Origin of the sequence: Rhodovibrio salinarum DSM 9154 (assembly GCF_000515255.1) — a bacterium.
Taxonomy (GTDB): domain Bacteria; phylum Pseudomonadota; class Alphaproteobacteria; order Kiloniellales; family Rhodovibrionaceae; genus Rhodovibrio; species Rhodovibrio salinarum.
In genome coordinates, this window is sequence record NZ_KI911559.1 from 3,456,693 (window position 1) to 3,514,363 (window position 57,671).

General features: G+C 66.5%; 49 protein-coding genes (1 of these 49 only partly in view). 20 read left to right on the top strand and 29 right to left on the bottom strand.

Going from position 1 to position 57,671, the window contains the following annotated elements; genetic code table 11:
- Positions 1-321 precede the first annotated feature (321 nt).
- From RHOSA_RS0116040 to RHOSA_RS0116090, 11 genes are all read right to left on the bottom strand, one after another.
- The gene (locus tag RHOSA_RS0116040; protein WP_027289478.1) at positions 322-762 is read right to left on the bottom strand and encodes a DUF1489 family protein; all 441 of its coding nucleotides are present in this window, start codon (positions 760-762) and stop codon (positions 322-324) included.
- Positions 759-1,682 carry a hydroxymethylglutaryl-CoA lyase gene (locus RHOSA_RS0116045; RefSeq protein WP_027289479.1) on the bottom strand — a complete coding sequence of 308 codons (924 nt, stop codon included), beginning with the start codon at positions 1,680-1,682 and terminating at the stop codon, positions 759-761. Before RHOSA_RS0116045 ends, RHOSA_RS0116040 begins: the two co-directional genes overlap by 4 nt.
- Positions 1,679-3,721: an acetyl/propionyl/methylcrotonyl-CoA carboxylase subunit alpha gene (locus RHOSA_RS0116050; RefSeq protein ID WP_027289480.1), complete on the bottom strand. Its 2,043-nt coding sequence runs from the start codon at positions 3,719-3,721 to the stop codon at positions 1,679-1,681. The genes RHOSA_RS0116045 and RHOSA_RS0116050 overlap by 4 nt, the downstream gene beginning before the upstream one ends.
- 5 nt (positions 3,722-3,726) lie before the next feature.
- Positions 3,727-4,521, bottom strand: a complete 795-nt coding sequence (locus RHOSA_RS0116055; RefSeq protein ID WP_027289481.1) for an enoyl-CoA hydratase-related protein — start codon at positions 4,519-4,521, stop codon at positions 3,727-3,729.
- A 186-nt stretch (positions 4,522-4,707) separates the two neighbouring features.
- Entirely contained in the window at positions 4,708-6,315 is a 1,608-nt protein-coding gene (locus RHOSA_RS0116060; RefSeq protein WP_027289482.1) for a carboxyl transferase domain-containing protein, read from the bottom strand.
- Positions 6,316-6,422: 107 nt separating this feature from the next.
- The gene (locus tag RHOSA_RS0116065) at positions 6,423-7,025 is read right to left on the bottom strand and encodes a 2-hydroxychromene-2-carboxylate isomerase (RefSeq protein ID WP_027289483.1); all 603 of its coding nucleotides are present in this window, start codon (positions 7,023-7,025) and stop codon (positions 6,423-6,425) included.
- A gap of 116 nt (positions 7,026-7,141) precedes the next feature.
- The gene (locus RHOSA_RS0116070) at positions 7,142-7,831 is read right to left on the bottom strand and encodes an SDR family oxidoreductase (RefSeq protein WP_027289484.1); all 690 of its coding nucleotides are present in this window, start codon (positions 7,829-7,831) and stop codon (positions 7,142-7,144) included.
- A gap of 99 nt (positions 7,832-7,930) precedes the next feature.
- The gene (locus RHOSA_RS0116075) at positions 7,931-9,103 is read right to left on the bottom strand and encodes an isovaleryl-CoA dehydrogenase (RefSeq protein WP_027289485.1); all 1,173 of its coding nucleotides are present in this window, start codon (positions 9,101-9,103) and stop codon (positions 7,931-7,933) included.
- 321 nt (positions 9,104-9,424) lie between these two features.
- On the bottom strand, positions 9,425-11,413 hold the full coding sequence (accC, locus tag RHOSA_RS0116080; protein WP_027289486.1) for an acetyl-CoA carboxylase biotin carboxylase subunit: 1,989 nt from the start codon (positions 11,411-11,413) through the stop codon (positions 9,425-9,427).
- 51 nt (positions 11,414-11,464) lie between these two features.
- Positions 11,465-12,997: an acyl-CoA carboxylase subunit beta gene (locus tag RHOSA_RS0116085; RefSeq protein ID WP_027289487.1), complete on the bottom strand. Its 1,533-nt coding sequence runs from the start codon at positions 12,995-12,997 to the stop codon at positions 11,465-11,467.
- Positions 12,998-13,234: 237 nt separating this feature from the next.
- A complete protein-coding gene (locus RHOSA_RS0116090; protein ID WP_051432219.1) occupies positions 13,235-15,340 on the bottom strand; it encodes a methyl-accepting chemotaxis protein in 2,106 nt (701 codons plus the stop codon).
- A 632-nt stretch (positions 15,341-15,972) separates the two neighbouring features.
- Between RHOSA_RS0116090 and RHOSA_RS0116095 the strand changes: the two genes are divergently transcribed.
- Positions 15,973-16,206, top strand: a complete 234-nt coding sequence (locus RHOSA_RS0116095; RefSeq protein WP_027289489.1) for a hypothetical protein — start codon at positions 15,973-15,975, stop codon at positions 16,204-16,206.
- Positions 16,207-16,359: 153 nt separating this feature from the next.
- Here RHOSA_RS0116095 and RHOSA_RS23000 read toward each other — a convergent pair whose 3' ends face one another.
- The 13 genes from RHOSA_RS23000 to RHOSA_RS23020 all read right to left on the bottom strand — a co-directional run bounded on the left by RHOSA_RS23000 (position 16,360) and on the right by RHOSA_RS23020 (position 32,664).
- Complete coding sequence (locus RHOSA_RS23000; protein WP_051432220.1) at positions 16,360-18,060, bottom strand: methyl-accepting chemotaxis protein; 1,701 nt, start codon at positions 18,058-18,060, stop codon at positions 16,360-16,362.
- Between the two features lie 515 nt (positions 18,061-18,575).
- Positions 18,576-19,337 (bottom strand): substrate-binding periplasmic protein, encoded by a 762-nt coding sequence (locus tag RHOSA_RS0116105; protein WP_081728774.1) that lies wholly within the window; start codon positions 19,335-19,337, stop codon positions 18,576-18,578.
- A 49-nt stretch (positions 19,338-19,386) separates the two neighbouring features.
- Positions 19,387-20,922 (bottom strand): methyl-accepting chemotaxis protein, encoded by a 1,536-nt coding sequence (locus RHOSA_RS23005; RefSeq protein WP_051432221.1) that lies wholly within the window; start codon positions 20,920-20,922, stop codon positions 19,387-19,389.
- 434 nt (positions 20,923-21,356) lie between these two features.
- The gene (locus tag RHOSA_RS0116115; protein ID WP_037256498.1) at positions 21,357-22,070 is read right to left on the bottom strand and encodes an ATP12 family chaperone protein; all 714 of its coding nucleotides are present in this window, start codon (positions 22,068-22,070) and stop codon (positions 21,357-21,359) included.
- 17 nt (positions 22,071-22,087) lie between these two features.
- Positions 22,088-24,157, bottom strand: a complete 2,070-nt coding sequence (locus tag RHOSA_RS0116120) for an AsmA family protein (protein WP_027289492.1) — start codon at positions 24,155-24,157, stop codon at positions 22,088-22,090.
- Positions 24,154-24,837 (bottom strand): HAD-IA family hydrolase, encoded by a 684-nt coding sequence (locus RHOSA_RS0116125; protein WP_027289493.1) that lies wholly within the window; start codon positions 24,835-24,837, stop codon positions 24,154-24,156. Before RHOSA_RS0116125 ends, RHOSA_RS0116120 begins: the two co-directional genes overlap by 4 nt.
- A gap of 11 nt (positions 24,838-24,848) precedes the next feature.
- A complete protein-coding gene (locus tag RHOSA_RS23010) occupies positions 24,849-25,832 on the bottom strand; it encodes an RluA family pseudouridine synthase (protein ID WP_037256500.1) in 984 nt (327 codons plus the stop codon).
- A gap of 115 nt (positions 25,833-25,947) precedes the next feature.
- Positions 25,948-27,156 carry a chromate efflux transporter gene (chrA, locus tag RHOSA_RS0116135; protein WP_200372065.1) on the bottom strand — a complete coding sequence of 403 codons (1,209 nt, stop codon included), beginning with the start codon at positions 27,154-27,156 and terminating at the stop codon, positions 25,948-25,950.
- Positions 27,157-27,269: 113 nt separating this feature from the next.
- Positions 27,270-27,935 (bottom strand): cysteine hydrolase family protein, encoded by a 666-nt coding sequence (locus tag RHOSA_RS23015; RefSeq protein WP_051432222.1) that lies wholly within the window; start codon positions 27,933-27,935, stop codon positions 27,270-27,272.
- 148 nt (positions 27,936-28,083) lie between these two features.
- Complete coding sequence (locus RHOSA_RS0116145; protein ID WP_027289495.1) at positions 28,084-29,382, bottom strand: replication-associated recombination protein A; 1,299 nt, start codon at positions 29,380-29,382, stop codon at positions 28,084-28,086.
- Positions 29,383-29,445: 63 nt separating this feature from the next.
- A complete protein-coding gene (locus RHOSA_RS0116150) occupies positions 29,446-30,753 on the bottom strand; it encodes an HlyC/CorC family transporter (protein WP_027289496.1) in 1,308 nt (435 codons plus the stop codon).
- A gap of 73 nt (positions 30,754-30,826) precedes the next feature.
- Positions 30,827-32,008 carry a 3-dehydroquinate synthase gene (gene aroB, locus RHOSA_RS0116155; protein ID WP_051432223.1) on the bottom strand — a complete coding sequence of 394 codons (1,182 nt, stop codon included), beginning with the start codon at positions 32,006-32,008 and terminating at the stop codon, positions 30,827-30,829.
- Positions 32,005-32,664: a shikimate kinase gene (locus RHOSA_RS23020; protein ID WP_081728775.1), complete on the bottom strand. Its 660-nt coding sequence runs from the start codon at positions 32,662-32,664 to the stop codon at positions 32,005-32,007. Before RHOSA_RS23020 ends, aroB begins: the two co-directional genes overlap by 4 nt.
- A 228-nt stretch (positions 32,665-32,892) precedes the next feature.
- Between RHOSA_RS23020 and RHOSA_RS25910 the strand changes: the two genes are divergently transcribed.
- The 6 genes from RHOSA_RS25910 (at position 32,893) to RHOSA_RS0116195 (ending at position 38,620) form a co-directional block, all read left to right on the top strand.
- Positions 32,893-33,024, top strand: coding sequence for a hypothetical protein (locus RHOSA_RS25910; RefSeq protein WP_276570078.1), 132 nt, complete (start codon positions 32,893-32,895; stop codon positions 33,022-33,024).
- Positions 33,005-34,891 carry a hypothetical protein gene (locus RHOSA_RS0116175; protein ID WP_156092776.1) on the top strand — a complete coding sequence of 629 codons (1,887 nt, stop codon included), beginning with the start codon at positions 33,005-33,007 and terminating at the stop codon, positions 34,889-34,891. The genes RHOSA_RS25910 and RHOSA_RS0116175 overlap by 20 nt, the downstream gene beginning before the upstream one ends.
- Before the next feature lie 210 nt (positions 34,892-35,101).
- Positions 35,102-35,344 carry a hypothetical protein gene (locus tag RHOSA_RS0116180; protein WP_027289499.1) on the top strand — a complete coding sequence of 81 codons (243 nt, stop codon included), beginning with the start codon at positions 35,102-35,104 and terminating at the stop codon, positions 35,342-35,344.
- 117 nt (positions 35,345-35,461) lie between these two features.
- On the top strand, positions 35,462-36,409 hold the full coding sequence (locus RHOSA_RS0116185; protein WP_027289500.1) for a site-specific tyrosine recombinase XerD: 948 nt from the start codon (positions 35,462-35,464) through the stop codon (positions 36,407-36,409).
- A 118-nt stretch (positions 36,410-36,527) separates the two neighbouring features.
- Positions 36,528-37,511, top strand: coding sequence for an HpcH/HpaI aldolase/citrate lyase family protein (locus RHOSA_RS0116190; protein ID WP_027289501.1), 984 nt, complete (start codon positions 36,528-36,530; stop codon positions 37,509-37,511).
- Between the two features lie 155 nt (positions 37,512-37,666).
- The gene (locus RHOSA_RS0116195) at positions 37,667-38,620 is read left to right on the top strand and encodes an esterase-like activity of phytase family protein (RefSeq protein WP_027289502.1); all 954 of its coding nucleotides are present in this window, start codon (positions 37,667-37,669) and stop codon (positions 38,618-38,620) included.
- An 87-nt stretch (positions 38,621-38,707) separates the two neighbouring features.
- On the opposite strand, the gene rpmB is transcribed toward RHOSA_RS0116195, so the two are convergent.
- From rpmB to RHOSA_RS0116215, 4 genes are all read right to left on the bottom strand, one after another.
- On the bottom strand, positions 38,708-39,010 hold the full coding sequence (gene rpmB / locus RHOSA_RS0116200) for a 50S ribosomal protein L28 (RefSeq protein WP_027289503.1): 303 nt from the start codon (positions 39,008-39,010) through the stop codon (positions 38,708-38,710).
- A 198-nt stretch (positions 39,011-39,208) separates the two neighbouring features.
- The gene (meaB, locus tag RHOSA_RS23025) at positions 39,209-40,234 is read right to left on the bottom strand and encodes a methylmalonyl Co-A mutase-associated GTPase MeaB (protein WP_051432224.1); all 1,026 of its coding nucleotides are present in this window, start codon (positions 40,232-40,234) and stop codon (positions 39,209-39,211) included.
- Positions 40,231-40,659, bottom strand: coding sequence for a VOC family protein (locus tag RHOSA_RS0116210; RefSeq protein WP_027289504.1), 429 nt, complete (start codon positions 40,657-40,659; stop codon positions 40,231-40,233). Before RHOSA_RS0116210 ends, meaB begins: the two co-directional genes overlap by 4 nt.
- Positions 40,660-40,752: 93 nt before the next feature.
- On the bottom strand, positions 40,753-41,103 hold the full coding sequence (locus RHOSA_RS0116215) for a MarR family transcriptional regulator (protein ID WP_027289505.1): 351 nt from the start codon (positions 41,101-41,103) through the stop codon (positions 40,753-40,755).
- Between the two features lie 681 nt (positions 41,104-41,784).
- On the opposite strand from RHOSA_RS0116215, the gene RHOSA_RS0116225 reads away from it, so the two are divergent.
- The 8 genes from RHOSA_RS0116225 (at position 41,785) to bcsN (ending at position 51,997) form a co-directional block, all read left to right on the top strand.
- Positions 41,785-42,135, top strand: coding sequence for a hypothetical protein (locus RHOSA_RS0116225; RefSeq protein ID WP_027289507.1), 351 nt, complete (start codon positions 41,785-41,787; stop codon positions 42,133-42,135).
- Between the two features lie 43 nt (positions 42,136-42,178).
- The gene (locus tag RHOSA_RS0116230) at positions 42,179-42,937 is read left to right on the top strand and encodes a P-loop NTPase family protein (protein ID WP_027289508.1); all 759 of its coding nucleotides are present in this window, start codon (positions 42,179-42,181) and stop codon (positions 42,935-42,937) included.
- On the top strand, positions 42,937-43,461 hold the full coding sequence (locus RHOSA_RS0116235; protein ID WP_027289509.1) for a hypothetical protein: 525 nt from the start codon (positions 42,937-42,939) through the stop codon (positions 43,459-43,461). The genes RHOSA_RS0116230 and RHOSA_RS0116235 overlap by 1 nt, the downstream gene beginning before the upstream one ends.
- Positions 43,462-43,529: 68 nt before the next feature.
- Positions 43,530-45,749 carry a UDP-forming cellulose synthase catalytic subunit gene (gene bcsA, locus RHOSA_RS23030; RefSeq protein WP_051432225.1) on the top strand — a complete coding sequence of 740 codons (2,220 nt, stop codon included), beginning with the start codon at positions 43,530-43,532 and terminating at the stop codon, positions 45,747-45,749.
- Entirely contained in the window at positions 45,739-48,162 is a 2,424-nt protein-coding gene (locus RHOSA_RS0116245; protein ID WP_027289510.1) for a cellulose biosynthesis cyclic di-GMP-binding regulatory protein BcsB, read from the top strand. The genes bcsA and RHOSA_RS0116245 overlap by 11 nt, the downstream gene beginning before the upstream one ends.
- A complete protein-coding gene (locus RHOSA_RS23035; RefSeq protein ID WP_051432226.1) occupies positions 48,149-49,219 on the top strand; it encodes a family 8 glycosyl hydrolase in 1,071 nt (356 codons plus the stop codon). The genes RHOSA_RS0116245 and RHOSA_RS23035 overlap by 14 nt, the downstream gene beginning before the upstream one ends.
- Entirely contained in the window at positions 49,207-51,192 is a 1,986-nt protein-coding gene (locus RHOSA_RS0116255; protein ID WP_027289511.1) for a hypothetical protein, read from the top strand. The genes RHOSA_RS23035 and RHOSA_RS0116255 overlap by 13 nt, the downstream gene beginning before the upstream one ends.
- A complete protein-coding gene (gene bcsN, locus RHOSA_RS0116260) occupies positions 51,158-51,997 on the top strand; it encodes a cellulose biosynthesis protein BcsN (protein WP_027289512.1) in 840 nt (279 codons plus the stop codon). Before RHOSA_RS0116255 ends, bcsN begins: the two co-directional genes overlap by 35 nt.
- A gap of 60 nt (positions 51,998-52,057) precedes the next feature.
- On the opposite strand, the gene RHOSA_RS0116265 is transcribed toward bcsN, so the two are convergent.
- Positions 52,058-53,395, bottom strand: coding sequence for an esterase-like activity of phytase family protein (locus RHOSA_RS0116265; RefSeq protein WP_242468854.1), 1,338 nt, complete (start codon positions 53,393-53,395; stop codon positions 52,058-52,060).
- A 454-nt stretch (positions 53,396-53,849) separates the two neighbouring features.
- Between RHOSA_RS0116265 and phnD the strand changes: the two genes are divergently transcribed.
- From phnD to RHOSA_RS0116290, 5 genes are all read left to right on the top strand, one after another.
- Positions 53,850-54,857 (top strand): phosphate/phosphite/phosphonate ABC transporter substrate-binding protein, encoded by a 1,008-nt coding sequence (phnD, locus tag RHOSA_RS0116270; protein WP_027289514.1) that lies wholly within the window; start codon positions 53,850-53,852, stop codon positions 54,855-54,857.
- A 117-nt stretch (positions 54,858-54,974) separates the two neighbouring features.
- Positions 54,975-55,847, top strand: a complete 873-nt coding sequence (phnC, locus tag RHOSA_RS23040; protein ID WP_051432227.1) for a phosphonate ABC transporter ATP-binding protein — start codon at positions 54,975-54,977, stop codon at positions 55,845-55,847.
- Complete coding sequence (gene phnE, locus RHOSA_RS0116280) at positions 55,844-56,671, top strand: phosphonate ABC transporter, permease protein PhnE (RefSeq protein WP_027289515.1); 828 nt, start codon at positions 55,844-55,846, stop codon at positions 56,669-56,671. Before phnC ends, phnE (RHOSA_RS0116280) begins: the two co-directional genes overlap by 4 nt.
- A complete protein-coding gene (gene phnE / locus RHOSA_RS0116285) occupies positions 56,668-57,498 on the top strand; it encodes a phosphonate ABC transporter, permease protein PhnE (RefSeq protein WP_242468855.1) in 831 nt (276 codons plus the stop codon). The genes phnE (RHOSA_RS0116280) and phnE (RHOSA_RS0116285) overlap by 4 nt, the downstream gene beginning before the upstream one ends.
- Positions 57,499-57,591: 93 nt before the next feature.
- Positions 57,592-57,671, top strand: the start of a protein-coding gene (locus tag RHOSA_RS0116290; RefSeq protein ID WP_027289517.1) for an ArsR/SmtB family transcription factor. The gene runs 265 nt beyond the window's last position; 80 of the gene's 345 nt are visible here — the first part of the coding sequence; it begins with the start codon at positions 57,592-57,594; its stop codon lies beyond the right edge, outside the window.

Genomic DNA, 57,671 nt, shown 5'->3' on the forward strand with positions numbered 1-57,671 from the left:
CGGGACAAGCAATCTAACGACGCCGATCCGCCCTGACAACCCCCGATCTCGCTCGATCGATCGCTTGTCGTCAGCGCGGCCCATGTCGCCGCCGTCACCCCCGAACGCCGCCGTGACCCCCTCGGGAGCACCGCGTCGCCGGTGAGCGCGGTGTATAGACCTCCCCATACCCTCATGACAAGACCCGATTTTGAAAGCTCCTTTACCGCCCCCTTACACCCCCATGACAAAACACCAAAAATCCCAGTCTCCCGCACCGCTCAGGCCCATCGGCCAGCCTAAAACCACACCTCGAATCGATAACGAATCCGGGGGGGGGGCCTACAGCACCCCCAGATCCTGCAGTTCGCGGACCATCCAATCGGGCATCTCGGCGGCCGGATCCGAGTCGGCGCGGCCGACATCTGCGGGCGCCTCCTCCGGCTGTAGGTAGCGCCAGCCCTGAAACGGGCGGTGCGGCGTCGCGCTGACGCGGATCAGTTCCGGGGCGAGTTCGATCACACAGGCCCGGCGCCCCTCCGAGTCGCGGATTTCGCGCAGATCGTGAATCGGCTGCCGGGCGCGCATGCGCCCATTCATGACCCAGTAGAGCGAGCCACCTTCCAGAATTTCCGGGGCGCGCTTGGGCACCTGGCGGGTGACGTGCCAGAGCACGCGACGCCCCAACTCCCGCTCCGCCCGGTCGAGTCGCTGCGGCATCCAGGCTTCCAGCTGCTCGGGCGTTTCCACACCGACGCAGAGCTTCTTCAGGTGCAACGTCACGACTCGCCCCCTGCCCGGCTGCCAGCGGCCAACGCGCGGGCGACCTTGGAGGCCGGCGGTCGCCCCAGTTCATCCGAGATGACGCGCCCGGCGGCGGCCACAGCCGCCAGGTCCACACCGGTTTCGATGCCCAGGCCGTGCAGCAGGTACAGCAGATCCTCGGTCGCCAGGTTGCCGCTTGCCCCCTGCGCGTAGGGGCAGCCGCCCAGGCCGGCAACGGCCGAATCGACGATGCCGACCCCGCGCTCCAGACAGGCAAGGACGTTGGCGAGCGCCTGACCATAGGTGTCGTGGAAATGCACCGCCAACCGCTCCAGCGGCACGCGGGCGGCGACCGTGTCCAGCATCCGCACCGCCGCATCCGGCGTGCCGACACCGATGGTATCGCCCAGCGAGATTTCGTCGCAGCCGAGCGCGACCAGATCCTTGGCGATCTCGGCGACTCGATGCGGCGACACCGCCCCCTCGTACGGACAGCCGAGCACGCAGGAGACGTAACCGCGCACCCGCAGGCCGTCGCGCTTCGCCTGCGCGATCACCGGCGCGAACCGTCCCAGGCTCTCCTGAATCGAGCAGTTGATGTTGCGCTGGCTGAAGGTCTCCGAGGCCGCGCCGAACACCGCGATCTCGCGCGCGCCCGCCGCCTTGGCCCGGTCGTAGCCTTTGTCGTTCGGCACCAACACGGGGAAGCGCGTCGGACCATCCAGGGGCAATTGCGCCAGCACATCCGCGCTGCCCGCCATCTGCGGCACCCATTTGGGCGAGACGAACGCGCCGGCCTCGACCACCGGCAGGCCGGCGTCGGCGAGCGCGGTAATCAGCCGCACCTTGGAGGCGACCGGGATCTCATCCGATTCGTTCTGCAGACCGTCGCGCGGGCCGACCTCGACGACCGTGACCCTGGACGGGCGGCGGCTCATGCTTCCTCCTTCTCCGTCTCGGCGGCCGGCTCGAACAGCAGCAGCTCGACCCCTTCGGACACCTGGTCGCCGGCGGCGAAATGCACCTGCGTGACCTGACCCGCCGCCGGCGCGCGAATCGCGTGCTCCATCTTCATCGCCTCCAGCACCATCAGGGTCTGGCCGCGCGCCACCGCCTGCCCCGCCTCGACCGCGACCTGGCTGATCTTGCCCGGCATCGGCGCGGTCAGGCTGCCGGTCGGGGCCTCGGCCTCGGCCGCCCCGGCGAGCCGGCCCCGGCGGGTCAGTTTCCAGGCCTGCGGGCCGAGCAACACGGTGCGCGACTCGCCCTCGCGTAGAACGCAGCCCGCGACCTTGCGGCCCCCGATCTCCGCCGTCAGATCAAGCGCCGACTCGCCGCATGCCTGCGACGACAGCACGCGCGCCTCGACCGTGCCCGACGGCAGGGCCAGGCGGCATGCCTCGCGCGCGAAGGTCAGGCGTACGGCCTGCTCCGCCTCCCCATCCAGGAAGCTCAGGTCGAGATGGCGGTCATCGTTCAGGCGCCAGCCGTCGGCGGCGTGCCAGGGGGAATGCGGGTCGGGCGAAGCCGCGGCCTCGTGCCGAACCGCCCGGGCACGGGTTTCGGATTCGGCCAGTGCCGCCAGGGCCAGCGCGTCGTCGGGCAACGGCGGGCGGGTCTGCAGCTTCCCCGATTCGCGCGCGATGAAGCCGGTGTCGACCGGGCCCGCGCGCATCTCCGGATGGTCGACCAGCCGGCACAGAAAGCCGAGGTTGGATACGCAGCCGCCGACCTGGGTCGCCTCCAGCCCGCGCCCCAGTCGGCGCAGCGCGGTGGCCCGGTCCGGGCCATGGGCGATCAGCTTGGCCAGCATCGGGTCGTAGTGGGGGGTGACCGTATCGCCCTCGCGCACCCCGGTGTCGACGCGCACGCCGGGCAGCCCGTCCGGCAGCTGCAGGCGGGTGAGCGGCCCGGTTGCCGGCAGGAAGTCGCGCGCCGGGTCCTCGGCGTAGAGGCGGACCTCGACCGCGTGGCCGTTGAGCGGGATCTCGCCCTGGGCTAGCGGCAGCGGTTCGCCCGAGGCCACGCGTAGTTGCCAGGCGACCAGATCCTGCCCCGTGATCGCCTCGGTCACCGGGTGCTCGACCTGCAGACGGGTGTTCATCTCCATGAAGTAGAAGGACTCGGCGCCGGGCGCGCCTTCGGCGATGAACTCCACCGTACCGGCGCCGACGTAACCAATCGCCTGCGCGGCGGCGACGGCGGCCGCGCCCATTTCGGCGCGCTTTTCCGCCGTCATGCCCGGAGCCGGCGCCTCTTCCAGAACCTTCTGGTGGCGGCGCTGCGGCGAGCAGTCGCGCTCGAACAGATGCACGGCGTTCCCATGGCTGTCGGCGAACACCTGCACCTCGATGTGCCGGGGCTTCTGCAGGTAGCGCTCCAGCAGCACGCGGTCGTCGCCGAAACTGGCCTTGGACTCGCGCTTGGCCGCGTCGAGCTGGTCGGCGAACTGCTCGGCCCGCTCGACCACGCGCATGCCCTTGCCGCCGCCCCCGGCCGAGGCCTTGATCAGCAGCGGATAGCCAACCTGCTCCGCCTCGCGCGCCAGGGTCTCCGGGTCCTGGTCGTCGCCGTGGTAGCCCGGCACCAGCGGCACGCCGGCCTCGGCCATGCGCGCCTTGGCCGCGGCCTTGGAGCCCATCGCCCGGATCGCGGCCGGCGGCGGGCCAATCCAGGTCGCCCCGGCGGATTGAACCGCTTCGGCAAAGTCCGCGTTTTCCGCCAGGAAGCCGTAGCCCGGATGCACGCTCTCGGCCCCGGAAACGCGGATCGCGTGGGTGAGTGCATCGACGTTCAGGTAGCTCTCCGCCGCCGAAGCGGGTCCCAAGCGCACCGCGTCATCGGCCAGCGCGACGTGCAGCGCGTGGCGGTCGGCGTCGGAATAGACCGCGACCGTGCGCAGCCCCATCGTCCGCGCGGTGCGGATGATCCGGCAGGCGATCTCGCCGCGGTTGGCGATCAGGACGGAAGCGAGCATGGCCGCTAATCGTCCTGCCGCCAGCCGGCCTTGCGCTTGTCCAGGAAGGCGGCGATGCCCTCCTGCCCTTCCGGGCTGGCGCGCAGGCGGGCGATGCGCTGGGCAGCGTCCTCGTTCACGGCCCCGCCGGGGGCGGTCGCACGCAGGGCGCGCAGGTGCGCCTTCGCCTCAACCTGCGCCGTGGGGCCGCCCTTCAGCACTTCCTCGATCAGTTCCTCGCCGCGGGTGCGCAGGTCGTGCCAGGCGGTCAGCTCGTGCACCAGGCCCAGGCGATGCGCCTCCTGCGCCGAAAACCGCTCAGCGGTGAAGGTGTAGCGGCGCACCGCCCGCTCGCCGAGCGCCTGCAGGACGTAGGGCTGGATCACCGCCGGGATCAGGCCGAGGCGTACCTCCGACAGCGCGAACACGGCTGACTCACTCGCCACCACGATGTCGCAGCAGGCGACCAGGCCGAGCCCGCCGCCGATCGCCGGCCCCTGCACCAGCGCCATGGTCGGCTTGGAGAAGCTGTCCAACGCCTCCATCAGGCCGGCGAGCGCGCGGGCATCCTCCAGATTCTCGTCCTCGCTCTTGGCCGCCATCGCCTGCATCCAATTGAGGTCGCCGCCGGCGGAGAAGGACTTGCCCTGAGCGGTCAGCAGCAGCAGGCGCACCCGATCGTCGTCGTCGTAGCCCCGCAGGCTGCTGGTCAGCTCACTGATCAGTTCGGCGTTGAAGGCGTTGTGCTTGTCCGGGCGCGTGAGGGCGATGTGGACGACGCCACGCTGGTCGATCTCCTCGAGGAAGAAGGGGCGTTCCATGCGGCGGTCCTTTCGTCGTTCTGTCTTTTGATCGGGCGGCAAACGTAGACGCGGGGCCCAGAGTCGGAACATGCCGGGCGCTTCCTCTGCACCCTAACGTTCTCCGCTAACCTGGAGGAGAGGCAAGCCACCGCTGCGGCCGTGACGACGGCGCGCCGGAGCAGCCCCAGCCCCAGATCCGGCGCCTCACATCCGGAAGGTCGGCGTCGCGGGCGGGTCCTCCGGCGCGTTGAGCGCGGCCGAGAGGCCGAGCGCGAGCGCGCGGCGGGTGTCAGCGGGGTCGATCACGCCGTCGTCCCACAGCCGGGCGGTCGCGTAGGTCGGGTGGCCCTGCTGCTCGTACTGCGCGCGGATCGGATCCTTGAACGCCGCTTCCTCGTCCGCCGGCCAATCCTCGCCGCGGGCTTCCTTGGCGTCGCGCCGCAGGGTCGCGAGCACGGTCGCGGCCTGCTCCCCGCCCATCACGGAGATCCGCGCGTTCGGCCACATCCACAGGAAGCGCGGCGCGTAGGCCCGCCCGCACATGGCGTAGTTGCCAGCCCCGAACGAGCCGCCGATCACGACCGTGAACTTGGGCACCCGGGCGGTCGCCACGGCGGTCACCAGCTTGGCGCCGTCGCGGGCGATGCCGCCGGTCTCGTACTTCTTGCCGACCATGAAGCCGGAGATGTTCTGCAGGAACACGAGCGGGATGCCGCGCTGGTTGGCGAGCTCGATGAAATGGGCGCCCTTGAGCGCCGATTCGGAGAACAGGATGCCGTTGTTGGCCAGGATGGCGACCGGATAGCCGTGCAGGTGGGCGAAGCCGCAGACCAGCGTGGTGCCGTAGTTCGCCTTGAACTCGTCGAACTCGCTGGCGTCGACCAGCCGGGCGATCACTTCCTTGACGTCGAACGGCGTCTTCAGGTCCGGCGGCACGATGCCGTAGAGCTCTTCCGGGTCGTAGGCCGGCGCGCGCGGTTCCCTGACCTCCAGGCCGTGGTGCTTGGGCCGGTTCAGGTTGCCGACCAACCGGCGCAGGATCGCGAGCGCGTGGGCATCGCTCTGGGCCAGGTGGTCGGCAACGCCGGACGTACGGGTGTGCACCTCCGCGCCGCCGAGCTCCTCGGCGCTCACCTCCTCGCCAGTCGCCGCCTTCACCAGCGGCGGCCCCCCCAAGAAAATCGTGCCCTGGTTCTTCACGATCACGGCTTCGTCGGACATCGCGGGGACGTAGGCACCGCCGGCGGTGCAGCTGCCCATCACCGCGGCCAGCTGCGGGATGCCCTTCGCCGACATGTTGGCCTGATTGTAGAAGATCCGGCCGAAGTGGTCGCGGTCGGGAAACACCTCGTCCTGGTTGGGCAGGTTCGCCCCGCCGGAATCCACCAGGTAGATGCACGGCAGGTGGTTCGCCTCGGCGATCTCCTGGGCGCGCAGGTGCTTCTTCACCGTTACGGGATAATAGGTGCCGCCCTTCACCGTCGCGTCGTTGGCGACGATCATCACCTCGCGGCCCATCACCCGGCCGATCCCGGCGATCACGCCGGCCGAGGGCACCGCATCGTCGTACAAGCCGTAGGCCGCGAGTTGGGAGACCTCCAGGAACGGCGCGCCCTCGTCGAGCAGACCGCGCACCCGCTCACGCGGCAGCATCTTGCCCCGGTCCAGGTGGCGCTGCCGGGCGCGCTCACCGCCGCCCGCCTTCACCGTCGCGACCTTGTCGTTCAGGTCGCGTACCAGGGCACGCATCGCCTCGGCGTTGTCCTTGAACGCCTGCGCGCGCGGATCGACCGCGCTCTTCAGCACGCTCATCGCCTCCCCTTCATGCTTTTGCCGGCCGGACCCAAGCGCCGGTTTCGTCATTGCCTGCGAGGATGCGCGGGCGATCCCAGGATGGGCAAGGCGAAAAGCCCCTGCGGCTACCAGCCGCCGGTCTTCGCCCAGGCCTCCGCGTCGCCCAGGCGGTCGTGGCCCCAGAAGGGCTCGCCATCGACGAGCAGGAAGGGAGAGCCGAACACGCCCTTGTCCTGCGCCGCCTGCACCTCGTCCTTCAGGCGTTGCTTCACCGCCGGATCGTCGTGCGCCGCGCGCACCGCAGCGGGATCGTGGCCGTGCATCGCGGCCGTCTTGGCGACCGCGTCAGGAGCGGAGATATCGTGGCCCTGGCCGAAGGCGGCGTGGAACAGCGCCATCGCCAGATCCTTGGCCGCCATCGTGTTCTGATCCGCCAGCCAATAGAAAGCGCGCGCCGGAGCGACGGCGGAAAAAGGAAACGGCGTGGGCAACTGGAAGGGAACGCCGATCCGCCGGGCCGAACGGTCCATGTCGCGCTTGGCGTAGTCGCCCTTCATCGGGATGTCGAGCAGCGGCGCCGAGCCGGTGGTCTTGAACACCGCCCCCAACAGGAACGGCTTCCAGACGACCTCCCGCCCCTGCCGCCGGCCAACGCCCTCGACCTCCTGCGCGGCGAGGTAGCCGTAGGGGCTGGAGAAGTCGAAATAGAACTCGATCGGCGCCGGCATGCACGTTCTCCCCATCTTGTAGCTGACGGAATGCTGGCACGCGGGCGGAGATGGGGGAAGAGGCGGCACGTCAGGCCCGAAGCGGGCTCCAGAGTCTCATCAGAGGCGCACGCCTCTCACCAGGGCAGCGGCGTCCCGTCGTGAGCGAAGAAGCCGCCGTTGTCGTCCGGGCCCAGCCGGCCGGCCAAAGCGAGCAGACCGGCCACGCTGTCTTCCGGCGCGATCACGGCATCGCGCCCGCCCATGTCGGTCGCGACGTGGCCCGGATGGACGGCGGCGACGATCACACCGCGTTCCTGCAGGTCGATCGAGAGGCACTTGGTCACCATGTTGAGCGCCGCCTTGGACGAGCGGTAGAGGTGCGCGCCCGAGGTCTCGTTCGCCGCGATCGAGCCAAGCTTGGAGGAGACGTTGAGCAGGCGCGCCCGTTCCGCGCGCTCCAGGTGGCGGGCGAACGTCTCCGCCACGCGCATCGGCGCCAGCGTGTTGACGTTGAACACCTGCAGCCAGTCCTCGTAGGCGATCTTGCCGAAGCCGCCGCGCGGCCCGAAGATCCCGGCGTTATTGATCAGCAGGTCGAGCGGCTCGTCCGCCAGTTCGCGCCCCAGCCCGGCCAGCTGCAGCCCGTCGGTAACGTCCAGACGGTGGCGGACGAGCTCGCCGTCACCGGGATCGAGGCTCTTCAACTTGCGCGCCTTCTCCGGCTGCCGGCAGCAGGCATGCACCCGCCAGCCTTGCCCGGTCAGCTGGCGCGCGAACTCGTACCCCAGCCCTCTGTTGCAGCCCGTGATCAGCGCCGTCGGCAATGTCGCGCCCTTCTGGAACGGTGAATTGTGCGCTGCGACACTAGCGATGCGTCCCGGGTACGGCTAGGGGACGAATTAGGTGAGGCGCGGACGCTTTTTTCACCCCGTTTCCTCGAACAACTCGCGGCCGATCAGCCAGCGGCGGATCTCACTGGTGCCCGCGCCGATCTCGTAGAGCTTGGCGTCGCGCAGCAGCCGCCCGGTGGGGGTTTCGTTGATGTAGCCCATGCCGCCCAGGGTCTGGATCGCCTGATCGGCCATCCAGGTGGCGGTCTCGGCGGCCAGCAGAATGGCGCCGGCGGCGTCCTTGCGCACCGGCTTGCCGGCGTCGCAGGCGCGCGCGACGGCGTAGACGTAGGCGCGCGCGGCGTTCATCCGGGTGTACAGGTCGGCGAGTTTGCCCTGCATCAACTGGAACTCGCCGATCGCCTGGCCGAACTGCTTACGCTCGTGGACGTAGGGGATCACCGTGTCCATCGCCGCCTGCATGATCCCGAGCGGCCCGGCGGCGAGCACCGCGCGCTCGTAATCCAGGCCGCTCATCAAGACGCGCACGCCCTTGTTGAGCTCGCCCAGGACGTTCTCCGCCGGCACTTCGACGTCCTCGAACACCAGTTCGCAGGTGGGCGAGCCGCGCATGCCGAGCTTGTCCAGCTTCTGCGCGATGCGGAATCCGGGCATGTCGTGTTCAACGATGAAGGCGGTGATGCCCTTGGCGCCGGCATCGGGATCGGTCTTGGCGTAGACCACCAGCGTCTCCGCCTCGGAGGCGTTGGTGATCCACATCTTGGTGCCGTTCAGGACGTAGCGGTCGCCCCGCTTCTCCGCCTTGAGCCGCATCGACACGACGTCGGAGCCAGCCCCCGGTTCACTCATCGCCAGCGACCCGACGTGCTCGCCCGAGATCAGCTTGGGCAGGTAGCGCTGTTTCTGCGCATCGGTGCCGCAGCGGCGGATCTGGTTGATGCAGAGGTTGGAGTGCGCGCCGTAGCTGAGCCCGACGGAGGCGGAGGCACGGGAAATTTCCTCCACCGCGATCACATGCTCCAGGTAGCCCATGCCGGCGCCGCCCCAGTCTTCCTCGACCGTAATGCCGTGCAGGCCGAGTTCGCCCAGTTGCGGCCACAGCTCGCGCGGGAACCAGTCCTCCCGGTCGATTTTATCGGCGAGCGGCGCAATCCGATCGGCGGCGAAGGAAGCCACCGTGTCGCGCAGCATGTCGGCGGTGTCGCCAAGCTGGAAGTCGAGGTTCGGGCCCTGGTTGGCGGGCATGGCGGCTCCTCCCCGTACGGATCGCGTTCTGGCGCCGGCGTGTTGTCTTTTTGATCGCCGAGCGCACCGACGGTCAGTGTTACGCCGTTAAGCCCAGGCTGTCAGCCATCACGGGCGACTGCCACCCGCCAGGGCGCGGCCGGGACCGGACACCTGCGCGGATCAACACGCGGCAACTACCGCATATCCATACGGTTTCGTCCCCAGACCCAGATCACCGAAAAGCCGCGAAGGCATCCAGCCGCCTGCCGAAGCTCCAATGATCGGAGCGGCCAAATCCCGTCCTCAGCGACCCGGTGCCTGGTTAAGGAGAAAACAGACCTAGTCGAACTCCAGGATCGCCTGGTCGACCGCCAAGTTGGCGCCGGTCTGGGCGTGCACCTTGGAGACGGTGCCGTCGCGTTCGGCGCGCAGGACGTTTTCCATCTTCATCGCCTCGACGACGGCGAGTTCCTCGCCCGCCTTCACCGGGGTGCCCTCCTCGACCAGCAGCTTGACCAGCAGGCCCGGCATCGGGGAGAGCAGGAACTTGGAATAGTCCGGTGGCTCCTTCTTCGGCATCAGCGCGGCGAGCTTGGCTGCGTGCGGGCGCAGCACGCGGGCTTCCATGCTGGCCCCGCCGTGGGTCAGGCGCCAGCGCGCGCCGACCCGGTCGACCTGCACGGTGACCGGCCGACCGGAGATGCTGGCATGGAACAGCGGCGCGCCATGGGTCCACTCGGTGTGCACCTCGACCTCGCCTTCCGGCGTAACCACGCGCCAGCGGCCGTCGCCGCCGTGGCTGACGGTGACCGGCACACGGTGGTCCTCCAGAAAAACCTCCCAGTCGTCGCCGACGTGGGCGCCGTGGCCGCTGATCTGGCCGCCGATCTGGGCCTCCCGGCCGGCGGCGGCGCGCTGCAGGATCGCGGCGACGATCACCACGCGCTGCTTGACCGTGTCGGTCGGCTGGGTGCCGTGGAAACCGTCGGGGTATTCCTCGTCGATGAAGTTCGTCGACAGCTCGCCCGACTGGAAGCGCGCCTTGGCCATGACGTCGGCCAGGAAGGCCATGTTGTGGTTGATACCGCGGATGTAATAGGCGTCGAGCGCGTGCTGCATCCGCTCGATCGCCTGGTCGCGCGTACTGCCATAGGTGCACAGCTTGGCGATCATCGGGTCGTAGTACATCGAGATCTCGGACCCCTCGACCACGCCCGTGTCGATGCGCACGCCCTCGGCCTCGGCGGGCTCGTCGTAGTACTGCAGCCGCCCGATTGACGGCAGGAAGCCTCTGAGCGGGTCTTCGGCGTAGACGCGGGTTTCGATCGCCCAGCCGTCGAGGCGCAACTCCTCCTGGGTGATCGGCAGCTTCTCCCCGGCGGTGACCCGGATCATCTGCTCGACCAGATCCAGGCCGGTGACCAGTTCGGTCACCGGGTGCTCGACCTGCAGGCGGGTGTTCATCTCCAGGAAGTAGAAGGACTTGTCCCGGTCCATGATGAACTCGACCGTGCCCGCGGTGACGTAGCCGACCGCGCGCGCCAGCGCCTTGGCCTGTTCGCCCATCTTCTCCCGGGTTTCCGGGTCCATGAACGGCGACGGCGCCTCCTCGATCACCTTCTGATGGCGGCGCTGGATCGAACATTCGCGCTCGCCCAGGTGGATGACGTTGCCGTGGCTGTCGGCCAGCACCTGGATCTCGATGTGGCGCGGCTCGTCGATGAACTTCTCGATGAACACGCGGTCGTCGCCGAAGCTGCCCTTGGCCTCCGAGCGGGCGGCGCGGAAGCCGTCGCGCATCTGCTGCGCGTCGCGGGCGATCCGCATGCCCTTACCGCCGCCGCCGGCGGTGGCCTTGATCATCACCGGATAGCCGATCTCCTCGGCGATTCGCACCGCCTCCTCCGGGTCCTCGATCAGGCCCATGTGGCCGGGTACGGTGCTGACCCCGGCCTCGTTCGCCAGACCCTTGGAGGTGATCTTGTCGCCCATCTTGGCGATCGCCCCGGCCGGCGGGCCGATGAAGGCGATCCCGGCGTCCGCCAGCGCCTGGGCGAAGTCGGTGTTCTCCGACAGGAAGCCGTAGCCCGGGTGCACGGCCTGCGCGCCCGTATCCTTGCAGGCCTGCACGATGCGTTCGATCCGCAGATAACTCTCGGCCGACTGCGGCGGACCGACATGCACGGCTTCGTCCGCCATCTCGACGTGCAAGGCGGCCGTGTCAGCGTCGGAGTAGACCGCCACCGTCGCAATGCCGAGGCGCCGGCAGGTGCGGATGACACGGCAGGCAATCTCGCCACGGTTGGCGATCAGGATCTTATCGAACACAGGGTACCGTCCGTCGTCTGTCGGTTGCACTTCTTGCCTTGGCGCCGCGTGCTACAGCGGAATATTGCTGTGCTTCTTCCAGGGGGTCTGCTGCTGCTTGTTGCGCAGCATCGCGAGCGACTTGCATAGCCGCCGGCGGGTGCCGTGGGGCATGATGACGTCATCCAGGAAGCCGCGGGAGGCAGCGACGAAGGGGTTGGCGAACTTGGTCCGGTACTCCTCCGCGCGCTGTTCAAGCTTGTCCGGGTCCTTGGCATCCTCGCGGAAGATGATCTCCGCCGCGCCCTTCGGGCCCATCACCGCGATCTCGGCGCTGGGCCAGGCGTAGTTGACGTCGCCGCGCAGGTGCTTGGAGGACATCACGTCGTAGGCGCCGCCGTAGGCCTTGCGGGTGATCACCGTAACCTTGGGCACGGTCGCCTCGGTAAAGGCGTAGAGCAGCTTCGCGCCGTGCTTGATGATGCCGCCGTATTCCTGGGTCGTGCCGGGCAGAAAGCCGGGCACGTCGACAAAGGTCACGAGCGGGATATTGAAGCAGTCACAGAAGCGCACGAAGCGCGCGGCCTTGCGCGAGCTATCGATGTCCAGGCAGCCGGCCAGCACCATCGGCTGGTTGGCGACGATGCCGACCGTGCGCCCCTCCATCCGGGCCAGGCCGACGATGATGTTCTTGGCGAAGTCGGGCTGGATCTCGAAAAAGTCCTTTTCGTCGACGACCTTCTCGATCAGCTCCTTCATGTCGTAGGGCTTGTTGGGCGAGGCCGGAACCAGCGTGTCGAGCGACGGCTCCTCCCGGTTCGGATCGTCGGGCGTGGGCCGGACCGGCGGGTCCTGCAGGTTCGATTCGGGCAGGAAGTCGAAGAAGCGGCGGGTCAGTTGCAGCGCCTCGACGTCGTTGTCGAACGCCAGATCGGCAACGCCCGAACGGCTGGTGTGGGAGATCGCGCCACCGAGTTCCTCGGCCGTCACCTCTTCGTGCGTCACCGTCTTCACCACCTCGGGCCCGGTGACGAACATGTAGGAGCTGTCCTTCACCATGAAGATGAAGTCGGTCATCGCCGGCGAATAGACCGCCCCGCCGGCGCACGGCCCCATGATCAGGGACAGCTGCGGGACCACGCCGGAGGCGTCGACGTTGCGTTCGAACACCTTGGCGTAGCCGGCCAGGGACTCCACGCCCTCCTGGATGCGCGCGCCGCCGCTGTCGTTCAGGCCGATCACCGGCGCGCCGACCTCCATCGCCTTGTCCATGACCTTGACGATCTTGTCGGCATGGGCCTCGGAGAGAGCGCCGCCGAACACCGTGAAGTCCTGGCTGAACACAAACACCAGACGGCCGTTGATCGTGCCGTGGCCGGTCACCACGCCATCGCCCGGAATCCGCTGCTGGTCCATGCCGAAATCGTGGCAGCGGTGCTCGACGAACATGTCCCACTCCTCGAAGGAGTCCTCGTCGACCAGCAACTGGATGCGCTCACGCGCGGTCAGCTTGCCCTTGGCATGCTGACGTTCGGTCCGCTTCTGGCCACCGCCCTCACGGGCACGGGCGCGCTTCTCGTCGAGCTGACGGATGATCTCCTGCATAGCCTCCCCCGAACCGTGGCTGCCCAGCGATACACCACCTGGACCGCGATGGTCTTTTTTGCTGTGCGGTATAACGCCATAGCACGCCGTGTCGACGGAAACCAAGCGGACGCTTTCATCGTGGCGTAACAACCGTGCGGGGAATCCGATCGAGCTGTGGCGAGACCGACATAAAGAAAAGGCGCGGAAGCCGCCCCCGGCCTCCGCGCCCTCGCGCCCCCTGCCGATTACGTCTGGCTAGGCGCTTCGGACCTCCTGCAGGAATTCATCCACTTTCTGCTGCAAGGTCCCGGTCGTGGCGGTGACGGACTGCGCGGCCGACAAAACCTGGCTGGCACCAGTACTGGTCTGCTCCGAGGCCTGCTGCAGACCGTCGACATTCTGCGAGACCTCTTCGGTTCCCTTGGCAACCTCGCTGACGCTCCGGGCGATCTCGTCGGTCGCGGCGGTCTGCTGTTCGGCCGTCGAGGCCACGCTCGCCGAGGCTTCGCTCAACTCCCGAATGACGTCGGCAACGCCCTGGATGATCGGAACGGCGGTCTCGACGGAACCTTGCATGCTCTTGATCTGCTCGGAGATCTGCTCCGTCGCCTTGGCGGTCTGCTGCGCCAGTTGCTTGACCTCCTGAGCGACCACCGCAAAGCCCTTCCCGGCATCGCCCGCACGGGCAGCCTCGATCGTCGCGTTCAGCGCCAGCAGGTTGGTCTGTTCGGCGATCTCCTCGATCAGGGCCGTGACCTCGCCGATCTTCTCCGCCCCCGAGCGCAGCTCTTCGACCGAGCCGATCGCAGATGTGCTTTCCTTCTCGGCCTTGCTGGCCATGCCGGAGGTCCGGGAGACCTGCGAACTCACCTCCTTGATCGACGCGGACAGCTCGTCGGCGGACGACGCCACCGTCTGCACCGAATTGGCCGCCTGCCCGGCCGCGCTCGAAACCGAGGTGGCCTGGCTGCTCGTCTCCTCCGCAGTCGACGACATCTGCTGCGCGGTCGTATCCAGTTCGCCTGCCGCTGCGTTGAGAGTTCCCAGGACCTCCTTGACCGAGTTCTCGAACATATCGGCCATCTCGTGCCGCGCCCGACGCTGCTCTTCAGCCGCCTTGCGCTCGGCCTCTTCCTGCTGACGTTTCAGTTCTTCGGCCTGGATCGCGTTCTGTTTGAACACCTCGACGGCGTCGGCCATTTGACCGGTTTCATCCCGCCGGCCAAGACCCGGCACCTCGACGCTATGATCCCCTTCGGCCAGGTGCTTCATGGTATCCGTGATCCGGAGAATCGGCTTGCTGATCGCACGGCCGAGCAGCCACGCCACGACGACCGCGCCCAGAACCGCCACGCCGCCGATCAGAAGGCCGTTATTTTGTAGCTTGGCGACGGAGGCAAAGACCTTCTCCTTCGGGACCGTGACGACGAACGACCAGGGGGTCTTGCTCTCACCGATATCGATCGGGCTGGCCAAGCGGATCGCGCCGCTACCGTCGTAAGCCTCGTGATCCTCGACTTCGTACGTACGGCCTTGCTGAACCGCTTCCGCCATCTCCTTGGACAGGCCGAGATCGGCCAGCGTCTGATTGATCTTACCCAGGTCCGGGTGGGTGATGATCGTGCCGCCATTGCTGACCAGCGACCCGAACCCCGTCCCATACGGCTGAATGTCGGATAGCTGCGCCTGGAGATCATCCAGACCCATGTCAACGCCGGCCACGCCGATCACCTTGCCCTGCTCAATGATCGGGGTGGCCAGGGAGGTAATCAGCATATCCTCGCCGCCGACTGTGTAGATATAGGGCTCCAGAACGACTTCCTGCCCACTCTTTTTCGGGAGTTGGTAATAATCTCCCGCCCCGCTCTTGTCGTAGTCGACCAGGGGCTCAACACTTACCTCGCCATCGGCACCGCGATACCAATAGGGAACGAGCCGGCCCGTCTCGTCGTGGTTTCCAATGCCAGCGTAGAAGGTGTCCTTGCCATCGAACGCGTTCGGTTCGAACGCCACCCAGACGGCGAGCATGTCCGGGTTCCGCTCCAGAAAATCCTGCAACACACCGTTGGCAAGGTCGCGGTCGGCCATGTCCTGGTCCTGGAGTTCCAAAAGGACATTTCGGACCATCCGGGCGACCACCATGCCTTTGTTGAGCTTTTGCTCAACAGCATTGTCATGCTTTTGCGAGATCTCCGCCGTCAGCTGCCGAGCTGTCTGGCCCGTCTCGCTGGTTGCCATCTGGATCATTGGGACGATCACGGCGGCGAGCGCCACCACGACCAGCCCGACCATGGCTGCAAGGATCTTACCCTTGATCGTCAAACGCGAGAACAGCCCCCGCACACCGGAATCGCCTGCCATGCAACCCTCTCGAATCTCTCATTCCCCTCCGGTCGAACCACCGAACCTGCCTGGTTCACACGGCGCCAGAGCGGCATTGCCTGCCCAACCTGGGTTGTTCGCCTCGCAAACGCCCTTGCCAACAGAGCCCCGGTCAAAACCGGGGAACGACTGTGACGAGCAGGCGCCTGCAAAACGTTCGCGAGCAATCTCACAATGCTACCGGCAGAACATTAATGCCTGGTTGCCAGAGGTAAGCTTTTTTCCGTTGAACCCCCTTTTGTTGTGAATCCACCAAAACATGCCCTCCGAGAAGGACTCGGGACGAACCTAAAGAACGGCATCAACAACAGCGCGCAACTGTTCTACCCCTTAAGAACACGCGCTTCGATTGCATGCAGTCCTCCCAGGCCTTCACCTAACGAACTCCCCTTTATCAGCGGCGCGCTTTGGCAAAGATCGGCGCCTTGGCTCCGTCCATGATCGCCGGCGCTCCTTGAACAAGCAGCGGTGGCCCACACCTATGCCCACGATTTCCGGCACTAACCTTACGGATGGGGAGCTATCCGAGTTCTCCGCACGCTTAACCGTCCGTACCCGGGACAGAACGCAGCTCCCACGGCAAGTTACGTACAGCCAACAAGGAGAACAGCATGTCGACCGTCATCACCTTTCCGCGTCGTCACAATCCAGTCGACGCACACAATCCAGTCGGCGGGGTTTCCAATCCTCAGACGTTGCGCGCCAAAGTGGCCGAACTGCGTCGGCTTGCTGCAAGCTCTCGCACGGCGACCGACAATCTTCACCAAGCAATCAGCCGTCTTGAGCAGCTCGACATCCGGGCACATGCCCAAAAGATCAAAACGGCGAAGCTAGAGAGCCTGTGAAGCGGCGCCCTCCCGCCTGTGGACTCTATCGGCCAAACGCGTCAGTCAGCGCCCTCGCCAAGGCGTAGACAACGCTGACCAACGGCTTTTGCGTCATCACAGCGGCTCTCTGCCCTGGTTCGCTACCAAAGCAGGGCAGAGGCCGAGCAGACGCTAGGCTGCCTGCATTTCCCTCACGTAGGTCGTGATCTGCTGCTTTAGGGTTTCGCCACGTTCGGCAACCTGGTTCGAGGAGGTCGCCACCTGCTCCGCCGCGGACGCCGTGCCTTGCGACGCCTCCGTCAGGCCGTCGATGTTCTCGGAGACCTGCTGAACACCCTGCGCGGCTTCCTGGACGTTCCGGGAGATTTCGGCCGTCGCCGCCGACTGTTCCGCGCTTGCGGAGGCGACGGACGCGGCGATTTCGTTCAGTTCCTGGATCGTCTGGGAGATCGTCTGCATCGCGGGGACGGTACTCTCCACGCCCTGCTGCATCTCGGTGATCTTCCCCGAGATTTGCTCGGTTGCCTTGGCGGTTTCCGAGGCCAGTGACTTCACCTCGTTGGCCACAACCGCAAAGCCCTTGCCCGCGTCGCCGGCCCGGGCTGCTTCGATCGTCGCGTTGAGGGCGAGCAGGTTGGTCTGCTCGGCGATATCCGAAATCAGCGTGACGATCTCACCGATCTTGTCAGCCGCCCCTTTCAACTGCTCGATCCGCTGGGTTGCCGCCTGCGCCTGCTCGTCCGCCCGTTCGGCGATGGCGGATGTCCTGTTGACCTGCTGACCGATCTCTTCGATCGACGTGGTCAGCTCATCGGCGGCCGAGGCGACCGTCTGCACGTTGCTCGACGCTTCGGTGGACGCGCTGGCGACCGACTCCGTCTGGGTGTTGGCTTCCTCCGCGGTGGACGCCATCAACTGGGATGTGCTCTCAAGCTCCTGGGCGGCCGAGGCGAGGGTCTCCATGGCCTCCTCCACTTCCCGCTCGAAGACGTCCGTGAGTTCTTGCACCTGGCGGGCCCGTTCCTCTTTCCGCTGTGCCTCGGCAGCCTGCTCCTCCACCATACGGCGGTTCTGAAGGGCACCGTCCTTAAACACCACCAACGCGCGGGCCATATCACCGACCTCGTCCTGGCGGTCGTCCCCGGCGATCTCGACGTCCAACTGCCCCTTGGCCAAGCTGTTCATGCTCGTAACCGCACGCGCAAGTGGCTGCACCACCCCCTTGCGCGATACCAGCCATCCGACGCTCAAACCGACGGCAATGCCAGCACCGGCAACGACCAACATCACCGTCATGGCCAGCGCCTCAATATTGTGAGCCTCTTCGGTCGTCTGGTCTGCTTTGGCCTCGACCGAAGCCACATAATCGCTTGCCGTTGCACGCAGCTCGCTTGCCTGTTCCCGGCTCTCCCGTACCGATGCGGCGACCGCCTGGTGCGCCTCCGACAGATTCACGTTCGACACGCGTTCTGCCGCCGCAAAGGTCGCTTCGATATCATTCAGGTAGGCTTGGTAACTGGCCTCGATCGCATCCAGCATCTGCTGGTCGTTTCCATCCGCCAACGCCTGGGCGGCCTCAATCTTGTCGCGAAAGGTCGAACGGATTTCCCGCACGCTCTCTCTCGCTTCCTCAACCAAGGTCGGATCCGCCGCCACAACGTACTCGGCACGACTCAACTCGACGACATCCTGGGAGATACGCCCGCCCAGTTTGACCTCATCCCCGGTTTCCTCGATCGCGATCGCCGCCGCAGTCACACGATCCAGGGCATAGGTCCCGACACCTGCCACAAGAACGGCCACCAGACCCAAACAGCCGACCACAAGCAGGATTTTTGCGGAAACGGAGAACCGTCCCAAGAAGCGTTCCATTGCCCATCTCCAAGCATAACATGGCATTCACCGCGCCCAGCTTGTAGTTCAGACAAGAAACATTAATATCCCTTAAAGGTGCGCCCTGGCCGACCATGTAGACCACCTCTAGAACCCGCCTTTAAGTGGATCTGAAATCCAGCTCTGGATGCCCCAAAAAACCTAGATTCAGAGCCGTTAAGCAGAACTTAGGTAGGCTCCGCACGATCTGATCGCCAAAAATAGGCATCCAAAGCCAACCCACCCCGCACGCTATCGTTTGCTCAATCCGCGTCGCGCGGCATTGCTAGATGCACGACGCCCCGCACCGCCCGGTCGAACGCGCCAGGGGTCAGCATCCGATCCGTTGCAGGGTACATCGGGTATTTGCCTGTATCGGGTATCCTGGGCGGTTTTATCTCAGGTCTGCCAAAAGGCCCGACAACCGAACATCATGAAAAGGTAGGGGGCGGACTCACTGAATCCGCCCCCTTCTGCAATCCATACGATCAAACGACGAGAACGCAGGGATAAGCCTAGTGCCCGGCAACGATCTCGTCGCGACGGCCGCTGTCGACAACGGCCTGGTAGGCTTCTCTGAAGGCGGTCACCTGAGCCTGCGGCGTCTCCTTGTTCAGCGCGAAGTATAGCTCGCTCTCGCTCAGGACGTATTTGACCTCGTACGGCTTCTCGGCGCCATGCGCATCCAGCAGATATTGGGCGACATTCGTCTCGTAGGCCCAATAATCCGCCCGTCCGGCTTCCAGGAGCCGCACGATCGGCTTGGCCTTGCCCTGCGGCATCAGGGCCGATTCCGACACGCCAGCTTCCGTCAAGAGTTGCTCGGCAACATCGTCCCGGATAGTCGCCGTCCGCGCGCCGTTCAGGTCCGTGGGCTTGGACACGTCCGCCGTCCCCTGCGCGCCAAGAACTCCGATACGGGTCGCGGTGATCGGACCGACCCATAGGAATTTATCCTCACGCTTTGCCGTGCGGGTCGTGGCGAACAGAACGGTACCGGGGCGATTGAGGGCCAGATCGTAGCCGCGGGCCCAAGGGGCGAACTGAACGTCCCCGACCGTGGTCTCGGCCCCGGCTTCCTTGAGGATCGCCTCGAGCAGGTCGATCGAGATGCCCTTCGGCTCCCCGTCTTCCTGGTAGTTAAAGGGTGGGTACTGCTCGCTGTAGAAACTCAATTTGTCGACCGGCGAGGCCGCGAAAGCGGGTCCCATCGCCGTGGCAATCGACCCGACCAGAGCCGCAACGGCGATCGACATACGGATAAGAGGGCGCTTCATGCCTAGCTCTCCAATGCAGTGGATGGATACGGTGGATCGCGCTCACCGATCAGGCGGAACGGATGTCTGTGAGAAAGGCGTCGGTCTTGTGGTCGAGATCCGTCAGGTCGCCGTGCAGCCCGTCGACGGCGGAACTGACCTTGCCTGAACTCTCGGCGGCAGCGGCAACCGCGTCGGTCATTTCGCCCAGGTGTGCTTGAGCCTCCTGGGCGGCCGCGGCTGCTTGCTGCGCCGACTCGGCGATTTCCTGGGTCGCCGCGTCCTGCTGCTGTGTCGCGGACGCGATGCTTTGGACGTATTCGTCGACCTGCTGGATGGTCGTCGCGATGCCGCTAATCTCCTCCACCGCGCGCCGCGTGGCGCCTTGCACCCCATCAACGTGCGAGGCGATCTCGTCCGTCGCCTTCTGGGTCTGGGTCGCAAGCTGCTTGACCTCGCCGGCCACGACGGCGAAGCCCTTGCCGGCATCACCAGCGCGGGCCGCCTCGATCGTCGCGTTCAGCGCCAGCAGGTTGGTCTGTTCCGCGATGTCGCGGATCAGGTCGAGCACCTCGCCGATCTTGCCGGCGGCGCTATCGAGCGCGCCCACCGTTTCATGTGTCGTCTTGGCGCGATCGGCGGCGCGTTGAGACACTTCGGTCGACTGATTGGCGTTGCTCGCAATCTCCCGGACGGACCCGTTGAGCTCCTCGGTTGCCGACGCCACGGACTGGACCGCTTGATGGGCGCGACTGCTGGCCTCGCTGGCTTCCTGGGTGCTCTGCCGGTTGCGGTGCGCGGTCGCCGTAAGCTCCCCGACTTCGCGGTGAACGAGGTCGAACGACTTGCCCATCTCGGTCACGGTACTTTTGACCGTTTGTTCGAAGTCGTTTGCCACCGCCTGGCGCTGCTTCAAGCGTTCTTCCGAGGCTTTGCGCTCGGTCTCCTGCTTCTCGCTTTCCAGGCGCGCCATTTCGGCCTGATTGTCTTTGAAGACTTGGGCGGCCTGCGCCATACCGCCGATCTCATCGCGCCGCTCCTGGAACGGGATCGCGGCATCCTGCCCCTCGGCCACCTGACGCATTACACGCCCGATGGCGTTGACCGGCCGCAACACGCTGTTCAGGGCCAAGAGGTTCACCCCGACGGCGATCAGCAGGATGACGGCCGTCTCGATCACCGTCCTGCGGACCGCGGCTGCGACGGCCGCATCGATCGGCTGGGTGGACAGGCTCAGGCGCAGTTGACCGAGAGTGGTGTCCCCGTGAGCAATCGTCGCCGTCCGGGTCAGGACGTTCTGGCTCGCCGTACCCGCTTCGGCGATTTTTTCGCCATCGCTGACCACAACCGCATGCTGAAAAGCCGGTTCCGTCTTCAGCGTCTCGAGATTATCGGCGGCGGCCTCGTAGTTCATGTTCCACAACGGACCGCTGAGCGCTTGGCTCTGCTGGCGAACCAGCTTGTCCAAAGAAGCCGTGAGCCGATCGGAAAGCGTAGACCGCGTTTCCGTAACGTCGATCGCACCCAATACGACGGAGGCCACCGTCAAAAGGAGCGCGACAACGAGTATCGACTTCACGCGCAACGAGAGTGTCGGCCAAGGCATGTGTGCCCTCGTCTTTCCAAATGAACGCCGGCGCCGCGAGCGCGACACCTGAAGCGCGAACCAGAAAGGTCATATCGCGCGTTACGTTAAAAACGTGTAAATATCCAAGTTACGGAATTTTTGCTCTTTGGTTTCCGATGAATACCTGTAGATGTTTCGAGTTCTACGCTTTTGGGTATTAATTAGAATGATTAAATTCCACACCTAAGATCCAGAATTTCGGAACGAAAACCTAAGATGCATTTGTGGCTATGCGCCCAATGGAATGGCCGCAGCGAACACACACTTGGAAAAATGCGCCTAAACCTACCCTACTCGGCAGTGGCCATCGCATCGCAAATGCACGGTCGGGCAAGATCGACCCATCTTGCCCGTGATGAGCGTGCTGACGTTAACGGGATCGGGAAGGGGCCACGCGGCAGGCGGGGATGCCCTCAGCAAACGCCCCCGAGATGCGCCACGAACCGTTCCGCCGCATCGAGATCCCGCATCAGCGTCTCCCGCTCCTGCGACGCCTCCAGATCCTCGCCCCACTGCTCGATCTGGTAGGTCCGCTCGACCTCCGCGGCATGAAACGCCTGCTCGGCACTCAAACGTCCCTCGATCAGGGCCAGGCCAACGACGATCGATCCAGCCGCGTGCACGCTCGAGGACAGCGCGGCCAGATGCATCGCGTCATACCGCGCCACCGCAGCGGTCAGCGCCTGTTTCGCCGCTGCCGGCTGTTCGATCGGCAGAATGCCGGTAGTGGTGTCGAGCCGGGCATCGAAGGTAAGCGCCAGCCAGTCCAACAACGGCTGCCAGACCTCCTGCTCCCGGTCCGCCAACACCGGCGGCTTGGGCGCACGGTAGCAAACCAGATCGGTCTCGGCGTAGCGGGTGATCGCGGTGATCAGGTCTTGTCGCCGGGGCCCGGCCACGTCATGGGCGGTACAGGCCAGGGCTGTGAGCGGCATGCTGGGCGGATCGACCTGCTCGCCCTGGTCGGCCCATTCCTGGGCGATCGCGTCGGCGAGCGGCCGGGTCGGCACGGTCAGATCAACCCGGGCCCCAGGCGTCTTGACCGGTCGCGCATCCAGGGTGACGGCATAGCCGTCGTCATACGGAGCCGCCGCGGCGTCGGTGTAGAATCGTTGAAAGCTGCGCATCTTGGCTGTCGGCCTATCTATCGGTCGTTCTGTCTGTTGAGGAAGCGGTTGCCGTCGCTGCCACTGTCCGTGTCGCCGTTCGCGCCGCCGCCGAGCGCGTCGTCGAGCGACTCGCCCATGTTTTCCAAGAAGCCGCCAACCCCGCCATTGCCCTCCTCGGCCTCGCCCGTGCCGCCCTGACGCGCTTTGGCGAGCGCGGCCACGCAGGGGTTTTCGTCCTGAAACTCGCTGGAGACGACGAGCGCGCCGAGCGCCGCCAGCGGGTTGACCGCCGCGCCGACGACGAACGCGGTCGCCTTCGCCGCGCCGAGCGGGTCCGGCCCCACCGACGGATCGAGCAGCGGGCCCGAGACCCGCACCGGCACAGCCAGGCTCATCAGGCTGGTCTGCTTGGCCTTCGGCGTGACACGCAGGTCAATCCGCTCCTCGCCCAGATCGATATCGCCGGTGCCGCCAAACGAGACCGACTGCGTGTCGGCCAGCAAGGCACGGCTGTTCAGCACGCCGTCTTCCGCGCCGAACCGGGCCACCGCGCAGTTCAGGTTCATGTCCTGGTCCTGCTCCCGCCACACGGCCAGGAGATCGCGCAAGCCGGCTCCCGTTGTATCCAGCAAGGCATTGTCGAACCGGCCCTTGTCGCCGACGATTTCCAGCCCGCCATTCAGGCTGCCAGCGATCGCGTGGGGGGTCTCGCCGCGCCCGGTGAGATCGGCGCGCACATCGACCTTGCCATCGACCCCGTCGCTGATTTTCAGGTCCCGCAGCACCCGGCCATAGTCCAACTTGGCGATGTCGAGGTCGAGCGACAGCTCCGGCGGGGACGCACGGGCATCCAGGGTGGCCGAGAGGTCGGCCGCGCCGTCGGCGAGCTTGGCCTGTAGCGGCGCAAGCTCGAGGCGACCATCGCGTGCCCGCGCGCTCAACCGCAGCTCCTGCGCGTCGAAGTCGTTGGACAGCTTGACCACGCCCACCTTCAGCGTGAGGTCGGCATCGGCCCGTCGCAAGAGGTCAAACGGCAAAGGCGTATCCGGGAACACCCGATCCGGGTTGCTTCCACCCCCGGTTGACTCCACGCCCGCGGTGAAGGGACGCAGGTCGAGGGTCGAACTGGTCAGATCGGCGGTCACGCGCATCCGATCGCCCGACACGTCCAGCGTGGCCTCGCCAGCAAGGTCGCTCTCGCCCAACCCAACATTCAGGCCGCTCAGACGATAGCCGCTGTCTGTCTTGCGCACACGGCTCTGCAGGCTTGCCGGGCCAATGTCGGGAAGCTCCAGGTCCGGCAGACCGGACAATGCGGTCAGGTTCGCCAAGCTGTTGGTCCGGGCCTGCACCTCCGCATCCGAGGTCACGTCCTGGCCGCTTTGGTCCAGCGCGCCGGCAAGCGCGATCTCGGCGTCCTCGGTCGTTACCTTCAGGTCGAACGGATAGCGCCCCTTGCCGGCCATCAGGGTCGACAGCGCCCCAAGCGTGCCATCCGCTTGGAACGGGACGGACTGATAGCTGCCCTCCGCGCGCACCGACAAACCATCGCCGGCCGTCTCCAGGCTGGCTGTCGCCAGATTCCAAGTCAGCTGCAGCCCCGTCCGCTGCTCCTGGTAGCGGACCGTGCCATCCTCGATGCGCACACTGGCGATGTCAGGCACCTGCGTGGCCTCTTGGCTGGAAGCGGCATCCTGCTGTGCGCCCGTTTCCCCGAACGCCCAGTTGCCCTGCCCATCCGGGCCGACCTCCAACAGGATATCGGGCTCGATCAGGACCAGCCGACGAATCTGCAACTCACCGGTCAGCAGCGTCAGCAGACCGATCTCGACCTCGAAACGCTCGACCGTGACCATCTGCGGGCGACTGCCCCAGTCCGTGTTGGCGATCTCGACGCCGTCAATCTGCACGCCCGGCGACAGCCCCATGCTGAGGCTCATCGCGCCGGTCAGCTTCAGCTCGCGACCCAGGGCGGTTTCCGCGCGCTGTTCGAGTTCGCCGCGATAACTCTCCAGGTCCAGCGAGGCGAGCGCGACATAGCCCGCAACCAACACCGCAACGATCAGAACCACAAGGCTGCCGGCGATCCACTTCAAGCGTTTCATGGCACCGTCCCTTCCAACCGGGCGCGCAGTTCATCGAACGACTGCAAGATCGTATGCGCCCCCGCGCGCGACAGCTCCGCAGCATCGTGATAGCCCCAGCCTACACCAAAGGCGGTAACACCGGCATTGCCAGCCATCTCGACGTCGAACACCGTATCGCCGATCAGCAACGTCTCCTGCGGCTCGGCGCCGACCGCGCGCATCGCCGCCTGTAGCATGCGCGGATGCGGCTTGCCGGGACCGCCATCGGCCGTCTGCGTCGTGACGAAGAAGCGGGTCAGATCGTGATGCGCCAGGGTGGCCTCCAGCCCGCGCTGGGATTTGCCCGTCGCAACCCCCAGACACACCTGCGGATGGTCAAGGGCGGCCAGCACCTCCCGGACGCCGGGGAACAGCGGCTCGTCATAGTCGGGCCGGGCACGCCGGGCCATGAAGGCGTGCTTGTAGGCGTCGACGGCCTTGTCCAGCCGCGGGTCCTCGAGCCCGCCCGGCAGCAGGCGCGCCACCGCCTCGTCCAGCGACAGACCGACTACCCGGCGGGTCTGCTCGGCCGTCGGCGCGGCCAGCCCGATCTCGGCGAAAGCATCCGCCATCGACGCGACGATCCCAGCCTGACTGTCGACCAGCGTGCCGTCGACGTCGAACACGATCAGGGCATAGGGGTGCGGACGGTCGGTCATCGCGGGTGAACCTACACGGTGTCGGCGGGATAGACGCCGTCGCCCTGCATCGGATCGAAGCCGAGCTGCTGGAACGCATCCGCCATATGCTTGGGCAACGGGGCATGCAGGCGCAGGGTCGTCCCATCACCCGGGTGCGGCAGCGCGATCTCGCGGGCATGCAGCATCAACTGCTCAACCTCGACCCCCTCGGGGAAAGCGGCACGCGCAGCATACTTGGCATCGCCCAGGATCGGCGTGTCGATCTCGTGCAGGTGCGCGCGTAGCTGGTGGGTGCGCCCGGTAAGCGGGCTGAGCGCGACCCAGGCGACCGTGCGGTGCCAGGTCATCAGCGTGCGATAGAGCGTGTTTGCCGGTTTCCCCTGTTCGGGAGCATGGCCCATCTTCTCCCCGCTGCCGCGTTTCAGCTTGGCAAGCGGCAGGTCGATCCGCCCCGCGTCCGGCGTTGGAACCCCAGCCGTCAGCGCCCAATAGAGTTTGCGGGTCGACTGGTCCCGAAACGCCTGTGTCAGGCCGCTCGCCGCCTTGGCGCTGCGCGCCAGCAGCAGCACGCCGCTGGTATCCTTGTCCAGGCGATGAACCAGCTTGGGCCGCTCCTCGCCGGGCTCGCGCAGGGCGTCCAGCATGGCGTCGAGGTGGCGGCCGACCTTGCTGCCCCCCTGGGTCGCCAGGCCCGCCGGCTTGTCGAGCGCGATCAGCCAGTCGTCGCGGTAGAGTACGCGACCCTGAATTTCGGCGATGTCCTGCGCACTCGGCTGCGGGGCCGTACGCTCGGCGGCCTGCGCGGTATCGGGTAGCGGTGGGACGCGGACTTCCTGCCCGGTCGCCACCCGGCTGGCCGGCTTGGCCCGCTTGCCGTCAAGGCGGATTTGCCCGGTCCGCAGCAGCTTCGCCAGCCGGCCGTAGGACAGGGCCGGGTAATGCCGCTTGAACCAGCGGTCGAGGCGCTGGCCGTCATCGGCCTGCTCGACTGTTCGGGTCTCGACGCCGGTCATGGCGCTCCCAGGAAGCGGGTGAAGCGATCTCGCACAGATGACGTGCAAAGGAGCCGGGTCGATAGCAGACGGCAGCGTACGGCTGCAAACCCCGTGGGAGGCAACGCCTCGCGGCTCAGCCCGCACCGAGCAGGATACCGGCGACCGCGCCGAGCCCCACCACGAACACCGGCGAAACCTTCCAAACCGCCAGCAGCAGGAACGCCCCGGCCGCCACGGCGACGTCCGCCGGCCGGTGAACGGCCGACGTCCACACCGGATCGTAAAAGGCGGCTGCCAGCAGGCCAACCACACCGGCGTTCACGCCCATCAAGGCTGCACGCATGTCTGTGCGCGCCCGCAAGCGCGCCCAGAACGGCAGCGTCCCAATGACCAGCAGACATCCCGGCAGGAAGATCGCCCCCAACGCGACCAAGCTGGCCACGACGCCACCGGCCGACCCGCCCAGGAAGGCGGAAAAGCTGAACAGCGGTCCCGGCAGCGCCTGCGCCGCACCGTACCCGGCCAGGAAGGTCTCAGCCCCGACCAAACCGGTCGGCACCATTTCCGCCTGCAACAGCGGCAGCACGACGTGGCCGCCACCGAACACCAGGGCACCAGCGCGGTAAAAGGCATCAAGCAACTGCACCGCCTGCACCTGCCCCATCGCGGCGGCAAGCGGTAGCCCACCCAACAAGAGGAAGAACAGGACGAGGCAAGCAATTGCGGTCGTACGGCCGACGGATACCGGCAGGTCCCCATGCCCGCTTTCACGCGCCTGCGCCCTCAAAAACAGCCGCCCGGCCAGGCCGGCGGCCAGGATCGCGCCGACCTGCCCCCACACGCCCGGTAACGCGACGACCGTGCACAACGCAGCAACCGCCAAGGTCGCGCGGGAGCGGTCCGGGCACAGCGTGCGCGCCATGCCAAGCAACGCGTTCGCCACCACCGCGACCGCCGCCAGCTTCAGCCCGGCGATCCAGCCGCCGCCGAGCGCATCCCCGACCGCCCCGACGCCAAGCGCGAAGGCCAGCATCAGCGCGGCGGACGGCAGCGTGAAGCCGAGCCAGGCGGCGAGCGCGCCCGGAATGCCCGCACGCCCCAATCCGATCGCGAAGCCGACCTGGCTGGACGCCGGGCCGGGCAAGAACTGACACAGCGCCACGAGGTCGGCATAGGCGGCTTCGCTCAGCCACCCCCGGCGCTCGACAAAGGCGTTGCGGAAATAGCCGAGATGCGCCACCGGCCCGCCGAACGAGGTACACCCGAGCTTCAGGAAGATCCAGAGAACGTCCAGCGGCCCACCCTGCGACCGGGCGGGGACATCTTCCCTGCTATCGCTCACGCCGCCCCCATAACGCTCTGGCCCGGATGTCGAAACCACCTCAAGGTAAGGCGGCTTACCCGGTTTTCATGACAGGCAAATGAAAGCGCTGTCTTGAGGGCGGTCGCAAGACCTCAAGCTGCCTGGGTTGGCCGGTGGTGGCCTTCGCTCCAGGCGAGACATTCCTCCAGACGCATCAGGCTGACGCCGATGCGCGCCAGGTCGTTGGCGCCGGTCTCGCGCAGACCGCTACACGCCTCGGGCACCATCACGACGCGGAAGTCCCGCTCGCTAGCCTCTAACACGCTGGCCCGACCGCTGGTGGCGAAGTTGGCGCCCACGATGATCAGCGTATTGATGCCCAGGTTGTGCAGACGTTGCTCCAAAGGGGTGCGATAGAAGGCACCCCAGCGCGGCTTGTAGAAGACTTCCTCGCGGCGACTGAGTTCCTGGACGCCGCCATCCTGGAGCAGATGCGGGTCCAGGCGCGGCGGATTTTCGGGCGCAACCTCGGGGATCAGGTCGGAGCCGAGACTGCCCGGCATGAGCACACGCATGCCCTCTTCCACGGCGCGCCGGCGGGCGAGATCGACGTTACTGCCATCGGGCTTGTAGAAGCGCACGGCGTGGAAGATCGGCATGCCGGACTCGCGTACGCTGTGCACGAGTCGGCTAAGCGGTTCCAGCGCGTGGTAGGCCCCGGCGGACTTCACCGGAGATTCCGGATTCACGTAATCCCGTTGTGCGTCGACCGTCAGCAGGGCGGCGTGGGCACGTTGCGGTGTAATAAAGTCATTCATGGCCCGCGATACGGCCTCCCTACGCGTCAGTTTTTATATAACCCCCTGATCACAAATCAGACCGGCGCCATCACGACAAGGCAGAGATCGATCATGGCGGGTTTGCGGGAAACGCATCGCCGGACCATTCAAAAGCGGACTGAGGGACTTAAGACTCCTCAGCCTGCCGCTGCCGGCGCAGCTTGGCCCAGTAGTCCAGACGCTTGCGGACCTCACGCTCGAAACCGCGCTCGACCGGACGGTAGAACTGCCGGCGCTCCATCGTCTCCGGGAAGTAGTCCTGGCCGGAGAAGCCATCCTCGGCGTGGTGGTCGTACTCGTAGCCGGCGCCGTAGCCGATCTCGCGCATCAGCTTGGTCGGCGCATTCAGGATGTGCTTGGGCGGCATCAGCGAGCCGGTCTCCTTGGCTGCCCGCTTGCTTTCGTTGAACGCCATGTAGCTGGCGTTCGACTTCGGCGCGGTGCCCAGATAGATCACCGCCTGCGCCAGCGCCAACTCCCCCTCCGGACTGCCCAGCCGGTCGTAGGCGTCCCAGGCGGCCAGCGTCTGCTGCAAAGCCTGCGGGTCGGCCAGCCCGACGTCCTCGCTGGCAAAGCGGGTCAGGCGCCGAGCGATGTAGATCGGGTCCTCACCGCCTGCCAGCATGCGCGCCAGCCAGTACAGCGCGGCATCGCAGTCGGACCCGCGCAGCGCCTTGTGCAGCGCGGAGATCAGGTTGTAGTGCCCCTCCTGCGCCTTGTCGTAGACCGGCGCCCGGCGCTGCACCACCTGCATCAACGCCTGGGTATCGAGCGGCTGGTCGGCCGGATAGGCGGCCAGCTCCTCGACCATGTTGTAGAGGTAGCGCCCGTCGCCGTCGGCCATCGCGATCAAGGCCGCCCGCGCGTCCTCGGCGAGCGGCAGGCTGCCGCCCTGCTCTTCCTCCGCGCGCGCCAGCAGGGCTTGCAGCGCCTCGTCGTCCAGCCGCTTCAGGACGTAGACCTGGCAGCGCGACAGCAACGCGGCGTTCAGCTCGAAGCTGGGATTCTCGGTCGTCGCACCGACCAGAACGACCGTCCCGTCCTCGACATAGGGCAGGAAGGCGTCCTGCTGGGCACGGTTGAAGCGGTGCACCTCGTCGACGAACAGAAGGGTACCCTGCCCGTCGCCCCGGCGCTGCTTGGCCCGCTCGAACACCTTGCGCAGGTCGGAAACGCCGGAGAAGACCGCCGACAGCGGCTCGAACGCCATGTCGGTGACATCGGCCAGCAGCCGGGCGATCGTCGTCTTACCGCAGCCGGCCGGGCCCCACAGGACCATGGAGGACAGCCGCCCGCTGGCCGCCATCCGCCCGATCGGCGCGTCGGGCGCAAGCAGATGCTGCTGCCCCAACACCTGATCGAGACGGCTGGGCCGCAAGCGGTCGGCCAGTGGACGGGGCGCCTGACTTTCGAACAGCGTGGTCATGATGGCTGAAAGGTAGGCACGCGAACGCGGCGACGGAAGGGCTGAGTGGGCGGAGCCCGGCTCCTAAGCCTCCGCCTCGGCCGTCTCGGTGGCCTCCTCGCCGTTTTCGTCCAGCGGGGTGACCTTGAGCGAGGTGACTTGGTTGCGCTGGCGGCCCAGAATCTCGAACCGGAAACCGTGGAAGACGAATACCTGACCGATTTCCGGAATCCGGCGCGCCTCGTGCAGCACCAAGCCGGCGATCGTGGACGCCTCTTCGTCCGGCAGCTTCCACTCGAACTGACGGTTGAGGTCGCGGATCGTCACCGTCCCCTCTACGATCACCGCGCCGTCCTTCAACTGGCGCACGCCCTCGATCTCGACGTCATGCTCGTCGGCGATGTCGCCGACGATCTCCTCCAGGATGTCCTCCAGCGTGACGATGCCCAGTACCTCGCCGTACTCGTCGACCACGATGGCGAAGTGTTCGTGACGCTGGCGGAAGGACTGCAGCTGGCTCAACAGATCGGTCGCGTCGGGGATGAACCAGGGCGGGTTGGCGACCTCGGCGACGTCGATCTTCTCCTCCTGACCGCTCAACTCCTTCGCCGCCCGAAACAGCTCCTTGGCATGGATCACGCCGACGATGTTGTCCGGCGTGCCGCGCCACATCGGCACGCGGGTGTAGGGGGTGGAGAGAACCTCGGTGATCAGCTCGTCGATCGGCAGGTCGGCGTTGACGGTCACGACGTTCTTGCGGTGGGTCATGATCTCGCCCACCTCGACGTCGCCGAGGTCCAGGATGGAGCGCAGCATCTGCCGTTCCTGGCGGACCTCCTCGCTACCGCCGGCGTGCAGATCGATCGCCCCGCGCAGTTCCTCCTCGCTCTGCTCCGCGCCGATCGGAGAGCCGATGTCGACGCCGAAGATCTTGAACGTAGCGCGCACCACCAGGAAAATCGCGTGGTTGACGGGCCCGAAGACGACCACGAAGACCCGCAGGATCGGGCCCACGAACACGGCCATCCGGTCGGCGTGGTGGATCGCGTAGGTTTTCGGCAGCACCTCGGAAAAGATCAGCACCAGCAGCGTCATCACCACCGTGGCGGCGAACACGCCGTTCTCGCCGACCAACGTGATCGCGACCGAGGTGGCAATCGCGGACGCGGCGATGTTGACCAGGTTGTTGCCGAGCAGGATCGCGCCAATCAGGCGCTCCTTCCGCAGCCACATCCGGTTGACGATCGTGGCGGCACGCGACCCCTGCTGCTCGAGCGCGTGCATGCGCGCCCGGCTGGCGCCGGTCATCGCGGTCTCGGACCCGGAGAAGAAGCCCGAGCACACCAGCAGGCCCAGGATCGCCAGAATCGAGAGGAGCGTCTCGGTCGTCATTGCTTATCCTGAAAGACGGGAACGAAAGCTGCGCCGTCGTGGCCGGCAAGGCCCGCGAAGTCGCGCCTCATGCTTACGCGGCCAGCGCCTGGGTCAGCAACGCCTCGACCGCTTCCGGTGCCACGTCCGGTTCCAGGTAAGCGCCGCCAATACCCTTCATCAGCACAAAGGTAACGCGGCCGTCCTGTACCTTCTTGTCGCGGCTCATGTGGTCGAGCAGGCGCTTTACGTTCCAGTTCTGCCTGGGCAGGTGATCGAGACCGGTGGGGAGCCCGACCGCGGCCAGGTGATTGCGCACGCGCACCGCCTCCTCGCGGGCCATGAGGCCAAGTTCGGTCGACAGGTCGCTTGCCAGACACATGCCGATCGCCACAGCCTCGCCGTGCAACAGCTGGCCCGCGTAGCCACACTCCGCTTCCAGCGCATGAGCGAAGGTGTGCCCCAGGTTGAGCAGCACGCGGGGCCCCGACCTCTCGGTTTCGTCGCGCGCGACGATGTCCGCCTTGGCCACGCAGGAGGTCAGCACCGCCTTGCGCCGGGCCTCCGCCCGACCGTCGAGCACGTCAGCCCCGTTCGCTTCCAGCCAGGAAAAGAACTCCGGCCGGTCGATCAGGCCGTACTTCACCACCTCGGCGTAGCCGGCCAAGAGCTCGCGCTTGGACAGCGTGTCCAGCACCCCCGTATCGGCCAAGACCAGACGCGGCTGATGGAAGGCGCCCACCAGGTTCTTGCCATGTGGGGAATTGATCCCGGTCTTGCCGCCGACCGAGCTATCGACCTGCGCCAATACGGTCGTTGGGATCTGCACGTAGTCAACGCCGCGCAGCACACTGGCTGCGGCGAAACCGGCCAGATCGCCGATCACGCCGCCGCCCAGGGCGACGATGGTGTCCCGTCGCTCGATCCGGTGTTCGAGCAGGGAATCGACCAATTGCTGGAACTGCGCCCAGCTTTTGGTCTTCTCGCCAGCCGGCAAGACAAACGCCTCATAGGCGATACCCGCGTCGTCCAGCGCACGCGCCAGGGTCGCCAGATGCAAATCGGCGACCGTTTGATCGGTGATCACGAACACGCGCTTGCGCCGCAGCACCGCGCCCATCAACGCGCCGGCCCGCGCCAGGACTCCACTTCCAACATAGATATCGTAGCTGCGCGTCCCCAGGTCGACATGCAACCGCTCGACACCGGAGGGTTCGCCACTGACCGCAGCGAAAGATGCCCCCGTCCCCGTCTCAAAGCCCGTCTGATCGTTCACCGTCCTGTGTCCTCGTTTGGGGGGCGGATGCAGCCGTCGTCCTCCAGCAGCTCCGGCGGCCCCACTTTGTTGCGGGCGATGTAGTCGGCCACCGCCGCCTCCACCCTCTGAACCGTCGTCTCCGGCGGGCCATCGACGCTGTCGACAACCACGTCCGCCTCGGCATAGACGGGCTCGCGCTTGGCCATCAGATCGCTCAGGATCTCCCGCGGGTCGCCACGCTGCAACAGCGGGCGGGTATTGCGCCGGGCCGTGCGGCGGACCAGCAGGTCCAGATCGGCGCGCAGCCATACCGAGATCGCACGCGCCTTGATCAGCGCGCGGGTACGATCGTTCATGAACGCCCCGCCGCCGGTCGCCAACACGTGCGGCGACATCCGCAGCAACCGCGCGATCACCCGACGTTCGCAATCCCGGAACGACGGTTCGCCGTAGCTTTCGAAGATTTCCGGAATCGTCATCCCGGCCGCGCGCTCGACCTCCTGGTCGGCGTCAGAAAAGCAGACATCCAGACGCTGTGCGAGCCGCCGGCCGATGCAGCTCTTACCCGCCCCCATCAGGCCGACCAGCACGATCGTGCGCGGAAACGCATTCTCCGGCGCGACAGCCGCCGAAGGTTCCGCCGCTGTGCTCTGGGGGCGGTCACGCGCGCTCACACCTCGCCTCCCAAGCGCCGAGAGACGGCGCGGAGGGCGCGTTGCACCGCTCCAGATGCCCAGCTAGACTGCCGCAAATTCGCCATACTGCGAACCTATCACGAGTTTGCCGGGCTGGGGCAAGCGCGTGCCAACCATGGCGCGTTTCCCCGCTTCCGAAATTGCTCGTGAACCGCTGCTCGAAGACACCTTCCAGACCACCGAAATCAGTGCGTGATAATGGGCCGTTTGAGTTTCTTTCTTGTCGTCGTCGTTCTGGGCGCGATCGTCGCCGGCGGCATCTTCCTCACGACCTGGGAAATCCCGGCACCGACGCATACGGTGGAGAAGACCATTCCCAATGACCGCTTCGCGGAGTAGCCGCGCGGCATTTATCGCTGGCTTGGCCGCTCTGCTGCTGTTTACCGGCACGACCACCGGGCCGGCCCGCGCACAAACGCAGGGCGATGGGTCTCCCTCCGCCGACACCCCACCGCAGAGTGCGGACCCGATCGGCGAACCTCTGCGTCTGGGGCCGCCGGAAGAGGTGGACTCCGCGCCCCCGCCGGACGGCACGTCGCAGGGTGGGCAAGACCAGTCGGCTGGAAACTCTTCACAGACGTCCCCCCGCCGCGCTCCCGAGGGCATCGAGGTCGACCAGCTCGACGAGATGAGCCTGGAAACCCTTGGGGTTCTGGATTCCAACAGCGGCGCACTGGGGGCGGACATGTGGGCCGGCACCCCACGCCGCCGGGTGGAAGCGCTGCTGCCACGCCTCCCCGGGAATCTCGACGCCCCCGTCCTGCGCGATCTCGCGCGCCGGCTGCTGCTGTCCCCAGCGGTGGCGCCGGAACGCCAGCACGCCCAGGGCGGTACCCGCGATCTCCTGGCGCTGCGCGTCGACCGGCTGGCGGCGATTGGCGCAACCGACGCGGTGATGCGGCTGATCGACGCCCTCCCCCGCAACACCCGCAGTCCAGGCGTGCTGCGCCATCGGGTGGAGGCCCTGTTGCTCCGCCACGACCGGGAAGCGGCCTGCACCGCGGTGCGGAATGCGGTGCGCGAGTCCGACGGCGCGTTTTGGCAGAAGGCGTTGGCGCTATGCCAATTCGCCGACGGCGCGGTCGCCCAGGCGGATTTGACCGTGCGCCTGCTGCGCGAGCAAGCGGATCCCGATCAGACCGGCTTCCTGACCCTCTACGAGGCCGCGACGGCCGGCGCCGACCGCCTGCCCGACGGTCTGCCGGAGTCGCTCGGTCCGCTGGAGCTGGGCCTCATCGTGGCTGGCGGGCTGCCGTTCCCCCAGGCCCCATGGCATGGCCTGTCGGTCGGTGCCCTCGCCTCCCTGGCAACCGCAGAGAACGGGGATCTCGCGCTGCGCACCCGCGCGGCCGAACGCAGCGTCGCGCTGGGCATCCTTCCGCCAACCCGTCTGGGGGCGCTCTACGACCGTTTCACTTTCCCCGACGGGACACTGAACGCGGCCAGCCAGGCGCCTGAGCGCGGTCGCGACAAGATGGCCTCGGTCCGTCGACGCGCGCTGCTCTATCAGGCCGCCCAGCAGGAACCTTCGCCGGCCGCACGCGCCGAGCTCTTTCGCCAGTTGCTGAGCGAACGCTCGCCGGGCGCGTTCATCGCGACCGCGCGACTGCTCGCCGATGCACTTGAAAGCATCCAAGTGCGGCCGGACTTGGCATGGTTCGCAGCCACCGCTGGGCGCGCGCTCTACGCGGCCGATAGGCCGAAGGCGGCCGGCCAGTGGCTGCGCATGGCGCAGCAGGAAGCGATCATCAACCCGAAAGCGGCCGCGGCCGTCACCGCGCTATGGCCCTATGCAATGCTTTCGGGCGCTGACGAAGTGCCCGCGAATGGGGGGCTGGCGGCTTGGCACCAGGCGCAGGACGGTCCCGACGACGCGCCGCCGACCCAACGGGAAAGTGCGCTGCGTGCGTTGTTGAGCGCGCTGGGTCAGGCCCCCGAACGCAGCTGGGTCGAAGTCGCGCTGGACGCACCGGCTACCCCGCAGCCCGCCCCACCGGCCGCGCTGTTATTCGCCCTGCGGGAAGCCGGCGAGGCCGGGCGGCGCGGCGAGACGGTGCTGCTCACCCTTTTGGTGCTGGGCCCGCAAGGCCTCGGCCATTGCCATCCGCTCGCGCTGGGGTCGGCCGTGACCGCGCTCAAGCAAGTCGGCCTGGACGACACGGCCCATCGGCTTGCCCTGCAGGCAGCAATCTACCAAGGCGTCTGAGCGGAAAGCTGACGTCGGCACGCTAGCGAATCCATGAAAATCAACCGTTCGCCGTGGTCGTCATGCCCACGGGTTTCTATATTAGAAGATCGAATGCGTTGGCCGGGCGACGTCGCGTTGCCCGGATCCAGGTGCGCGCCGCCGGCCAGGCCGACGGCCTGAAGCAGTGTATGCGCGACCGACGGGCGCCCGTGATGGCTGGGGTCGGCCATGACCAAGACGGCGAGCGATCGCTATGGCCCGGCGGAGACACTCCTCTCGCGGGTCTACGGCCGCGAGCGGGTGGAACTCGCGGTGACCCGCAACGGCTATCGCCGCGTCGACTGGCATGGCCGTCGCAGCTGGCTGGGCGTCGATCCGGAAACCGCGCGCGAGACCTACCAGCGCTATTGCCTGCATGCGTTCGTGGTGCACCTCTTCCGCCAGGTCTGGCAACGCGTCGCGGGCGGCTAGGACCGACTCGCGATCGACGGCCGCATGGGCGCGGCCGTCCAGAAGGTGTGCGCGACCTCAGACCGGCCTTAGAATGCGCGATCAGATTGCATGCGCCAAAACAGGGGCGAAACCAGCATGTCAGCCGAGCAGCTCTCTAACCGCGATGCGCACGCCGCCGAACGGTTCCTGGAGATGCTGGGCGGCGAACGCGCGGCTGCAGAGAATACTCGGCTGGCCTACCTGCACGATCTGGGCACGCTGGCCGGCTTTCTGGCCGGACGCGGGGAAAGCCTGGACTCCGCCGGCGCCGACGACCTGCGCGCTTACCTCGGCTGGCTAGGCGGCCAGCAGTTGTCGCCGCGTACGGTGGCCCGGCGGTTGTCCACCTTTCGCCAATTCTATCGCTTCCTGTTCTCCGAAGGCGTGCGCGAGGATGATCCGACGGAGCCGTTGGACGGTCCGCGCCAGGGGCGTTCCCTGCCCAAAGTGTTGAGCGAGGCGGAGGTTGAGACGCTGTTGCAGACCGCAGCGGCGCGCGAAGGCGTGGCGGGCGTACGCCTGCGCGCGATGCTGGAACTGCTCTACGCCACCGGCCTACGGGTCAGTGAACTGGTCACCCTGCCCGTCCATGCCGTGCGACGCGATCCGCGCATGCTGGTCGTGCGCGGCAAGGGCGGACGCGAGCGCATGGTCCCGCTGAGCACCCCGGCCCGCGCGGCCCTGGGCGACTGGCTGCCGGTGCGCGACGGCTGGCTGGACACCCGCAAGAACGCCTACCTGTTCCCCGCCCGTCAGGGAGATGGCCACCTGACCCGCGCCGCGTTCGCCCAGCAGTTGAAGACGCTGGCGCAGGAGGCAGGGGTCGACGTCGCCAAGGTCTCCCCGCACACACTGCGTCATGCCTTCGCCACGCACCTGCTGGAACACGGCGCGGACCTGCGGTCGGTCCAGCAGATGCTGGGGCATGCCGACATCTCGACGACGCAGATCTACACCCACGTTCTGGATGCCCGTCTGCAGGCGCTGGTGGGCGAACGCCACCCGCTGGCCGGGATCAAGCTGGACGGCCTGCTGCACGGCTGACCGCGCCGGTGCGCACCGCACCCACACGCCACAGTCGTGTCAGCTACCTTGCAAAAGTCCGGGGGAGGCGGCACGTTTCGCACCTGCGAAACAAACGATTTGTGGGAGGGGTACCAGCATGAGTTTCAAGACGGTCCAAGAAGCGCCGGCGCGCCTGAACCGGAGCGAGCTGGCCGTACCGGGCAGCTCGGAGAAGATGCTGCCGAAGGCCGCCGCGTCCGCCGCCGACGTGGTGTTCCTCGATCTGGAGGACGCTGTTGCCCCGGACGACAAGCCGCAGGCCCGCAAGAACATCGTGCAGGCGTTGAACGAGCTCGACTTCGGCGACAAGACGGTGTCGGTGCGGGTCAATGGCCTGGACACGCCCTACCTGTACCGCGACGTGATCGAGGTGCTGGAAAACGCGGGCGACCGGCTGGACCTGATCATGATCCCCAAGGTCGGCACCGCCGCCGACGTCTATGCCGTCGACATGCTGGTGACGCAGGTCGAGCAGGCGATGGGCCGGAAGAAGCGGGTCGGCTTCGAGCTGATCATCGAGACGGCGCTCGGCATGCAGAACATCCACGAGATCGCCGCCGCCAGTCCGCGCAACGAGAGCCTGCACTTCGGCGTCGCCGACTACGCCGCCTCGACCAAGGCGCGCACGACCGCGATCGGCGGGCCGAACCCCTACTACGGCGTGCTGACGGATACGCCCGAGGACGGCGGTGCCCGGGACTACCATTGGGGCGACATGTGGCACTACGCGATCGCGCGTATGGTGGTCGCCGCGCGCGCCAACGGCCTGCGCCCGATCGACGGCCCGTTCGGCGACTTCTCCGACGCCGAGGGTTTCCGCGCCCAGGCGAACCGCGCTTCCGTGCTGGGCTGCGAGGGCAAGTGGGCGATCCACCCCAGCCAGATCCCGCTTGCCAACGAGATCAACGCCCCCTCCGACACGGACGTCGAGCAGGCGCGCGCCATCCTGGAAGCGATGGCCCAGGCCCAGAAGGAAGGCAAGGGCGCGGTCACGCTGAACGGCAAGCTGATCGACTTCGCCTCGATCCGCCAAGCCGAGCAGCTGGTCGAAAAGGCCGACATGATCGCGAAGAAAGGGTAGCGCGGTTTCCTTCAGGGAACGCGATTTGGGCGCGCGGCCTCGTCTCCTCAGCGGCAGACGAGGCCGTGATGCACAATCAATCCCACCCTGCCCTACGCGTGCCGGCCTGTCCCACGTATAACGGACCCGCGTTCCACTCCCGTCAGAGGTCCGTCATGCTGCGCCTGTTGCCGCTCCTCCTCGTAGCGCTGCTGCTCGCCCTGCCCGCGCGCGCCGAGAGCATCCAGGTGGAGGCATCGCCCGTCAGTCTGCACGACGACCGCGAGGTCGAGAGGATCGGCGCGCTCGCCTGGCGGGCGGGCTATGCCCTCACCTCCGACAACCCGAATTTCGGCGGCCTGTCCGACCTCGCCTTCACCGCGCAAGGACGGCTGCTGATCGCCGGCGACAAGGGGTATTGGGTCGATGCGCGGCCGACGATGACGGACGGCCACCTGGCAGGGCTCACCGATGTGCGCATGGGCGCCTACCGCAAGCTGGACGGCGCTCCGGTCACGGAGGGCTGGCAGAAGGACGGCGAGTCCCTGACCCTGATCGATGGCGTACCGGTCGTCGGCTTCGAGCAGTTGCATCGGCTGCGCGCCTATCCCGATGGGCTGGACGCCCGTGCCACGCGCGTGCCCGAGCCCGAAGGTCTAGCACGCGCCAACGGCAACAAGGGAGCGGAGGCGCTGACCCAACTGGCGGACGGGCGGTTGCTACTGCTGGTCGAAGCGCGGCTGGACGACGGCGACCGGGATTACACCGGCTGGCTGCGCGGCACAGATGGCACGTGGCGCGCCCTCCAACTCGCCCGCCGGGCAGGCTACCGCCCGACCGGTGCGGCGCAGCTGCCGGGCGGCGACCTTGTGGTGCTGACCCGCGCTTACAATCCGCTCGCCGGTGCCCGCGTGCGCCTGCAACGCATCCCGCTTGAGACGGTAAAACCGGGCGCGCGCCTGGACGGTCCCGAACTGGCGCACTTCCGCGCGCCCTACATCGTCGACAATTTCGAAGGCGTGGCGGCGCGGCGCGTCGACGGGGAGACGCGTATCTACCTGCTCTCGGACGACAACTTCAACTTCTTGCAGCGCACCCTGCTGCTGGAGTTCGCGCTGACCGGCGAGTGAGCGTGATCACTGCGACGAACAAACACGAACGGCCCGCGAGGGGCATCCCCCGCGGGCCGTAACGCGTTCAAGGCGCAAGGGCGTGCGTTAGGCCGCAGCGCCTTCCTGCTTGGCCTGGACCTTCTCGATCCGACGCTTGATCTTCAGCGCGTCCGGGCCGAGGTCCTTGTCCTTGGAGGTCATCAGGAAGTGGTCGATCCCGCCGTTGTGCTCGATCGTGCGCAGACCCTTCGCGGCGATGCGCACGCGCACCATCTCGTCCAGGATGTCGCTATAGAGCGAGGTGACCTGCAGGTTCGGCAGGAACCGCTTCTTCGTCTTGTTGTTGGCGTGGCTGACGTTGTGGCCAACCTGAACCGCCTTGCCGGTGAAGCTGCAACGGCGTGCCATGGCGTTCGATCCCGCTTGCTTGCTCGTGGTGTGCGTTGGCGCCGGGCGCACAGGCGACCGGGGCGCGTATCGCCCGCGCCATCCAGTCCGCCGGATCCCCGGGCCCATAACCCTTCGGGCCGGCACGCGTGCCAGCCAACGGAGGCGGGTTCTAAGCGCTTGCGCGCGCGGCGTCAAGGCTGCTGGCATACGCCGTGCCTATTGGGCCGCCCCCTGCTGACGGCTATCCTGCGCATCCGACGGCGAATAGCCCAGGAAGGTCTTGAGCAACCGCCGCGCGGCGGCCGCGGCCGGCAGATCGCCACGCGTGACCGCACGCTCCAACTCCGGCAGGTCGCGCGCCACCTCCGGATGCTTCTTGAAGGCCGCGATCAGCGACTCCTCCAGCTCGTTCCACATCCAGGCGCGCGCCTGCCCCGCCCGCCGCTCGGCGAGCGCACCGCTCGCCTCCATCGCCTGGCGGTAGTCCTGGATCTTGGCCCAGACGTCGTCGACGCCCTTGCCGCTCAACCCGGCGGCGGTCAGCACCGGCGGCTGCCAGCTGTCGGAGGCCGGGCGCAGCATGCGCAGGGCGCTGCGGTATTCGCTGGCAGCGGCGTTGGCGGCGTTCGGGTCGACGTCGGCCTTGTTCACGACCAAAAGGTCGGCGATCTCCGAGATGCCTTTCTTAATGCCCTGCAATTCGTCGCCGCCGCCCGGCAGCAGCAGCAGCATGAACAGGTCGACCATATCGGCCACGGCCGTTTCCGATTGCCCGACGCCGACCGTCTCGATCAGCATGACGTCGAAGCCCGCGGCCTCGCACAGCAGCATGACCTCACGCGTGCGCCGGGCAACGCCGCCCAGCGTGCCGCCGGTGGGCGACGGTCGTACGAAGGCGTCCTTATCGCGGGCCAGCTCCTGCATCCGGGTCTTGTCGCCCAGGATCGAGCCACCGGAGCGCGAGGAAGTCGGATCGACCGCGAGCACGCCGACCCGGTGACCGGCATCGATCACGTGCCGGCCGAAGCTTTCGATGAAGGTCGACTTGCCCACACCCGGCACGCCGGAAATGCCGATGCGCGTCGACCCGCCGGTCAGGGGCAGCAGGCGTTCCAGCAACTCCTCCGCCAAGCGGCGGTGATCGTCGCGCGTGCTTTCCACCAATGTGATCGCGCGGGCGAGCGCGCGGCGGTCGCCCTGCGGAATCCGGTCGGCAAGCGTCGCGGGATCGTGTCGGCTCATTCGGCGCTCCCATCGGACGCCCCAGGACCGAGCGGCTGGCCGTAAGAAAACTCGACGATATTGCCGTCTGGATCTTGCAGACAGACGAACCGGCCGACCGGATAGCCTTCGTCCACCGGCTCCATCATCAGGCAGCCACGCGCGCGTCCGACCTCGGCCATCTCGTCCACGCCCGCGGGCCGCGCAACCGCGAAACCGATGTGCGAGAAATCGCCTGCCGCGCGCTGGGCGCCCGGGCCGCCCGGCAGCAGCACGAGCACGAAACTGGTCTCCTGCCCTGCTGCGGCCATCCAGACAACCCGGCCATCGCCCGAGCCGGCGGCACGTTCATGCACGATCTCAAGTGCGCACACATCGCGGTAGAACGCGATGCAGGCTTCGACGTCCGCGACGTGTAAAGCGATGTGCGTGATCATGGCGGTCATGGCGCCGAGGAGCCTAGCGCGCGCCCGCGCGCCGGGCCAAGGGAAGGTCGTGCGGCACGGAACGCCAGGCTGCGTCGGGCACGCGCATCGCGCCTACACCTCGCGCGCCTTCTGGCTCGCAACATCGGCGAACTCGCGCAGGAAAACGGAACCTTTCACGGTGCGTTGAACGAATATGCTGCGCTTGTCGTCCTCGTCCTTGCGCCGGCGCACGAAGCCAAGTTCCTCCAGCCGGTCGACCGCGCGGGTGATCGCCGGCTTGGAAACACCCAGGGTACCGGCAAGGCCGCGCACCGTATGCGGCGGCTCGGCCATGAACACCTGCAACAGCACGGCCATCTGCCGCGTCGTCAAATCCGGCTGGCCACGGGCCATGCCGGCCAGTACGACGGCGTGCCACAACGCCAGGGCCTGTCTGGGGTCCAACTGCACGGCTGCCGCCACTCCGCCCGCCACTCGTTACATGACCGCAACGAGACTACCTGAGCGGGCAGGCACACGCCAGAGCTTCAAGGACGGCTGCAGACGAATTCGCCAAGAAACTTCTGAGTTTAGACATCCACCGTGGCGTCCAGACGCCGGGCGACCCGGTCGGCGGCGGTCCGGCACGTCCCGGCGCGCGGACAGGGATGACGCTCGAACAAACAGGTGTCGGCGACCCGGTTGAAAAGTAAACGAGCCGCGGCGACCTGCCCTTCATCCAACAAGCGTTCCGCTTCAACGAACAGATATGTGCAGGTTTGCGAACCATCCCAAGGCATGGCGGAACGGTACCAGACATACCATGGCATTCAAGCCGCACGGTCATGCACAACGCAATATTTAACCGGCATGTCACGAATCCGAGCCCCGGGTGCGGGATCGGCCCGAACCAACACCCATTCCGACCTGCAATAAGGTGTCCGTCTCCTGGCTGGTAGCCAATCAAATGGACCAAGCCCAGAGAGGTCGTTTAGAGGCGTTGTCGATACCGACCACCTCGTCCACCTTCTATTAAGGATGCTTGCGCTAATTAGAAGCATCTGAATGCAACAGGCATCTCCGTGCGAGAACTATACGGAGATATGCACCTAAAAGTAGCAGAACGCAGGCCCCTTTCGACTTAAACGTTGAGGAGACTTCGTCTTGACGGAAACGGACCGCCATTCGACCTCGGCCCAGGAAGGCGTCAGCCTGCAAGAGGCGGATACCGGGCTGGCGTCCCGTCTCGAAGCGAAGTTCGACATGCTCCTGGCACAGCTCTCCAGCATATCGAGCGCACTCGAGAGCCTAACCCAGTCCAACAACGCACTGGCGGAAAGCATCCAACAGTCTGCTCGAGAAAACAGCGCGGCAAAGGGTGGGGACACGCACCGGCCGCCTGCAAAAAACGCTGGCGGCCTTTCGGCATTGAGACGCCAGCGACAGCAGGAAGAAGCCCTCATCTACGGAGACGAGGCCCACGGGTCCCGCGCCACCGGGCGGGACGAATGCTAACCGGCGATCCGCATGCCCCAGGGTACGAACCTACGGAGTTCCGATGCGTAATATAATCGTATGTAACGACAAGGGCGGGGTCGGCAAGACGCTCGTCACGCATCTGCTTGCGCTGGTACTGCTGGATCAGCACGAACCCTTTCGCATCATCGAATGCGAAAAGATGCCACGTCTGCGCAAGCTGTTCGGCGACCTGGTCGACTACCGACCGATCGAACGGCAAAAGGTCTCGGAGATCTACGAGAACCCGGACATCTTGTTCACCTACTGGGACGAGATCGCCGAGAAACTCCAGGACCGGAAACGCAGCCTGGTCGACATGGGCGCCGGCGTAACCTTCCCGTTCTGTCGGTGGGCGCAGGCCAGCGGGCGCGAACTGCTCAACAACGGCGCCAACCTCACGATCCTGATCGTGACCACGGCCGAGCAGGAATCCTGGCGCACCGCGAGCAACAACGCCCACGTGCTGCGGGAACTGTTCCCGGAAGCCGAGTTCATGGCCATCTACAATCAGCGCGATGGCAAGTTCTTCGGACACTCCGTGGGCCCCTTCCCCGGCGTCCCGTTGAAGGCGGTGCGCATCCCAGCGTGGCCGTACCTTCAGAACGCGGGGCGCTTCGATGAGCTGGTCCAAAGGCCATCGCGGGAGGTCGCGCGCACGTGCGATATCCCCCTCGGGACGGCCGCGCGATCGATGTACGCCTTCGCAGACTGGCTCCTGGATTCCACGGACCAGCTCGCACCGGTGCTTGGCGAGGAGATCGCCGCGATCCCGCAGTCTCCGCAGCTGGTGCGCTCATGATGGCAGAGCCAGCCGGCCTGCGCGCACGCGTCGAACGCGAGCGCGAACGCGCCTACAGCGAATGGCAGGCCTGGGCACGCGAAACGGCGGAAGCCCTGGTGCAGCTGCCGCAAGACGAACGGATGCGCAAACTCCGCGAGCATCAGGAAGACCTGTCGGAAGAGGCCTGGTATCGCGTCGCTCAGTCACTCGTCGCAGCATCCCGGGAAACGGACGCGCCCAAACCGAAATCCGTGCCCGCCGCTCACGACGGCGATACACCGTCGCCGCGCATGCACGTCCCCCCGCAAACGCCGGCGGGGCCGCCCCCGCATGCGAGCAACACGAACGCGCAACGCCAACCGACATCCGAACGCCTCGCCCCGCACCCCCATAGCCCGGACCGCCGCGCCCCGGTCGACACGGCGGATGGGGCGCCGAAGCGCGGGCGTGGCGGCCAACTTTACGACCTGCTGGTCGGGCTGGTGACGATTGGCGCGATCGCTGGCGGCCTGATGTGGTTGCTGTCGGGCCAGGTCAACTAACCCCCGCCTGACAGGCGCGCCGCCCATGCGCCACCGGGTATCCGCCCTCCAACGATCCGCTTTAGCCAATGACCAGCATTCTCAGTGTAATCGCGGCAATCGCTCTGATCGGGCTTGCGGCCCTGCCGTTCAGCTTGGCGATCAACGGCTTCCTGAGCGTCGTGCTGATTACCGTGATGGTCTTGGTCAAGGTTCTGGGCGGGCGCGAGCGCTGGCGGATCTTCTTTGTCCTCGTGGGCCTGTTCCTGGTCACCCGCTACCTGATCTGGCGCACCACGCAGACGATCCCGCTCGACGCGGACTGGGGCACCTTCATCCCCGGCGTCCTGCTGTATGGCGCCGAGGTCTATACGATCATAATGCTACTGATCGGCTTCTTCGCGGTCGCCCGTCCCTGCCGCTGGCCAACGCCGCCCCTGCCGGACGATCCGGAACAGTATCCGACCGTCGATGTCTTCGTGCCGAGCTACAACGAAGACCGTGCGCTGCTTTTGACCACGCTCACGGCCTGCCAGCAGATGCGCTATCCGAGATCGAAGCTGCGCGTCTACCTCCTGGACGATGGCGGTACCGACGAGAAATGCCATGCGGCCGATCCCGAAGCGGCGGCCGCGGCCCGCGCCCGCCGCGCCGAGCTGCAAGCGATGGCGCAGGAGCTCGGCTGCGGCTACATCACCCGCACGCGCAACGAACGCGCGAAGGCGGGGAACCTCAACAACGCCTTCTGGCAGACCGGTGGCGATCTTGTCGCCGTTTTCGACGCGGATCACGTGCCCTCGGCGGCGTTCCTCGAATACACGGTCGGGCACTTCCTGACCGATCCCAATCTGTTCCTGGTGCAGACCCCCCACTTCTTCCTGAACTCGGACCCGCAGGAGCGCAATCTCGGCTCGTTCGCCCGCCAGAACAGCGAACACGAGATGTTCTACAACACGGTCCAGCCGGGGCTGGATAACTGGAACGCCACCTTCTTCTGCGGCTCCGCGGCGGTTCTGAGCCGGGCCGCGCTCAAAGAAGCCGGCGGGTTCAGCGGCAAGTCGATCACCGAAGACTGCGAAACGGCGCTGGACCTGCATGCCATGGGATACACCAGCCGCTACGTCTCAACGCCGCTGATCGCCGGGCTGCAACCGGAGACACTGAAGACCTTCCTCACCCAGCGCACCCGCTGGGCGCAGGGCATGGCCCAGATCTTCATCTTCAACAATCCGCTTTTGAAACGCGGCCTCTCCCTTGCTCAGCGCCTCTGCTACATGTCGAGCATGATTTTCTGGCTGTTTCCGTTCGCCAGACTGATCATGGTTTTGGCCCCGCTTATCTTCTTGTTCACCGGCGCGAAGATCTACGTTGCCGGGGTCGACGAATTCATCGTGCATACATTGCCGGCTCTGGCCGCGGTGCTCATGATCTCGCACTATCTGTACGGCGCCTATCGCCCGCCGCTGGTGTCGGAACTCTATGAATTCATCCAGTGCACCTATCTTGCGCGCGCGCTCGTCCAGGTCATCCTGCATCCCAAAGCCCCGAAGTTCACCGTCACGCCGAAGGGCGAGTCGATGGACACGAGCCATCTGTCGCCGGCCGCAGCACCGCTGCTCGGACTCAACGCACTCATGGTCGTCGGCTTCGTCGTCGCGGTCGGACGGCTGATCGAACAGCCCGACCTGCGCGACGTCTACGCCATCGTCAGCACCTGGAACCTGATCAACCTCCTGATCGGATTGGCCGCCCTGGGCGTGCTGCTGGAACGCCCGCAACGGCGCAAGATGCCCCGCACGGCCGTGAACCGACCCGCGATCTTGCTGAACGCGGACACGGAGGTGGCCGGCCACGTCGTGGACGCCTCGGCGACCGGAGCACGTATTTTCGTGGCGGACCCGGTCGCGGTCTCGATCATCTCACCGGGCGATCTCATCCGTCTGGCGCCAACCACCTACGGCGCGCCGCAATCCGATGCCGGTGAGCCCGATAGTGTCGCCTTCGAGGTGATCGGGGTGCACACCCGCAACGGCGGGACCGACATTCGCGGACGGTACGTTCCCCGCACGCTGGCGGAAGAACGCGTCATGGTCGACATCGTGTACAGCGACCATCGTCCCTGGATCGCGGCCACGCGCGAGCGACGCGAAACCAGCAGCTTCCTGGCCGGTTTCGGCCGGTTCGTCCGGCTCAGCCTTGCCGCCACCGCCTTCTTCATCCGTTGGACCTTGTCAAGCCGGCGCCAGGATGACTCAACGCCGACGCGTGCACGCCAGCGCCGGCAGGAAGGTTTCGTCGATGGTGGCTAATGCCGTGCGGATCGCCGCGATAACGGGGCTCGCGCTGCTCGTCTGCGCTGGGCCGGGCTTGGCCGACGATACGCCGACGGTCATCTACCCACCAGCCACCGACGAAGCCCCCGCGCCCCCCACCGCCAACCCGGCGATGCCCGGGCCCGAGCGCGCCACCGGCGGAGCTGGCCGCACGGCCTCATCGGATCAGATCTCGCCGCAAGCCGATCGACGCCTGCCGGCGCCCCCCATGGCGTATGGAACCCTACGGGAAAACGCCGCCGCCCGACAGAAGACCGTGACGCTCAAACCGGCGCTGAACGTGGACGGTCTCGACGACCAGCTACGCCTGACGGGTGCACGGGCGCGCCGGGACATCGTCTTCCAGGTCCCTGAGCCCGAACGGGTCGAAAGCGTCCAGTTCGTCACCCAGTTCCGCAACAGCGCGGATGTTCTCCCCGATGACTCGCGCTTGGCGATCGAACTCAACGGGGAAACGATCGCACAGGTTCGCCCGGCGGCGCTCACGGGGCCTGCGGAGGTGAAGGTTGAGGTTCCACCAGGACTGCTGGACTACGGCCGCAACACCCTAACCTTCGCCGCCTGGCACACGCACCGGGTTGCCTGCAGCGTTGCATCGAACTTCGATCTTTGGAGCGACATCGATCTGGATGCGACACGGCTGGCGCTCCGCTACGCCGACCCGGCACCCAGGGTGACAGCCGCAAATCTTGCGACCTGGCTCAATTCCGGCGTCTTCAAAGGTCAGGCGATCCGCTTCCTGGCCCCGGAATCGACATCGCCCGAGCGCGCCACCCAGCTGAGCGGACTGATCGCTCAAGGCTTCATCGCCCGCGCAGCGACCAAGGACCTGCGGTTCGACACCGCGCGTGTCACGCTCCCGAAGCAGGCCCGTCCGCCTCAGACAGCGTACGGCGGCATCGCCGTGCCGCAGCTCAAGCCCGGGATCTACGTCGCCGTGGACACGCGCGACGAGGTGGCCACGCTTGTCGGCAGCCCAGTGGCGCGTGACATCGTCGGCCCGCACGTCTCCCTAAATCCGCTCGGCGACACGGCGGACCGGGCGCTGCTGCTCGTCTCCGGACGGACCACCGAGGAGGTCTTGATCGCGGCCCGGCAATTCGCGGGCATTGCGGGCGAGACGGTCTCGCCGATCCCAGAGCCATCACGCGCGAAGCTGATGCCGCCGCACAGCACACAGACCTTCACCGACCTCGGGCGGCCGACCCAGGCGTCGAACGGTGTTGTCCTGAATGAAAACCTGGAATTCCGGTTGCCGGCGGCACTCTTCCCGCGGCGCGAACACGACGGCGTCATCGACCTGCGCTACCGCCATGTCGGCACGGTCGGCCCGGACGCCCGCTTGATCATCCGCCTGAACGGCCGAATTCTGAAAGTGGAAGACCTGCAGCCGGGCAATAGCGTGCAGGAGGAACAAACCACCCTGCGTCTGCCCATGACCAGCTTCAGGCCCGGGCTCAACACCCTAGGTTTCGAGGCGCTTACTCCCGTCGCCGACGGTGAGCCCTGCCCGAGCGCGCTTGGCAATGACGGCAGTCCACCGCGCTTCGAGATCGATGGCGCAAGCCGGCTGTCCTTCAACGACATGTCGTTCCTGTACCAGATGCCCAACCTGCATCTGACCGGCACGACGGGCTTCCCCTATTCCGGCGAGCGCGGGCCGGTGGTCCTGGAAGGCGATTTGCGCCAGGAATCGGTACGTTCGGCACTGATCACGCTAATCACGAACCTGCGCGATCGCAGCGATGCGAGTTTCGATCTGACGCAGCCCGCCGACGACCGGGGCGCACGCGATACCCTGGCGGCTGCGACCATCGAGGCGGTCCGGTCGGACTTGCTCAATGGCGCACCGGTCGATCGCACGCGCCTTGCCGAAATCCTGGGAAGGCAGACGCAACGGCAACCGCAGACCAACTCCACGCAAAGCAGGCTTGAGGCCTGGGTCTCCGAGCAGCTTCAGGCATTCTACGACTTGATCGGCGTCGGCCCGGAATCGGCCCCGGACTTTCCGGTTACGTTCGCCGTCCTGCAATACGAGATCCCGGGGTCCAAGGGACATAGCCGCACCCTCGTGATCGCCCGCTCCAACCAGGCGCTGTCGCGCGCGGCGGAACGGCTCAAGCAGCGGGCGGTTTGGGGCCAACTGGACGGCGCCGTCACCTTCTTCGGCAGCGATGCGAGAGAGGTCATGAGCTGGCGGGCCCGCGACCGCTACTATATCTCCCGCGGGACCGTCGACATCGGCACGGGGATGCTGATCGTCGCCAACTGGCTGGGCGACCGGCCCTGGATCCTGGCCGGTCTTATCCTCGGGCTATGCCTTGTTTTCGGGTACCTGCTCTACAGGCTTCTGGAGAAAACGGGCCGGGGATATCATGCCGAAGTCTAGCCGCCCGCGTTGGCCCGTTATCGGCGTGATCGCCTTGATGACGTCGATCTGTACGCCCGCCGCCGCCGACACCTGTCCGCCCTGGGAGGCGTTCAAGGACCGCTTCGTCGCGCCCAGCGGGCGCGTCGTCGATACCGCCAATGATGACATCAGCCATTCCGAAGGCCAGGGCTACGGGCTCGTGCTGGCCCAGGCGCACGATGACCCGGGCGCGTTCGCGCGGATCTTCGAGTGGACCTACAGCCGACTGATGATCCGCCAGGACGGGCTGCTTGTGTGGAAATGGCAGCCGAAGGGCCCCGACCATTATCCAGACCCGAACAGTGCCAGCGACGGTGATCTGCTGGTCGCCTATGCCCTTCTGGAAGCGGGTGAGAAATTCGATAACCCGGACTACACACGCAGGGGCGAAGAGCTGGCGCGCGCGATCCGTGACACCCTCGTGCGCGAGGTCGGCGGCTACACCGTGCTGCTGCCGGGGCCGGAAGGGTTCGTGCACGAGAACGACCACGTCGTGATCAGCCTGGCGTATTGGATTTTTCCGGCCCTTGAGCGCCTCGCCGCACGGCCGGACGGGGCGATATGGCGAGAGCTCGCCGAAGACGGCCGCAAGCTCTTGCAAAAGGCGCGCTTCGGGCGCTGGAACCTGCCGCCGGACTGGGTCGTGCTGACACCCGACGGCCAGCTTCGCCTGCCCGAGCCGGACATGTTCCCTGGGGTCTTCGGATACAATGCGGTGCGCATCCCGCTCTACCTGCGCTGGGGCGACACCCCGATTACGAGCGAACTGCTGGCGCCCTTCCGCGATCTCTGGACGGGCTCTGGCGCGTCCGGCAGCCTGCCCCTAGAGGTCGACCTGCGCAGCGACGAGATCCTCAGCGCCGGCCCCAACATCGGCTACGCCGCCGTGCGCCGACTCGTGACCGGGAGCCCCTCAGCGCCAACGCCGGACGAGCTTGGCCGCGCGTTGCGCGATGAGAACGTACAGTACTACGGCGCGGTCCTGAGCCTGTTGGCCTGTCTTGCCGAGGGCGGGGAGACGTCATGCGGCTGTTAACCCCTACGCTCCTGCTCAGCCTGATGGCCAGCAGCGTATTGGCGCTGTGCGATGCCCATGCGCAGGACGGCGGGCAATTGGAAATCGTGCCGCCCGCGTCGATCGACGCGCGGGAGTTCCGGTCGCAACGCCGGTCGGGCGAGATCACCGCCAGCGATCTGGCTGCCCTGCGCTACTACAAGCAAAGCGGCCAGGATGCGAAGTTCCAAGCCGAGGTCGAGCGCCTACAGCGGATCAAGCCGGGCTGGACGCCACCCGAAAACCTGGGCGCGGAACCATCGGGGCCGAACGTGCAGCCGCTCTGGGACCTGTACGGCGAGGGTGCGTACGCCGCCGTGCGCGCGCGCATCGCCGAGCTGCGTCAAGCCAACCCGGACTGGCAACCGCCTGCGGACATGATGCAGGCGCTGGAACGCGCCCGGCAGCGCCAGCGCCTAGTCAGCGCTTCCGACATCGGCGCGCAGGACACCGTAATCCAGATTGCCGAGGCCAATCCCGGCCTTCTGACCTGCGAGTCGATCGACCTGATCTGGCGCACGGCGGAGGCCTATGCGGCGACCGACCAGCCCGAGCGCGCCCGCACACGCTTTGCCAGCGCGCTGCGGGACTGCGCGGCTCCCGAGGCACGGGTCGCGACGCTCGAAAAGGCGCACGCCGCCCTGCCGCCGGAAGCCACCCGCACCCTCCTGAGCGTCGCCAGGAACGTGGCCCAGAGACCGGAGACCGAACGCGCAATCGCCCGGATCGAAGGCTATCTCGACCAGTCGAGGCTGGCGGCCGCGGCCGACGGACAGGTCAACCTGAGCAGCGCCGAGTTGGCCCGGTACGGCGATCAGGCCAAACAGGCCAACGATCCGGAAACCGCCAGCACGCTTGGCTGGTATCACCAAAAGCGCAAACAGCACCGACAGGCCCAAACGTGGTTCGAGCGGTCCCAGGCCTGGGGCGGCGGCAGCGCGTCGGGTCTGGGGCTCGTGCTGGCGCTGCGCGACCAGGGCAAGACCGAACAGGCGGAAGAAACCGCGCGCGCCCATGCCGGCAACCGGCAGATACGCGACCTGCTGGTCGGCATCGCAACCGACCGGCTGGCCAACGATGGCACCGTCGGCCCAGAACATCTCAAGCGCTACGCAAGCCTGGCGACAAGGTACGAGAATGCCACGCTCGCAATGGCGCTCGGCTGGGAGCACTACAACAGTCAGCGCTTCGACCAGAGTGCGGACTGGTTCGCCAGGGCGCTGACCTGGGCACCGTCGGCCAAGGCCGCGGAAGGGCGCGTGCTGGCGCTGTCCCAGGCCGGACGGCTGGAAGCGGCACGCGAAACGCTGAACGAATGGCGCGACCAATATCCTGAGATCGCGGACACGCTGGAGGTCGGGGATCCGGCAAGCCCGCTGATGCAGGCGATGCAACGCGAGGACTACGGCGCCTGCCTGGCGGAAGCCCAGGGTATCGAAGGCACCGCCGACTATGGCGCGGCGGAAGCCGTGGCCTATGGGTGGTGTCTCGTCGGGCTCAACCGGCACGTCGAAGCGGAAATCCGGTTCGAACAGGCGCTCTCGCTCCTTGATGAGAAACAGCAGGCGGGCACCGACTGGGTCCGGCTGCGTCGCGACGCCCTGCTCGGACAGGCGACCTCGCTGATCACCCTGGGACAAGTCCAACGCGCCATGCAGGCCCTGCAGGACGCCGACCTGCCCCAGGAGCAGACGGACCGTCTGAAGGCCCAAGCGCTGGCGAAATACGCCTATATCGCGATGGAACGCCAGCGCTACGCGGAGGTCTTGCGCATTCTCGAGATCCGGCGCCGGTACGCCGCCCCGACGCGCGGGCTCAAGGTCATTCAGGGGTGGGCGAACTATAACCTTGGGAACAACGGCCGTGCCGCCCAGATCTTCTCGGACCTCAACATCCAGTTCAGCACGGAGGACACCCGCCATGCCCTGGCCGTGGTTCGCAAGTACACGCGCTAGGCCGACCCTCGGCGGGCTGGCGGCGTGCGCGCTCCTCGGCCTGACGCTCGCCGCCTGCACGGCCCCGCAGCGCTACGAGGACCGCCGGGAAGCCGTGGCACCGCTCTGGCAGCAAGCGGCGCCGGCCGACACGGTGTTCGAGATCGTGGCGCCGAGTTCGGGCACGTCCGCAGCGCAGTCTTCCGAGCCAGCGGAGAGCGATGCCCGTCCCGAGCTCACAGCCATTCGTGGCTTCGTGCGGGTCTACGATTTCGGCGAAAGCCACCGCCTGATCCTGTCCAACAACACGAGCATTCCAGGCTCGAACGAGGTGATCGCCCACCTGCGGCCGCCGCGCCCAGGGCTCGTCTCTTCGCTCAGCCGTCCCGAGATCCGCACCCGCGTCCCCAGCATCCAACCGGACCGGGAATGGCTCCACTCCGAGATCCAGGAGCAGTTCCCCACCGACTATACGGCAAGCGGGGTTCGAACGGCGCAGAATGCCTACGGCGACTATGCCTATGTCGTGCTCACGGGCGATGGCGACGCCACCTGCCTCCTGGCCTGGCAGCGTCTGGTCGAAGGCCAGTCGGAGGTCTTCCTGCCGCGCGGACTGTCCAGCGTGTTCACCACCCTGCGCTATTGCGATGCCGCCCAACCGCCATCGCGAATCGCGCAAGTCTTCCAGCGGATCCAGCTGGATTTCCTCGCAGCGAGACCAGGAGGCGACGCTGGGCGACTGCCGAGCCGCTGGGGCCAGGAAACGCCGTCCCCGCAAGGGCGCAACGGTCGCTCGAACGACCCCTACTGGCTGCCTGGCTTCTAGAATAGGATCGGGCGGAACCGCCGCCTCGCAGCCGCCCCGCCCGATCGCACCGTTCTCGTCTTAATCCTGCAGCGCCTGCTGCAGCAGGCCCGGCGTTTCCAGCAGGATCAACTCGTTGTGGTCCTGCGCGCCGAGCTTACGACCCATCGAGACGCCGTAATTATTGTCGTTGCCGACGATGATGTGCCGATCGTCGACCATGTGGACGTCCTCGATCGTCACCAGCGGGAAGGTGAAGCGATCGCCCTCGCCGCCCAGGACGGCCTTATCGTTCGGGTCCTGGATGTTCATCAGATCAATGTACCCCAGCTTCTTGACGAACCCGCCGTCCTCAACGCCTTCGAAGCTGATCGTATAGACACGTTTGAACTGCGCGGGCTTGTTGAAGCAATCGGCGGTCGGTGCCCCCTCGCACGCCTGGGCTGGCACGCCTTCCCCCCAATCGCGCTCGATCACCAACGCGCTATTGTCGTCGATCATGTTGAAGTCGCCGATCGACAGGCCGTCCTGCTCAAGCTGATACTTGAAGCTGCGGCCGGTGAACGCGCCCTCGGAAACGTCAAACTCGACGATCCGCAGGTAATGCCCCTCTTCCGAGGACTCGTAGCCGCCATCGCGGTACAGCGGGCCTTCGAACATCGGATACAGCGTCTCGCCGTCCGGGCTGGCCGCCATGCCCTCCAGACCGCGACTGCGGCGCACCGAGAAGTCGACGGAACCGTCCGGCTCGGTCGGCAGCTTGAGCGCGAAGTGATCGGGCGAACGCACGATCTCGCCACCGACCCGCACTTGGTGGAAGTCCGTGATGACGCCCTCGGGCGTGGTGGCGAACAGGTAGGGACCGAACTCGTCGCCGAACCAGAAGCGGGTTTCGCCGTCCGCGTTCTCGACGATCTGGAAGCTTTCCGGATCGAAGTCGGCACCGGTTAGGTAGCGCGTTCCGGTGTTTTCGTTGGTGAGCTGGAAGGGCACGACCTTGTTCGGGTCTTTGAGGTAGATCGCCTCCTCCAGCTCGACCTCGCCACGATCCCAGTCCGGGGCGACCTTGTGGACCATCAGCATAGCGTCCGGTGAGTTTGCCTTGTTGCCGAAACCGTTGTCCGCCATGACGTAATAGGCGCCGTCGCCGGCCGGCTTGATGCCGGAAAACCCCTGGACCGGCTGACCCGCGTGCGGCCGGTCGGCATCGGTCAGGCGCGGTGCACCGTTGGCCGACATGAACGAGCTCGTCTCGATGCTCCCCAACTGCTCGGTGCGGAGGTTGTCCGGGCCCGCGAACTTCGCCGCGACGCCGAGCGCATCCGGCGCATCGTCCGGGATCGGCACGAAGGTATCGGCCTGCAGATAGGCATGACCGGCCAGCGTTGCCTCATGCGCCTGCTGCGCGGACGCGGGCATCGCGCTGCACACACCGGCGGCCAACATTATATTCATGAAGAGAAACGTACGCTTCATACGAATGATCCCTGTCCTTTGTAACGGGTGAATGCCGCTCGCACACACGGCGTGGGTAGGGATGCAATCGAAGCGATGAAAAGCTTTTTGCGGGCACATGAAAGTTTACTGACAGCGTTTACTCCTCCAGTGAATTGATATTATTTTGACTGTGATAATAGCGGCTGAACGCCTTGAGTATCCCCCGACTCATGAAAACCGTTTGGAGCTGCACAGGCCTGCTTTCACAAAAGTGCAAGCCGAGCTTAATCACCCTGTCATCGTTGCGATGTTGGACCCAGGAGCGCGCATTGGGGGGCGCGTCGCGGCCCCCGACGCGACCCTGCCGCCGACCGTTTTGGCGCCTCTGCACACCCTGGCGGCGGCCTGACGGAGCCCAACCAACGAGGGGAGACTTATGTCTGTGAACATCACCAAGCTGGCGAAGGCGTGCGTCGCCACCGCCGCGCTGATCGCGGGTGTCGGCGCGACGGCACAGAGCGCCAACGCGCAGATGACCGATTGCGACTACCGCGGCAAGCTGGCCGAGCGCTACTGCGATATGAACCGCGACATGGTCGCGGACCTGCCGCTGGACGAGAGCGAATGGACCGATCCGGACACGCTGATCTTCTCCTACGTGCCGGTCGAGGACCCGGCGATCTACAAGGAGACCTTCCAGCCGCTGATGGAGCATCTGGAGGAGGTCACCGGCAAGGACATCCGCTTCTTCTCCGCGCAGTCCTATGCCGCGCAGATCGAGGCGCTGCGTTCGGGCCGTCTGCACGTTGCCGGCCTGTCCACCGGCTCGACGCCGTTCGGCGTCAACATCGCTGGCTTCAACCCGTTCGCCATCATGGGCACGGATGAAGGCGAGTACGGCTACAAAATGCAGGTCATCACGCCGGCCGACAGCGACATCGAGAGCATCCAGGACCTGAATGGCAAGACGGTCGCGCACACCGAGCAGGCCTCGAACTCCGGCAACCAGGCGCCGCGCGCACTGCTGGAAAGCCAGTTCGGCATCGTCCCGGGCGAGGACTACGAGGTCACCTACTCCGGCGGCCACGACCGCAGCATCCTCGGCGTCGCCAATGGCGACTATGCCGCGGCGCCCATCGCGTCCTCCGTCCTGGACCGCATGGCCGAGCGCGGCGCGGTCGACCTGGACGACATCCGTATCATCCACGAGAGCCAGTCCTTCCCGACCACCAGCTTTGGCCATGCGCACAACCTGCATCCGCGCCTGGCCCTGCTGATCCAGAAGGCGTTCTATACCTTCGAGTTCGAGGGCACGTCGCTCGGCAAGGAGTTCTCCGACGTCGATGGCTTCCTGCCGATCACCTACAAGAACAACTGGCAGGTGATCCGCACCATTCAGGAGCAAAACGAGGTCGAGTACACGACTGACAACATCAGCGGGTAATATTCCGCGCGTACGCGCTCAAACGCGTACACTCAATCGACAGCCCGGTTCCGGCAGTTGGCATAGGCCACCCGCCGGGACCGGGCCCTTTTCCTGCTTAGATCTTCCGCGGTATCCATGCTTCAGGTCGATAATCTCACCAAGACCTACCCCACCGGCCAGAAGGCGCTCGACGCCTGCTCGCTGAAAGTCGAGAAGAGTCAGGTGGTGGCGGTGATCGGGCCGTCCGGCGCCGGCAAATCCAGTTTCATTCGCTGCATCAACCGCCTTGTCGAACCGAGCGAAGGCCAGATCTGGCTCGACGGCACCGAGGTGACGGCGCTGAACAGCGACCAGATGGCCAAGATGCGCCGGCACATGGGCATGATTTTCCAGGAGTACAATCTGGTTGAGCGGCTGACGGTGATGGAGAACGTCCTGTCCGGCCGGCTCGGCTTCGTCTCCTTCTGGCAAGCGTTCTTCCGCAAGTTCCCGCAGGCCGATATCGACCGCGCCTTCGAACTGTTGGAGCGCGTCGGGCTGGCGGGCTACGAGAACAACCGCGCCGACGCTCTGTCCGGGGGCCAGCGCCAGCGCGTCGGCATCGCGCGCGCGCTGATCCAGGAGCCCAAGATCCTGCTGGTCGACGAGCCAACCTCCTCGCTCGACCCCAAGACCGCGCGCACCATCCTCGCCCTGATCGCCGACCTGGCGCGCGAACGCGGGCTGCCGGCCCTGATCAACATCCATGACGTCGGCCTGGCGCTGATGTTCGCCGAGCGGGTGGTCGGCCTGTCGCAGGGCAAAATCGTTTTCGATGGCGGGCCCGAGCAGGTCGACGAGCACATCCTGACCCGCATCTTCGGCGAGGCCGACTGGCGCCAGACGATCCGCCACGCCGCCGAGGACGCCGAAGCGCTGGAGGCCAGCCGCACGGCCGAAACCGACGGCGCAGCGGACGACGACCCACAGACCGCGCCCCCCGCCAGCCAGCACGGAGCGGCCGGATGAGCGCGCCCGGCGACACCGCCCAACCGGCGCGCGGCACGGCCGGGCGCACCTGGCGCAAGCCACCGATGATCCGCAGCCCGTGGCTGCGCTGGGGACTTGTCGTTCTGCTGGGCGCCTACCTCGTCTACGCCATCGACGATGTGAACTTCGACCTGGACCGCTTCATCGCCGGCATTCCGAAGGCGATCGACATGGCGCAGGCGATGGTGCCGCCGGACTTTTCCCGCTGGCAATTACTGCTGGACGGCATCCTGGAAAGCCTGCAGATGGCGATCTTCTCAACGGCCATCGGCGTGGTGCTGTCGGTCCCGATCGCCGTCTGCGCGGCCCGCAACATGGTGCCTCGGCCGGTTTATCTGGCCGCACGCGGCTACCTTGGCATCGTCCGCACGCTGCCGGAGGTGCTGATCGCGATCTTCCTGGTGAAGGCGTTCGGCTTCGGCGCGTTCGCCGGCATGCTGACGCTCACGATCGCCTCCACCGGGTTCGTCGGCAAGCTGCTGGCCGAAGACATCGAGGACATCGACCCGCGCCAGGTCGAAGCGATCCGGGCCACCGGCGGAAGCTGGCTGAAGGTGCTGCTGTACGGCGTGCAGCCGCAAACGCTGCCGCGCTACATCGGCCTGTGCATCTACCGCCTGGACATCAACCTGCGGGAATCGACGATCCTGGGCATCGTCGGCGCGGGCGGCATCGGGGCGACGCTGTACAACTCCTTCGGCCGTTACGAGTACGACTTCTCGTTCGCCATTCTGCTGTCGATCATCGCCATCGTGCTGGTCGCGGAATGGGCGAGCGGCGTCATCCGGGCGCGTATCACATGACCGGCGATCCGATGATGACCGACGGCATCTACACCCCGGCTGGCCGACGCGTTTGGCGTCGGCGCAGCCGGCAGGAAACGCTGCGCCGCTTCGCCTTGCAGCTCATCGGCCTGATGGTCGTGCTATGGGCGGTCTGGGGGCTGGACGTGCACTGGCCGTTCGTGCTCGACGCCCCGGAACAGGTGGTCGACCTCGCCGGACGGATGCTGCCGCCGGCCTGGTCGTTCACCGGCGAGATCATCGCGCCGATGGTCGAGACCATCAACATCGCGACGCTGGGCACGATCCTGGCGTGCCTGCTGTCGATCCCGGTGGCACTGATGGCCGCGCAGAACACCACCCTGAACCGGACCACCCTGTGGATCGCCCGGGTGATCGTGGTGACCTCGCGCTCGATCAACGAACTGGTCTGGGCGATCATCTTCGCCGCGATTTTCGGGCCGGGCCCATTGGCCGGCGTGGTCGCGATCGGCATCCGTTCGATCGGCTTCACCGCCAAGCTGATCGCCGAGGGGATCGAGGAGATCGACCGCGGTCAGGTGGAGGCGATCGAGGCGACCGGCGCCAACCGTGCCAAGGTGCTGGCCTACGGCATCCTGCCGCAGATCATGCCCACCATCGTCGGCGTCGTGACCTTCCGCTGGGACATCAACATCCGCCAATCCAGCGTGATCGGGCTGGTCGGCGCCGGCGGCATCGGGATCACGCTGAACAGCGCGATGAACCTGTTCAACTGGCCCCAGGTCACGATCATCCTGATCGCCATCTTCATCGTCGTGATGGCGAGCGAGTGGGTCTCCGACTTCCTGCGCAAACAGTTCACGTGAGGTTCACCAGGGCGCCGGCATCCGATCCGCCGGCGCCCTGGTGGCGTGTTAAAGGCATTGCGGTCGGGATGATATTTTGATATTTCTGGAAACATGGAAACACAAACTGCGACCACAGCCTTCGCAGCGCTCGCGCAGCCGACGCGGCTCGGCATCTTCCGCCTGCTGATCCG

Excerpts from the sequence above, each read along its gene's own strand:
- RHOSA_RS0116045 (WP_027289479.1), bottom strand. The coding sequence starts at position 1,682 with ATGAGCCGCCGCCCGTCCAGGGTCACGGTCGTCGAGGTCGGCCCGCGC.
- RHOSA_RS0116050 (WP_027289480.1), bottom strand. The coding sequence starts at position 3,721 with ATGCTCGCTTCCGTCCTGATCGCCAACCGCGGCGAGATCGCCTGCCGG.
- RHOSA_RS0116055 (WP_027289481.1), bottom strand. The coding sequence starts at position 4,521 with ATGGAACGCCCCTTCTTCCTCGAGGAGATCGACCAGCGTGGCGTCGTC.
- RHOSA_RS0116060 (WP_027289482.1), bottom strand. The coding sequence starts at position 6,315 with ATGAGCGTGCTGAAGAGCGCGGTCGATCCGCGCGCGCAGGCGTTCAAG.
- RHOSA_RS0116065 (WP_027289483.1), bottom strand. The coding sequence starts at position 7,025 with ATGCCGGCGCCGATCGAGTTCTATTTCGACTTCTCCAGCCCCTACGGC.
- RHOSA_RS0116075 (WP_027289485.1), bottom strand. The coding sequence starts at position 9,103 with ATGCCCGCCAACCAGGGCCCGAACCTCGACTTCCAGCTTGGCGACACC.
- RHOSA_RS0116085 (WP_027289487.1), bottom strand. The coding sequence starts at position 12,997 with ATGCAGGAGATCATCCGTCAGCTCGACGAGAAGCGCGCCCGTGCCCGT.
- RHOSA_RS0116090 (WP_051432219.1), bottom strand. The coding sequence starts at position 15,340 with ATGGCAGGCGATTCCGGTGTGCGGGGGCTGTTCTCGCGTTTGACGATC.
- RHOSA_RS0116095 (WP_027289489.1), top strand. The coding sequence starts at position 15,973 with ATGTCGACCGTCATCACCTTTCCGCGTCGTCACAATCCAGTCGACGCA.
- RHOSA_RS23000 (WP_051432220.1), bottom strand. The coding sequence starts at position 18,060 with ATGGAACGCTTCTTGGGACGGTTCTCCGTTTCCGCAAAAATCCTGCTT.
- RHOSA_RS0116105 (WP_081728774.1), bottom strand. The coding sequence starts at position 19,337 with ATGAAGCGCCCTCTTATCCGTATGTCGATCGCCGTTGCGGCTCTGGTC.
- RHOSA_RS23005 (WP_051432221.1), bottom strand. The coding sequence starts at position 20,922 with ATGCCTTGGCCGACACTCTCGTTGCGCGTGAAGTCGATACTCGTTGTC.
- RHOSA_RS0116115 (WP_037256498.1), bottom strand. The coding sequence starts at position 22,070 with ATGCGCAGCTTTCAACGATTCTACACCGACGCCGCGGCGGCTCCGTAT.
- RHOSA_RS0116120 (WP_027289492.1), bottom strand. The coding sequence starts at position 24,157 with ATGAAACGCTTGAAGTGGATCGCCGGCAGCCTTGTGGTTCTGATCGTT.
- RHOSA_RS0116125 (WP_027289493.1), bottom strand. The coding sequence starts at position 24,837 with ATGACCGACCGTCCGCACCCCTATGCCCTGATCGTGTTCGACGTCGAC.
- RHOSA_RS23010 (WP_037256500.1), bottom strand. The coding sequence starts at position 25,832 with ATGACCGGCGTCGAGACCCGAACAGTCGAGCAGGCCGATGACGGCCAG.
- RHOSA_RS23015 (WP_051432222.1), bottom strand. The coding sequence starts at position 27,935 with ATGAATGACTTTATTACACCGCAACGTGCCCACGCCGCCCTGCTGACG.
- RHOSA_RS0116145 (WP_027289495.1), bottom strand. The coding sequence starts at position 29,382 with ATGACCACGCTGTTCGAAAGTCAGGCGCCCCGTCCACTGGCCGACCGC.
- RHOSA_RS0116150 (WP_027289496.1), bottom strand. The coding sequence starts at position 30,753 with ATGACGACCGAGACGCTCCTCTCGATTCTGGCGATCCTGGGCCTGCTG.
- RHOSA_RS0116175 (WP_156092776.1), top strand. The coding sequence starts at position 33,005 with ATGACCGCTTCGCGGAGTAGCCGCGCGGCATTTATCGCTGGCTTGGCC.
- RHOSA_RS0116180 (WP_027289499.1), top strand. The coding sequence starts at position 35,102 with ATGACCAAGACGGCGAGCGATCGCTATGGCCCGGCGGAGACACTCCTC.
- RHOSA_RS0116185 (WP_027289500.1), top strand. The coding sequence starts at position 35,462 with ATGTCAGCCGAGCAGCTCTCTAACCGCGATGCGCACGCCGCCGAACGG.
- RHOSA_RS0116190 (WP_027289501.1), top strand. The coding sequence starts at position 36,528 with ATGAGTTTCAAGACGGTCCAAGAAGCGCCGGCGCGCCTGAACCGGAGC.
- RHOSA_RS0116195 (WP_027289502.1), top strand. The coding sequence starts at position 37,667 with ATGCTGCGCCTGTTGCCGCTCCTCCTCGTAGCGCTGCTGCTCGCCCTG.
- rpmB (WP_027289503.1), bottom strand. The coding sequence starts at position 39,010 with ATGGCACGCCGTTGCAGCTTCACCGGCAAGGCGGTTCAGGTTGGCCAC.
- meaB (WP_051432224.1), bottom strand. The coding sequence starts at position 40,234 with ATGAGCCGACACGATCCCGCGACGCTTGCCGACCGGATTCCGCAGGGC.
- RHOSA_RS0116210 (WP_027289504.1), bottom strand. The coding sequence starts at position 40,659 with ATGACCGCCATGATCACGCACATCGCTTTACACGTCGCGGACGTCGAA.
- RHOSA_RS0116230 (WP_027289508.1), top strand. The coding sequence starts at position 42,179 with ATGCGTAATATAATCGTATGTAACGACAAGGGCGGGGTCGGCAAGACG.
- RHOSA_RS0116235 (WP_027289509.1), top strand. The coding sequence starts at position 42,937 with ATGGCAGAGCCAGCCGGCCTGCGCGCACGCGTCGAACGCGAGCGCGAA.
- bcsA (WP_051432225.1), top strand. The coding sequence starts at position 43,530 with ATGACCAGCATTCTCAGTGTAATCGCGGCAATCGCTCTGATCGGGCTT.
- RHOSA_RS0116245 (WP_027289510.1), top strand. The coding sequence starts at position 45,739 with ATGGTGGCTAATGCCGTGCGGATCGCCGCGATAACGGGGCTCGCGCTG.
- RHOSA_RS23035 (WP_051432226.1), top strand. The coding sequence starts at position 48,149 with ATGCCGAAGTCTAGCCGCCCGCGTTGGCCCGTTATCGGCGTGATCGCC.
- RHOSA_RS0116255 (WP_027289511.1), top strand. The coding sequence starts at position 49,207 with ATGCGGCTGTTAACCCCTACGCTCCTGCTCAGCCTGATGGCCAGCAGC.
- bcsN (WP_027289512.1), top strand. The coding sequence starts at position 51,158 with ATGCCCTGGCCGTGGTTCGCAAGTACACGCGCTAGGCCGACCCTCGGC.
- RHOSA_RS0116265 (WP_242468854.1), bottom strand. The coding sequence starts at position 53,395 with ATGCCCGCGTCCGCGCAGCAGGCGCATGAGGCAACGCTGGCCGGTCAT.
- phnD (WP_027289514.1), top strand. The coding sequence starts at position 53,850 with ATGTCTGTGAACATCACCAAGCTGGCGAAGGCGTGCGTCGCCACCGCC.
- phnC (WP_051432227.1), top strand. The coding sequence starts at position 54,975 with ATGCTTCAGGTCGATAATCTCACCAAGACCTACCCCACCGGCCAGAAG.
- phnE (WP_027289515.1), top strand. The coding sequence starts at position 55,844 with ATGAGCGCGCCCGGCGACACCGCCCAACCGGCGCGCGGCACGGCCGGG.
- phnE (WP_242468855.1), top strand. The coding sequence starts at position 56,668 with ATGACCGGCGATCCGATGATGACCGACGGCATCTACACCCCGGCTGGC.